Source organism: Bacillus sp. ISL-78, assembly GCF_018613455.1.
Taxonomy (GTDB): Bacteria; Bacillota; Bacilli; order Bacillales; family DSM-1321; genus Peribacillus; species Peribacillus frigoritolerans.
Genome location: NZ_JAGGQC010000003.1, coordinates 518,610 through 576,280, shown reverse-complemented (window position 1 = coordinate 576,280; position 57,671 = coordinate 518,610). Strand labels below are relative to the sequence as shown.

Below are 57,671 nucleotides of genomic sequence, written 5' to 3'. Positions count from 1 at the left end.
AACCGAAGACCACTCTCTACTTATTCGAAATTCTATCAGTGGCTGGTATGTAAATGGCCCCGGTACAATACCGGGGCCATTGCCGTTTAACCTTTTATACCTTTACTGGCTTTATTGAGTCGTTACATATTCATTATTTCCTGCACGCATTCCAACAATGAAAATAAGTGCCGATATAGCGGCCAACATCAGTAAGGGAAGAGTCCAGCTGTGTGTAATGTCATGAAGCAATCCGAATAATACCGGTCCAATGGCAGCTAAAAGGTACCCGAATGATTGTGCCATTCCTGATAATTCCGTCGCTTCATGGGTGCTTTGTGTTCGAAGACTAAAGAACATCATCGATAAACTGAATATGGTTCCGACCCCAATCCCAATCAATATCATGCATACTGGGATGAAGAGAGTGCTTCCGAATAATATTCCGAATATCCCTAATATAAGGAAGATGACAGGCGGGACCACTAACAGACGCTGACTTTGTAAGCGCCCAGCTAAAATTGGCACAAGGAATGTTATGGGAATGACTGCAAGCTGCATGATGGAAAGCATCCAGCCAGCTTCATCAGCATTCAGGCCTTTTTGCTCCAGGATTTCAGGCATCCAGGTAATTACTGTATAGAAAATAAACGATTGCAAACCCATGAAGAATGTAATCTGCCAGGCTAAACCAGAACGCCATAAGTTAATCTTTTTATCTTTTTGCGCCGTTTGTACATCCTTACCTGAGTTGAATGGCCGTTTTAATTGCGGCATCCATAAGAAAACTGTAATAAGTGATAAAATCCCCCAACATCCAAGGGCACCAGTCCATCCCAATCCGGATGAAGAAGCAAGGGGAATGCTGATCCCAGAACCTATTGCGCCGCATAAATTCATGGAAACAGCATAGGTTCCTGTCATCAAACCGATGTTCCTGGCAAAGTTATGTTTAATCAGACTGGGTAACAAAACATTGCCTATTGCAATGGCTAACCCGATTAAAATGGTCCCTATGAACAATGTCGGCACTCCGCCAACTGAGCGTATCCCAATTCCAATCGTTAATAATACCAAGGAAAGGAAAAGTGTGAGCTCCATTCCAAAACGCCGTGCTATCCTGGGTGCAAACGGTGATAATAAAGCGAAGGAAAGCAAAGGCAATGTCGTTAATGAACCTGATAATGTATTGGAAATCCCCAAGTTATCACGGATCGAAGTGACAAGGGGTCCAACCGATGTTAAAGGAGCCCGCAGATTTGCCCCAAGAAGAATGATTCCGATGATAAGCAGTCCTAATCTGGGTTTAATATCCATTTTTCTTTGTTCTAGTTGATTTGCCGCTTGATGAATGCCCATTTTCTCCTCCTTACTTACTCTAAAGATTTTTTGAATTGTGCAATGTATTCATTCACTGTTTCGATTGCCCGGTTCACATCTTGTTCGATGATGGCATCTACAAGTTTGCAATGAATGTTCAAATGAAAGTTCACATCAGAACTCATCTCGACTATCTGATGGATGGATTCATGCAGGGAGTGTTCCATATGTTCGTACAAATCAATCAATAAATCATTATGTGATGAAACCATAATCGATTTATGTAACTGTATATCCGCTTCTTCGTAGGCCTTGATATCCTTTGCTTCGGCAGCTCTACTGCAGGCTGATATATGAAACCGCAATTGTTCTATATCTTCTTGATTACGTCTTAATGCCGCCAACTGAGCTCCTTCTCTTTCAAGGGCATGACGGACCTCTAACGTTTCTAATATACTTGACTGCTGGATCCTTCTTTCAAATGCTGCCCCCAAGGCACTTGATGACCTTACGAATGTCCCCTTTCCTTGTTTCGTTACTAAAAGCCCTGCATAAACAAGTGATCGTACAGCTTCCCTTAATGTATTTCTGCTTACATCGAACTGTTGAATCAAATCCATTTCAGGGGGAATTTGATTTCCTATTTTCCATTCACCTGATTCGATTAAAGATTCGATTTGGGAAACCACCTGCTCTACAAGTGATAAGCGATTTGTTTTGGATATGGTCAAGATATACACCTCAAATTTGTAGGATGATTGGTTCATTGGTTATTTTAACATATGTATGTTGAAATGGGTATAAGGAGCATTTTAAATCCAAATTTGTTTCCCTTTTTTTCTTCAGAAAAAATTGCAGTTGATTTCAGAAATCCGCTCCCTTTCCGCCGACTGTCTGCCAAGCCTCCTCGGCGCAAGCGCCTGCGGGGTCTCGGCTAGCCAGTTATTCGGCAGGAGTGTCGCAAATTTCTTCAATCCAATAAGGATTACAGGAAAAAGCATGAGAGGATAAACCAATCTTAAACATGCTTCGGGATGAGACCAATTCTTAGTTTTTCTTAGTACTTCTTTGAAAAAATTGCAGTTGATTTCAGAAATCCGTTCCCTTTTCATCTTCGGTGTTAGAGTATTCCGATTCTCCTTTATTATTAGTTTGTAGACAAAAGGTGTTATTTCTTTTAAAACAAAGTTGATTGGAGCGGGTGTTCGAGACTCCTGCGGGAAAAGCGAGTCCGGGGAGACTCCCGGACCGCCTGCGGAAAGCGAGTTTCTTGAGTGGAAATCGACGTCCAATGGCACTAAAAAGACTGAAGGCAAACCCGACTTTCATCGAGTTTGCTTTCAGTCTGAAATCCCTAATAAATTTTAGGGGGGATAATATTTCTATTTTTTTTGTTTGACAATAAATGAGAGAAGGATGAATATCACTAACGTGACAAGACATACTGTAGTCCCGATGAAGTTTTGCTTATTAAAGAGAAATGCCAAAAAGATAATGCTTAAGGCCGTGATGGCTAATATAGTTGTATATGGGTACCATTTTACCCGGAATCCTGGTTTGCCAGTGTATTGCTTACGCAGTTTCAATTGCGCGGAACAAATACTGATCCACAATAATAAAACCGTGAATCCAGGAATGGCCATAAGGTAGCTTAAAATCAGGTCGGGATACAAATAGGATAAAAACACACCAGCCAATATGCATAATGTAGTTAAAAATATACCATTTAGCGGGATACCCTTTTTCGTTGTTTTTAAAAATGCCTTGGGCGCTTCCCCGTTCTGGGAAAGAGTGAACAGTGTCCTTGAGGTAGCGTATATACCTGAATTTGCAGCTGATAAGACAGCGGTTAAAAGAACGAAATTCATGATATCGGCGGCTCCGGGAAGACCAGATAAGCTGAAAACCTGAACGAAAGGACTTACTTCAGTGCTTACTTGGTTCCAAGGTATTACTCCGCAAATGATAAGTATCGGCAAGACATAGAAAAGAATCACCCGCCATACTGTTCCTTTTACGATTTTTGGTATGACTCGCTGACTATCTTTTGTTTCCGTGACGGCTACACCAATTAATTCTGCACCCCCATATGAAAACATTACCACTAAAAGTGCACTTAACATTCCGTCAATTCCTTGGGGGAAAAAACCACCATGTTCCGTGTAATTAGAAAATGAAGCCGAACTAGGAAAGAGTCCTAGCATGATCAAAGCTCCTAAAATGATAAAAGCAATTAAGGTTATTATTTTAATTCCTGCGAACCAAAATTCGAGTTCTCCATAGTATTTTACTTGAAACAAATTAATTCCTATTATTACTGAAGCGCAAAGTATGCTTAACAGCCATAATGGTACTGTAGGAAACCAATATTGTAGAAAACTGCCGGCTGCGACTATTTCTACAATGATTACGATAATCCAATTGAACCAATAGAGCCATCCGACAATGAAGGATAGTTGAAACCCAAAAGCTTTATTAATGAGATGTTGGACGTTCATATTAGGAAAAGCGGTTGCCATCTCCCCTAATGCGGCCATTACAATGAATAACAATAGCCCCCCTATTAAATAGGCTATTACAACACTTGGGCCTGCCATATTTAGTGTATCGGAACTCCCCTTAAAAATCCCCGTTCCTATTATTCCGGCTAAAGCAATGAACTGGACATGCCTCGGCAATAGGCCTTTTTTTAGATCTTGATGAGTCTTCTCCATTATATTCATGCCTTTCTTTCACAATTTTAATAAAATAGTCTATCAGTAAAAATTAAAAGTCTTCTATTATTGAACGCTTTCACGTACTAAAGTACTATATTAATATATCATGAATCGGAAAAAAGTCAATTTAGGCCTGAACGGGAATGGATTTCCAACCGGCGAAGAAGGCTATCTAAAAATATTGGATTTTATGAAATGAATCAAATCAAAAAACTGCTAGGTGATTTTTTAGGGATGAATTGGTAATTCTTCATTCGATAAAATACATATTGAAAAGAGAGAAAAACAATTCTATTTAATTGCATTATTACTGGCATTTGTTTGGCAGTAAATAAGTTAATGGGATCAGTTTCAGTCCTTAATAGTCGTAGTCGCTTTGTTTATCCTATCAGGATTGTTGGGAGCAGCGGGGGCCAGGGTTATGGAACATACTGCAGAATAACAAAAAACCGACCTTTCAAGGTCGGTTTTTCTTTAATATAAGGTACGAAGCGGGAAACTATCCGTTCCCATATGAAATGGGGGGCGGCGCCTGTAGGTATTCGGTTTCATGTTTCGGTTCAATTTCGCTTAAAAATTGCAGATAACCGGTATATACCTGTGAGGCCATTCCTAAATAGTGCAATTCAGTGTGGATGATTCCCTTTCGTGGTGAATGGAGCAAATACATTTTTACATCCCTCCTTTCTAAAAGGATAGGCCAGTTATTACAACGATATTTATTGAAAAAAAACCCCTACTACTAAAAATGGGATGCACCAGGTTCAAAGGCTTCTGAAGCTCTTTCTTCTAACACCATGCGCAGTCCATTCTTGGGTCTGAGTGTAAGGGAGGGAAGGGGAGTTACTTCATGATGGTCAGGTGCAAGTTTTATCCTATATCGCTTTGCAATGCAGGCCAGGACAAACACCGCTTCCATCATGGCAAAGTGATTGCCAATACAAACCCGCGGCCCCCCGCCAAATGGAAAGTAAGCGAACGCAGGCAGGCTTTTCATAAAGCTACTTTCAAATCTCTCAGGGATAAATGATTCCGGTTGATCAAAATACTCTGGATTATGCTGCATCACATAAGAACTTATTAGTATCATATCGCCTTTTTTAAAGCGATATCCTCCGATTGTGACATCCTCCGTCACATCACGGGATAAGATATACAGTGGCGGGTAAAAGCGAAGTGTTTCTTGAATGATATTTTGAGTGTATTGTAATTTCATGAAATCTTCAGGCTTGGGTGTCCGTTGACCGATTATGCTATTGACTTCATTGAAAAGCTTAGCTTGAATTTCCGGATGCTTCGAAATTTCATACAGTGCCCAGGAAAGAGCATTTGCTGTCGTTTCATGACCGGCAAGAAAAATAGTCATTAATTCATCACGGACCTGATGGCTTGTCATGCCTAACCCGTCTTCGGCATCACGGGCGTCCATCAAGATCCCTAGCATGTCTTCATATATTACTGTGTCGTTCTTCCGTTTTTCAATAATGCCGTAAATCACTTTATCAAGCCTTTGTATCGCCTTTTTATATTCACGGTTAATTTTAGTCGGTACCCATAATGGCATACGGAAAATCTTTCTCATCCTTTTGACTGTTATTCTCAATGCAGTTTCCAGAGGTTTCCCAACGATCTCATATCCATCCTTGAATTCCATGCTGAACATGGTCTTGCTGATTATCCCGAGAGTGATGTCCATCATATCCTTCGTTATAATCCGTTCATCATCATGTTGCCAAGTTGATATATAGTCCATTGTGATATCAATCATATCCTTGGCGTATTGGCTAATATGAGTCTTTTTGAAAGAGGGTTGGATAAGCCTTCTCTGTCGCATATGAAAGTCTTTTTCGCTTGTAAGCAGACCTTCACCGATAAGCGGTTTTAAAAGATTGAAGTCCTTGGATTTGACGAAAGATTGTTGTTTTGTTACGAGTATTTGTTTGATTAAATCAGGATTTAAAACATGATAAACATTTTGGAACGGTCCTAAACGGAATTTAGCGACTTCCCCATATTCCTTGGACAATCGGGTCAGAAACCCAATCGGATCTGTTTGAAACTCTTTTGTATGTCCGGAAACCAGCCTTCCATTTGGAACCATTTGAGAAGTGCGGAAGACATCATCAGCATGGCTCAATGAAGTTTTTTCCCCTTTCTTTAAAATACTTACATGTAATCATTGTATGAGGATAAGCTAAATCGGTTTGGACAAGTCGTTAAATAAAGGGCGGATAATTCTATTGAGGAAATAAAGTTACAGCGAAAAAACTCTGGATGGATATAGCCAGAGTTTTTCATGAGAGCTTTAGATTAATGAATGTGATTCATTTCAACTTCTTTCATCATCGCCCCTATGTTGAAAACGATCATTTTTTTCATTGATGGGCCCGCCAAATTGTGCATTGATTTCCTTAACCACTTGATCTAAAAATTCATCAGATATTATTTGATTATTGGTTTTATTGTGCATGTGTTTCTCTACAATCCTTTCTTGATATCGTGTTTTGGAACATTCATGAAGGATACGTTATCAACATAACCTCACTTATAGAAAACTATTCTTGCTCTGTTCAACTTTTTCTGCTGTAACATTTTTACGGAAGCATAAAAAGGGGTCAATCCGATGTGGAAATAGCCCAATCACCTCTTTTTGGTAATTGGGCATGGCCATATAACTTCATTAAGGAAACAACTGCCTTAAATATTTTATTAGCTGATCACGAAGTTCAGGTCGTTTCATGGCGAAATCTATTGATGCTTGGAGGAAGCCGAATTTATCGCCTACGTCATAACGATTTCCCTCGATGATATACGAATATAATGGTTCCTTTTCTAACAAAAGGTCTAAAGCTTCGGTAAGCTGGATCTCCCCCTTACGATCAGGCTGTACGTTTTCAAGGATTTCAAAAATCGCAGGTGATAAAATATATCGGCCAATAATCGCCTGTGTTGATGGTGCATCCTCCACTTTTGGTTTTTCCACTAAGTTTCTTACCAGAAATAAATCCTCATATCGTTCTTGGAAGTTTACGATCCCATACTTGGAGACATCGGCTGGTGACACTTCCTTACATCCGATAATGCTCGCTCGAACCTTGTTATGCCGTTCCATTAACTGCTTCAAAGCTGGAACCTGGCTATCCACGATATCATCCCCTAACAGGACGGCAAAAGGTTCGTCACCGATAAAAGTTTTGGCACATAAAACTGCATGACCCAAACCTAAAGGTTCCTTTTGCCTTACATAGTGGATATCCACCATGTTGGAAATGTTCTCCACGATATTAAGCAGATCATTTTGACCTTTCATTTGCAGAAGCATTTCAAGCTCAATCGATTTATCGAAATGATCTTCGATGGCACGTTTGTTTTTACCCGTAACGATGATAATATCCGTAATCCCTGATTGTACCGCTTCTTCGATAATATATTGAATGGTCGGCTTATCGACAATCGGCAGCATTTCCTTTGGTTGAGCTTTCGTAGCAGGCAAAAATCGTGTTCCTAAACCGGCTGCTGGAATCACCGCTTTCCTTATCATAGCCCAGCCCCTTTTTAAGGTTCTTTTATATGCTTATTGCATTTTATGTGGTCATTGGTTGACCTATATCAAAATAGGTTAAAATAAATCCCTTAAAAAGAATAGATTTACCTTCGAAGCCAAATATTATGGATATATGAATTTAATCAAGAGGTGAATATTTTGCCAATTGAAAATCAAGAGAGAAAACAAATCCTTTTTGCCTTACTCGTCATTGTTTTATATCTTTCCCCCTTAATCATCCTTGGAGAAAATGCGCATATTCGCGTACATGATAATTTGGATTCCAACCTTGCCTGGTATAAAGTCCTTTCAGAAAGCGGTGAGTTATTCGGTGCAATTGACGCCAGAATTCCACAGATTATGAATGGGCTGCCCCGGAATGCTTTTGGCAGTGAGTTCAGTATTATCGTGTGGCTTCATGCTCTTTTTCCGACAATGGTTGCTTATGCAATAAGCCAGGCATTAACAAGGTTTATTGCATTCTTTGGTATGTATATCTTATTAAGCAAACATTTGGTTACAGGAAGAAGATCATCATGGATTAGGGTTGGAACATCCTTAGCCTTTGCCCTTACCCCGTTTTGGCCATCGGGAATGCTCAGTACACTTGGGATGCCTTTAGCCCTTTGGGCTTTTTTGAATATCCGCAGCAAGGATCATTCTTGGAAGAATTATTTGGTCCTTACACTTTTACCACTTTATTCAAGCATCGTGCTTGGCTTTTTCTTTTTCCTTGTTGCAATGGGCTTTCTTTGGCTAACGGATGTAATCAGGGGAAAAGGGTGGAATATAACGTTTCTTCTTTCGATCGTTTATATGACCGTCATTTTTGGTTTGGTGGAGTATCGTTTGGTGGCTTCATTCATTTTTGATTCGGAACCAAACAGCAGGGATGAATATTTTCACGCAAGGCTGCCGCTCGATTGGGTCGTTAAGCTTACTTTCAAAAATTTCGTTCTTGGACATACGCATGTCATGACTGTACATGCGCTTATCATCCTGCCGATTACAGTCTTTGCCCTTTATATTATTCTGTCAAAAAAACTGTGGAGACAGGAGAAGGTATATGTTTTTTTATTCGGCTTGAATTTTATGCTCTCAGCGTGGTACGCATTTTGGTTTTATAAAGGCTGGCTGCCTTTAACGGAAAGGTTCCATACCCTGGATACCTTTAATTTTGCCAGATTTCACTTTTTAAGGCCGATGGTAATATACTTGGGGTTTGCCCTCGCGATAAAAATCATTTGGGAACACAGCGACTATGCTAAGAAAACCCTTTCTATTTTCATCGCCATTCAAATTCTGATTTTAATCGGTTTCAATGAAGAGATCACTCACAATAAAAAACCCTCTTTTAAAGAGTTCTATTCAGAAAGCCTTTTTCAGGAAATAAAAGATCATATAGACCGTCCACAAGAAGAGTATCGTGTTGCCAGCATTGGGCTGCATCCCGCAATCGCTCAATATAATGGATTTTACACGCTCGATAGCTATAACAATTTTTATCCGCTTTCTTACAAACATCAATTTCGTCAAATAATTGAAAACGAATTGGCTAAGAATAAAAACATAAGAATCTACTTTGATGAATGGGGAGGACGTTGTTACCTGTTTACCGATGAGCTTGGGAAGCATTATATGTTCAAGAAAGGCTCGAAGAAAGAGCTGGATAATTTGGACCTGAACATCGATGCGTTTAAAGGATTAGGCGGCACGTATATATTTTCTGCCATCCCAATCAACAACGCGAAGGAAAACGGATTGGTGCTGGATAGGGTTTTCACAAAAAAAGGAAGCGTATGGAAAATTCATTTATACAGAGTCATGTGAAAAGGGGGGAATCGAATGAATTCACCGATTGTAACGATTGTTGTACCTTGTTATAACGAAGAAAGCGTTTTGCAGGAAACCATTTCCCAACTTTGTGGATTGATGAGGGGGTTGGTCGATGAAAACGTTGTTTCCGGTCAAAGTAAAATTTTGTTTGTCGATGATGGGAGCAAGGATCAAACTTGGAAGATCATTTATAAAGAAACGATTAATAATGAATATGTTCGCGGGCTAAAGCTTTCCAGGAATGCTGGACATCAAAATGCACTTCTGGCAGGTTTGTTTACAGCCAAGGAAGCCTCGGATTGTGTGATTTCCATTGATGCAGATTTACAGGATGATATTGAAGTCATCCCGGAATTCATTCGGAAATTCAATGAAGGATGTGAAATCGTATATGGTGTCCGCCAGAAAAGGGACCTTGATTCATTCTTTAAACGAACATCTGCAACAGGTTTTTATAAATTGATGAACAAGATGGGGGTTAACCTTGTCTATAATCATGCCGATTTCCGGTTAATGAGCAAAAGGGCGATCATGGAGTTGGAACGCTTTGATGAAACGAATCTTTTTTTACGGGGGATTGTACCGCTCATTGGGTTTAAGACGGACTCTGTTTATTATGACCGTAAAGAAAGATTGGCCGGGGAAACGAAATATCCATTTAAGAAGATGGTTGCTTTTGCCCTTGATGGCATTACTTCCTTTTCAGTTACACCGATCCGGCTTGTATTATGGCTAGGATGTCTTTCCTTTTTCATTAGCTTACTCTTTGGGTCTTACTTTTTATGGTTGAAATTTTATGGGCAGACCGAAACTGGCTGGACCTCATTGATCACCTCCATATGGTTGATCGGTGGACTACAGTTGATTGCTGTCGGCTTGATTGGGGAGTATATCGGAAAAATCTATAATGAATCCAAACGCCGGCCTAAATATATTGTTGATCTTGATCTATTTAATCCGCTCGATTTAAAAAAACGGGAGCAACTAGACAATGAACGGAACAGTATTGAAAAACTATCTAAAACAAACTAACTCCTTTATCCGCTTTTTATTGGTTGGAATAGTCAATACAGCGGTTGGACTTTCCATCATGCTTTTTCTATTGAATGTTCTTGAATTATCTTACTGGATCTCCACTTTTATCGGCAATGGTACGGGAGCTGTAACGAGTTTTCTTTTGAACAGGACTTTTACCTTTAAAAGCGATATAGAATGGCGGCGAGGAGTTGCCCGTTTCTTTTGCGTCATCCTGATTTGTTATTCCGCCGCTTATTCTATAGGCCAAGCCATTGCAGAATCACTGGAAGGAACCGTTCATTTATCCATACAACAAAATTTGGCTGTTCTGATAGGAACAATCTTTTATACAGTGCTTAATTATCTTGGCCAGAAATACTTTGTCTTTAAAAAGAGCAATTTGAGGCCAATTCAAGAAGGAAGGAACTAAGTGGAATAATGCCCCCAATTGGAAGGGAATTAAAAATGGAAACAGAAAGCGCAATTCTGATTTAATGACTATCCAAGCTGGGGCAAATCTGTTTTACTTGATTCTTCAAGTTTTCAAAGTGGTGATCATTTTTCCTTTTGGGGTATCTATCTTTTGTTCATTGTTTTCTTGAATATCTTCCTTTTAGACGGTTAATTTCCCTCTTTCCTACCTTCGAATCATGTGTTTGCATGACTTTTGTTATATAAGTCAAGAATAAAACCTCGTTTATAAATAATAATTCTATTTCGATGCAAAATTTTCATTTACTTTTCCATTTCACGGGAGTATGATAATCAACAGTTTCATATTTCTAAATCGCTTAAACCTTATGGTGCGGGGGACCCGTTATTGGGATTATCTTTACAATCCAAGGGGTGAATCCTTTAAAAGGTAGGGCTACTCTTAGGTCCGAATCCGACAGCTAACCTCGTAAGCGTTATATGAGAAGGAAGGTGGAGCTTGTTAGACAAAAAATTGATGTCTGCAGGTCTATTTAGCTATGACTTGTAGGCATTTTTGTGTTCTGTCTCGTTTTTTGCTACAGCTGGGAAACATAAACTTATAAAATAAATTGGTGGTGAATTCTTGATGTTATCTTCTATAAAGAGGTTCTTGATCGGGAGACCTTTAAAATCAAATGCACTTGGTGAACAAAAGCTTAATAAAACAAAGGCGTTGGCGATATTATCTTCCGATGCTTTGTCTTCGGTTGCATATGGACCGGAGCAAATATTGATTGTCCTGATCACGGTCGGTGCTGCGGCATTCTGGTATTCAATCCCCATCGCAATTGGAGTATTGATCCTGTTAACCGCTTTGATTTTGTCCTACAGACAAATCATTTTCGCTTATCCACATGGCGGGGGAGCCTATGTGGTTTCAAAAAACAATTTAGGTGTCAATCCAGGGTTGATAGCTGGAGGATCCTTATTGGTCGATTATATATTAACTGTCGCGGTAAGTGTTTCTGCTGGTACGGATGCCATCACGTCCGCTTTTCCCGGCCTGCATGATTATAATGTCCTCATAGCCATTATTTTCGTCATCCTACTTACTATCTTGAACCTTAGGGGGGTAACGGAATCGGCATCTGTCTTGGCCTATCCGGTGTACCTATTCGTTTTAGCCTTGTTCATCTTGATCGGTGTTGGAATATACAAGATTCTGACGGGAGGGGTCTCACCGGAATTGCATACGTCAATCGGGACTCCGGTAGCCGGCATCAGTTTATTTATACTGCTAAGAGCATTTGCATCAGGAAGCTCCGCATTGACAGGAGTCGAAGCGATTTCCAATGCAATCCCGAACTTTAAAGATCCAGCACCGAATAATGCTGCAAAAACATTAATAGCTATGGGTTCCTTACTGGCAGTATTATTTACGGGAATCGTATTCTTAGCCTACTATTTAAGCATTGTTCCTAGCGCAGAGGTAACGGTCGTCTCGCAGATTGCTGAAGAGATCTTTGGCCGGAATTTCATGTATTTCTTCATTCAAGGTACGACTGCATTGATCTTGATACTTGCAGCAAATACTGGCTATTCCGCTTTCCCCTTGCTTGCGGTGAATCTTGCAAAAGATAAATTCATACCAAGGGCGTTTACAATTAGAGGGGACCGATTAGGATATTCCAATGGAATAATCATACTGGGACTTGCATCCATCATCTTAATAGTCTCATTTGAAGGACATACAGAAAATCTCATTCCGCTTTATGCCGTAGGGGTATTCATTCCATTTACTCTGTCCCAGACCGGGATGATTGTTAAATGGATTCGCGAAAAGCCAAAAGGCTGGATGATGAAATTAACCATTAATTCAATTGGTGCCATTATTAGCTTTATCGTCACGATGATATTCTTCTTGACCAAGTTTACTCAGGTTTGGCCTGTTTTGATTTTTATACCTATTATCCTGTTAATTTTTCATCGAATCAGAAAGCATTATGAAGCAGTTGGTGACCAATTAAGGATTACAACTTGTGAGCCGATCTTGCCAATTGAAGGAAATATCATTATCGTACCTGTGGCCGGTATAACTCATGTGGTTGAGAACTCTTTAAATTATGCAAAATCTCTATCTGCACATCAGGTCATTGCCGTTTATGTCGCTTTTGAAAGAGAAGATGAAAAGAAATTCGAAGAAAAATGGAAGAAGTGGCAACCAGATGTTAGACTTGTGACTCTAAACTCTTATTACAGGAGTATCATACAGCCATTAACTAAATTTGTGGATACAGTTGAACATAAAGCGAGGGAATCCAACTATAAAGTTACGGTAATAATCCCCCAATTTATTCCGAAGAAAGGCTGGCACAATATTCTTCATAACCAATCAAGTTTACTGATTAAGGCCTACTTGCTTTATAGAAGAAATGTGGTTGTTACGACAGTGCCATATCATTTAAAGAAGTAAGTTCCATATCTAAGAAATATAGAAGCAGACTGTAGACAAATTTGAACTGCCCCGTAAATGTTAGACACCAAACTAACATTTACGGGGTGTTTTTTATGGCCTGTGTATTAGGACGTTGATTCGCTCCAGGCACTCGCTTTCCGCGGGCGTCCGCGAGCCTCCTCGGCTTGCGCCTGCGGGGTCTCCCAAGACGCGCTTTTCCCGCAGGAGTCTCGCACCTTCCGCTCCAATCAGCTGTGTTATGGCATCTAGTTAGACACCATACTTGAGGAGTTGAAGGTGTTAACCTGGGAACATCATTTGATGAAAGATAAGTTTTCCGCCTACAAACTGTGGGTCCCGGTTTACATGATTGGGCCTACATTTTTAATGGCTTGTACAATTAGGACGTGGATTTCCGCTCAAGAAGCTCGCTATCCGCGGGCGGTCGGCGAGCCTCCTAGGCTTGCGCCCGCGGGGTCTCCCAAGACGCGCTTTTCCGCAGGTGTTTCGTACACCCGCTCCACTCAACCTTGTTATAGCATGTAGTAAGGAACTATACTTGAGGAGTTGAAGTTGTGTTGGTTTGGGACCATCATTTGATGAAAGATAAGTTTTCCGTCTACAAATGTGGGTCCCGGTTTACATGATTGGGCCTACGTTTTTTTTTTTGGCTTATACAATTGGACGCTGATTTCCACTACAGGCACTCGCTTTCCGCGGGCGGTCGGCGAGCCTCCTCGTCTTACGCCTGCGGGGTCTCCCAAGACGCGCTTTTCCCGCAGGAGTCTCGTACCTTCCGCTCCAATCAGCTTTGTTATAGGATTTAGTTAGAAACCATACTTGAGGATTTTGGGAGCATCATTTGATGAGAGCTGCGTTTACCGAACCCCTTTTGTCTCAAGCTGGAGGAGCAAGCCTTCATAAGGTTTGCTTTTTAATAATCTTAGAATTAAAAAGACATCGGTCTTTCAACAAGCGTCCCTGATGGTTGAAGAAGAACATTAATTAAAAACTCATTAAATTCGCAAAAACTATCATTGCTGAAGAAGCCCATACAAGAAAAAGGATTGCAGTAAGATGTGGGATACTTCATCTTTTATAGCTTTAATTAAGGTAAATATAAAACTATAGCCAAAAATGAAAAATAAAATTACATATAAGTAAACCAATATATACATTCCTTTCGTAACATAGAGGCTAAAAACTGGATTTAACTAGAATATTTTACCATATATTTCAGTGGTACTGACCAATATATAAAAAGAGAACCCAAGTGTTCTGTAAGTTGTATATTGTTTTAAATCTTTCAGTCAAAAGGGATTTGGAAATACTTGTCGAAAATTATAAAAACAACGCTCATATTGATAATGGCCAGGGGGGGAAGAATGATGAACGGCTCCCCTGACCCGTGTAGTGATGCGCATGACCACACAGCCCAAACGATTACTGTAGTAATTAGGGCAATACAAGCTTATTGCAGTGGTAAAAAGGCTTTGGTGACAGTGTAATATAAAAGGAGCGTGATGGTAGCTGAGCACCATTCAGAGTTTCAATAACTTCGACTATTTTCCATTTCAACCTGAATTCGAGATTCTATCAGATTATTATAAAGAATATAAACAAAGAAATTCTGACCATTCCACTACATTGTTTTATCAATTTAAAATCAATCGGGATTTAATCAATCCAATGTCCGTCATTCCGGATGGGTGCATCGACATATTATTTTATTGCGATCCCGAAAGACCCACTGCAGATGTGTACGGGACTGTCCTCAAGTACAAAACGATAAACTTTCAGGCTAATTGTGAATATTTCGGTGTGAGGTTTATGCCTAAGCAGGAAACCCAGCATTTTAAATATTCCATGAAGGAGGTAATCGATCGCCAAATCCCTTTAGCTGATATGTTAAAAATTGAACCTACCGTTATGGAAAGGTTAATAACTGAACGGGATTTTCATAGAAGAATAAAGCTGTTCAAAGAAGAAATAGGGATTAATATTTTTACGTGTAACGGTTTGCCGGCAATTATAGAATATTCCTTGAACAAAATATATTCTTCTAAAGGAAATGTAAACATGAATCAATTAGCTGCCGAGACCGGATACTCAACAAGATACTTGCGAAAGCAATTCGATGCCCATGTAGGGATGCCGCCCAAATTATTCAGCCAAATAGTGAGGTTCCAAAACTCCCTGCATATGTTATTGAATAAAAAGGCCTTTACAGTTTGGGATGTGATTAATGAGAATGGGTATTTTGATCAATCACATTTGATTAATGAATTTAAGAAATTTGGTTATCTGACTCCTACTGAATTCATCGATGCCGTTTCAAAGAAATTTTAAAACCCCATATAATGTTCTTATTATATAGTGATAACATTTGAAGGATCCCGTTCATTGACGAGGATCTTTTTTGTTTGGTTTTAATGCATATAAAAATATTATGAATGTTCCGTTTTTTACAATAAAAAAATGGTGTGCGGCCTTATTGTGTTAATAGATATGTGATTGTTGTTTTGAATGTCCAAGAGAAAGGGGAAACGATGATGGGGAAAAACTATCGATTGTTCATTGATGGGAGATGGGTTGATTCAATATCTGGAAGGACATTTGAATCACTTAATCCTGCAACTGATGAAGTGAACGCTGTAGTTGCCGAGGCAGGTCCGGAAGATGTTGATTTAGCGGTAAAAGCTGCACGAAGGGCGTTTGAATCTGGCCCGTGGGCTGAAATGGCACCGGGGGATAGAGGGAGGTTACTGAATAAAGTGGCACAGGCACTGTGGGAGAAAGCCGATATGCTTGCCGAAGTCGAATCACAAGATAACGGGCTGCCAATCAATGAAACTAAATTCATTGCGATGCCAGCCATGATAGATGTACTCGAATTTTATGCGGGATTAGCCAATAAAGTCCAGGGAAGTACCCTTGCCTCTCCCAATAACCGGTTCAATTATACCTTGAAGGAGCCAATCGGTGTCATAGGGGCCATAGTGCCTTGGAACTTTCCGCTTATGCTGACGATGTGGAAGCTTGCCCCTGCTTTGGCGGCAGGCAATACGATTGTGGTAAAACCAGCTGAGCAAACTCCTGTAAGCATTCTCGAATTGGTTAAAATCTTTCAAGAAGTCGGAATTCCAGATGGAGTCATCAATGTTATTCCTGGATACGGGAAGATAGCGGGTGATGCCCTCTCCTCACATCCTGACGTCGATAAAATCGCTTTTACGGGTTCAACGAATACTGGACGCCTAATCATGCAGGCAGCAAGTAAGAACTTAAAACCAATTAGCCTTGAATTAGGGGGGAAATCACCAAATATAGTTTTTGATGATGCTTCCATTGAGAATGCAGTGAATGGATCCATGTTTGGTATCTTCTTTGCACAAGGGCAAGTATGCGCTTCGGGTACAAGACTTTTTGTGCAGGAAAGCATATATGATCGATTCATGGAATCATTCGTGAAGAAAGCACGATCCATCCGTGTAGGGAATCCTTTAGACCATAAGACCCAAATGGGACCACAGGTTTCCTTGCAGCAACTTGACAAAATTCAACAATACGTAGCGGCCGGTCTGGAACAGGGAGCTAATCTTGTCATGGGAGGAGAAAGAAATACGGAGGCTGGAAATGGCTATTTCTTCACGCCCACTGTTTTTGAGAACGTTACCAATGAAATGACAATTGCCCGCGAAGAAATTTTTGGGCCGGTTTTGTCGGTTATCAAGTTCAAAGATGAAGAGGATGCATTGAACAAGGCAAATGATAGCTTGTATGGATTGGCTTCAGGTTTATGGACCAATGATTTAAAACGGGCGCACCGGATGGTAAGGGGGTTAAAAGCGGGGACGGTGTATGTGAATACGTTTAGCATGCTTGATAGTGCAGCACCTTTTGGCGGAAGGAAGCAAAGCGGTTTCGGAAGGGAACTGGGTATCCAAGCGATGGATATGTACACAGAAACAAAAAATGTGTGGATCGATTTGAATGAGCAGGGCTTGAACTGGTATGGAGTTTAAGGGCAGGGACGCGTCCTCATGGGCAGCTTGATTGAGTTGGATTTCCAGCTATCCGCTTGATAAATCGGTATGAGTGGGATGTGTTTTCTGATATTGGCTATCTTTATCATATTGAATATTGTTGGGTAGGTAGGCAAATAAAATTTTGCACTTTATGCACGAGGCACTTCGAGGGGAAGTTTACTTAATGGATAGAATGATATATTACCTATAAGGGAGAGGTTAAGATGGAAAAAACATCAAGTGTGAAAGTAACGAGGGAAAAGCACCCGCTTGATCCATTAACGGCAGAAGAACTTAAACTTACGGTCCAGATTTTAAAACGTGATAAAGGATTGGATGACCATTACCGCTTCGCTAACATCAGCTTACTGGAACCTGCAAAATCCATTGTTCTGGATTATCGTGATGAAGTGCAAATCAATAGAGAAGCATTCTGTATCATTCTTCATAATAAAGAGGGAAAAACATATGAGGCTGTTGTTTCCTTAACGGAAGGAAGCATAACGTCATGGAAACTGATTCCTGGAGTGCAGCCATCCATAATGGCTGATGAATTCATGGAGTGTCAGGAAGTCGTGAAAAGCCACCCTGAGATGATAAAAGCCTTTGCCAAAAGAGGGCTTACGAATATGGATAATATCATGGTCGATCCATGGTCGGCAGGGAATTTTGGAATTGAAGAGGAAGTGGATGTACGTATCGTCAGGGCTTTATGTTATTACCGTACATCATTATATGATAATGGGTATGCACGTCCCATTTCAGGATTATATGTCCTTGTCGATTTAAATAAGATGGAAGTCATCAAGATTGTGGATAAAGGTGTCATACCATTACCGCCGCTTGATGGAAATTATACACCCGATCAAGTAGGTAACATGAGGCAGGATGTTAAGCCTTTGGAAATAGTTCAGCCAAAAGGACCAAGTTTCACGACGGAAGGACATGTGATCGATTGGCAAAAATGGAATATCCGCTTTGGTTTCAACTCCCGTGAGGGCCTTGTCCTTCATACGGTCCGTTACAATGAAGATGGAGTGGAGCGGCCAATCCTGTATAGAGCTTCTTTATCCGAGATGGTGGTGCCTTATGGTGATCCGACTGATCCGGTTAACAGGAACAATGCTTTTGATGCAGGGGAATACGGCATTGGCATGTTGGCGAATTCACTTGAACTTGGGTGTGACTGCCTAGGTGAGATCAAGTACTTTGACGCGAACCTGGTGGATAGTAAAGGGAATGTAATTCAAATTAAAAATGCAATATGTCTGCATGAGGAGGATTTTGGAATTGGGTGGAAACATACGGATTGGAGGACAGGTCATGTTGAAGTCCGCCGTTCAAGAAGATTGGTCTTATCGAGCATTTCGACAGTGGGAAATTACGAATACGGATTTTATTGGTATTTCTTTCAGGATGGGACGATACAATTTGAAGTGAAATTGACAGGCATATTGCATACACAAGCCATCGAACCTGACCGGAAGCACCCGCATGGCAATCTCGTCGCACCTCAATTATTTGCTGCACATCATCAGCATTTCTTTAATATGAGGCTTGATATGATGGTTGATGGAATGAATAATTCAGTTTATGAAGTCAATACAAAAAGCATGGAAAGGGGACCGGACAACCCATATGGAAATGGTTTCTATCCGGTTTCGACTTTGCTTAAAAAGGAATCCGAGGCTGTCCGGGACCTTGATTTGCGTACTGCGCGCTTCTGGAAGATCGTCAATCACTCAAAAACGAATATATTGGGGGAACCGGTTGGTTATAAATTGTTTGCTGGGGAGAATTGTTTCCCGTTCGCCCATGATGATTCGCCTTTATTAAAACGGGCTGGATTTTTAAAACACCATTTTTGGGTGACGCCTTTCGATCCTGAAGAACAGTTTGCTTCAGGGCGATACCCAAACCAACATGCAGGGGGAGAAGGGTTGGAAGATTGGGTTAAAGCCGATCGCTCGATTGAAAATGAAGATGTTGTGGTCTGGTATAACATGGGACACCATCATATAACACGACCTGAAGATTGGCCAGTCATGCCGACCGCCTATATTAGCTTCATTTTAAAACCGACGGGATTTTTCAATCGGAATCCAGCTCTTGACGTGCCTCCATCAAAATCAAAAAATTCAGCTTGCCAGATGGACGGTCATTCTTCCTGTCATTAAAATCAGTCGTTTCACTACTATTGATCGAAAAGGGGGAAACGAATCGAATGCTGCTGCTGACCAGTTTTATGATAGTCGTGGCTTATACAATTTACTTTTCTAAAAAAGCCCATCTGAAAAAAGATCATGTTGGTGTTGGCCTTGGTAAATGCATGGTAATGATGTTAAGCATGACGACAAGTATAACCTTAAGTTTAATGCTGTCATTCCTGATGCCCGGCAAGCTGGCGGTTTTAACCGTTCTAGCCGTCACAATATGTGCAGTGGCAGGTTTCATCATCGGAAGGCCATTCGGTTTAACAGCGGTTATGGAGTCTATGTCAACAACTCTGATGGGGGCAATGATGGGAGCCATGCTTGGGGTCATGCTGCCACTTGATTCACAAACTTTCATGCTCGTTTCTATGGATCTGATTTACCTTGCCAGTATATTCTTTGTGACTTTTTATATAAAAAGAGAGGAAGTAAAAGAGACAAAAAGTGGGAGGGGGTTTGCTCCTTTCTTTCTGACCCTCTTGTTCTCCATCATCATTATCGGAACGTCGGCCGTTTGGGAACGTGATTATTTCAAGGTTGGTGGAGATTCGAAAATGGATATGCAACATCATCAACATGGCGGGTAGCTGTTGCAATAATATCAATATCATCCACAAAGGCTGCAGCAGCAGCCCTTTTTGTGTTGAACAATTTTTTTTGGAATCACTTCATAAAATTACCAAGGGTCATTTCAAATAATGCGAACATATTAAAGAATACAAAATGAAATATCCTGCTTAGTTTTGTACTTACATATATGGGGGTTGAAAATGGATATATTATTAGCTCTCTTGCCGGCATTATTCTGGGGAAGCATCGTTTTATTTAATGTGAAACTCGGGGGTGGACCCTATAGTCAAACACTAGGTACAACGATTGGCGCCTTGATTTTTTCAATTGGTGTTTATATTTTTGCCGATATTAAGCTTTCACTTCTTGTGTTTGGAGTCGGAGTCGTATCTGGATTGTTTTGGGCCGTTGGACAAGCTAATCAGCTTAAGAGCATTGATTTAATGGGAGTTTCTAAAACAATGCCGATATCAACTGGATTGCAGCTCATTTCAACCACATTGTTCGGGGTCATAGTTTTTAACGAATGGTCTACAATGAAAGCGATTATTTTAGGCGTTTTGGCATTGATCTTCATTATTATAGGAATCGTCTTGACCTCCTTGGAAGATAAAGAATCGAAAGAGGGCAAGTCGGGAAACTTGAAGAAAGGAATTGTTATTCTCCTCATCTCGACATTCGGTTATTTGGTTTATGTGGTCGTGGCACGTCTTTTTGATGTTGATGGATGGTCAGCGTTGTTCCCTCAAGCGATCGGGATGGTGATAGGCGGTCTGTTATTGACATTTAAGCATAAACCGTTTAACAAATATACGATTCGCAATATCATTCCGGGATTGATATGGGCTGCAGGGAACATGTTTTTATTCATTTCCCAGCCACGTGTGGGAGTGGCCACTAGTTTTTCACTTTCGCAGATGGGCATAGTCATCTCAACTCTTGGCGGAATCTTCATTTTACGTGAAAAGAAAACGAAGCGCCAACTAATTGGAATCGTAATTGGAATTATCTTGATCATCATAGCTGGGATTATGCTGGGATTGGCAAAAAGTTAATTGGAGGGTGATTACATGTATACAGATTTAGAAGGTAAGGTCGTGGTCATAACTGGATCATCCACTGGTTTAGGAAAAGCGATGGCCATTCGCTTTGCTAAGGAAAAGGCAAAGGTCGTGGTCAATTATCGCACTAAATCAGAGGAAGCGGATAGTGTAATGGAAGAAATCAAAACAAATGGCGGGGAAGCCATTGCAGTAAAAGGCGATGTCACCGTTGAAGAAGATGTTATTAACCTTGTTCAATCAGCGATAAAGAATTTTGGGAAACTCGATATATTCATCAATAATGCAGGGATTGAAAATCCGGTTCCATCTCACGAGATGCCGTTAAGCGACTGGAATAGGGTAATCGATACTAATTTAACGGGGAATTTCTTAGGTTGCCGCGAAGCTATCAAGTATTTTGTCGAGAACGATATTAAAGGGAATGTAATTAACATGTCCAGTGTACATGAGATGATTCCCTGGCCTTTATTCGTTCACTATGCAGCTAGCAAGGGCGGGGTGAAGCTGCTTACGGAAACCCTGGCTCTTGAATATGCACCAAAAGGGATCCGCGTGAACAGCATTGGTCCCGGAGCCATCTCCACCCCAATAAATGCCGACAAGCTTGAAGATCCCGAAAAGAAAAAGGATCTTGAAAGCATGATTCCGATGGGATATATCGGAAAGCCTGAAGAAATTGCCGCGGTTGCTGCATGGCTGGCATCTTCAGAGTCCAGTTATGTAACGGGCATCACTCTATTCGCTGACGGAGGAATGACAAAATACCCTTCATTCCAAGCGGGTAGAGGATGAGCTTGATTAGTTCCTCTATTTTGATGTAACCAAGAATCCCAGCAGGATCAAAGCCTGCTGGGATTCTTGTGTAAAGCATTAACGAGTATGATGATTATACCAGCTAATGAAATTATCGACGACCGTATCGATAAACTGGACAGTCGACTCATGAATAAGGCTGCCTTCGTTATCGATTTTGTCATGCACTGCACCGACATATACTTCATTCCCAGGAAGGAGTGGGGAGGAGATGCCTATTGCAAATAAGATTTCACGCAAATGCAATTGAGCTTTTACCGTCCCTAATTGCCCCATTGACGCACCCATGATCCATGATGGTTTGCCGATCAAGACTTTATCGACACGTGATAACCAATCAATTGCATTGCCCAATACACCTGGAATCGTCCCGTTGTATTCAGGTGTTACCCACAAGACTGCATCTGCTTCGGCCACTTTGCTTTTAAATTCTTTTACAACCAATGGAGGATCATTTTCAATATCTTGATCATAAAAAGGTAAATCCCGAATGTTCAATATTTCGAGATCAAAACGATCTTGATATCTAGTTTGAATATATTTGGCAAGCTTAAGGTTGTATGACTCTTTACGGATACTTCCCACTATGGCAACAACTTTCATCTCCGATACCCCCAATGATTTTATTATGGATAATCATGTAAATGTGTTCACTTACCTATTATAATTGGAATGTAATTGAAAGGGAAAAAGAATGCTTGGGAAATAATCATTCGATGGATGGCCCTTCAATCAAACCACGACGAAAATGCTTATCCAAGACATAGCCAAAAAACGAGGCAAGCATTTGTTGAAACAGCATGCCAAGTACGACGGGTACCGCAACGGCAGCAGGGAAATAGGTGGTTGCTAGAACGGCTCCTGCACTGATGTTTCGCATACCTCCTGTAAATGTCAAGGTGATGATATCCGCCTTTTCCCATCGTAAATATGCACCGACCATCCAAGAAAGGGCATAACCTGAAGCGGCTATGAACAAAACCAAGAAGGCCATGATCATTATTTTCTTATCGAAATGGGTTAAGTAAGGCGCAATTTTTGAACTGTTCAATATGACTACGATTCCAACGCTTATCTTGGAGAATGGAGCTAATCGGGGAGATAGTGTATTTTGTATCTTTCCTTTTGTAGCCTGATTCAAGAACATGGCAAGCATGGAGGGAAGAACGACCATTCCGATTAATCCTTTCACTATCGACCATAAATCCATTTCGATCGAACCGCCTCCAAAAAGGGAAACACTGTAAGGAACGATGAATGGCGAAAGTAGGGTGTCGATTAAGATGATGGTTAGGGCAAGTATGGAATTACCATTATAAATGGATACCCAAATCATACTGGTGACACCGGTTGGAATCACTACAGCGAGGACTAGGCCGGTAATTGTGAAAGCATCACCATGAAACACTAAATGGCCGAGACCAAAAGCCCAAATAGGCATAAGCATATGAAGGATGATCAATACGATGAAAACAGGGAAAGGGTGAGTGACTGCCTGTTGCAGGGATTTAAAGTTAGAGCCTAAACTTCCGGAAAATGTAATGAAGGCAAATATCCATGGAACAAGAAAGGTGTAAGCCGTTATATGTTCGGACAATAATACCCCAATAACCACGCTTATCGGCGTGATGAGAGGCATGACTTTATCGAGTTGTTCATTTATTGTTTTCAGCATCATTCATCCACTTCCTCATCCATTCTATTAAGTAAGTTTACCATATTCCAAAACAAATAATTTGTAAGACAATAACTTTGTCAATTTATTTTTTAGGAAATGGTGAAATGCATTTAATGTAAGACTATATAAAATAGGCCAAGTGGGGCTGTTGGTTTCTATTACTTTCACTGCTTTGAAACAAAAGGGCTGCAAGCTTTCCCTGATTGATGGTATTAGGAGGTTTATAGGCAGGATTGTTCGATGCAGCGGTGTATATTCAATGAAAAATAGTTTAAAGTAGAGGAGAGAGGTGAAAGAAATGTCAGAAAAGGTTTCCAGTATAATGTGGTTTAGTCTTGCGGTACAAGCCCTGCTTGTTCTTGCTGATCATGATGGATTATGCAATAGTAATAAATTGGCCGTTAAGCTTGATTCGGAGTCAGGTTTTCTTAGAAAAATATTAAGTAATTTAGTGAAGGCAGGGCTGATTCAAGCAAAGGAAGGAAGAGATGGGGGATATTCACTTGCCAAAAATCCCGAACAAATCATTCTTGCAGATATATACTCTGCAATTAAATCCGAACCTTTTTCAAAAGGCTTTCTTGATGTGAATGATAAAAAATGCTTTCAACCATCTTCCCGCGAAGCTTTATGCGGCTTGAAAAACGAGATGGAGAGCTGGATTATACAAGGCTTGGAGCAGAAGACGATTGCTGATTTACTATCAAAATCTTGATGTGAAAAACGAAACTGCCAGGGTTTCGTTTTTCTTAAACTGTATTTGACATAGGAACAGTATGCGTTATATACTGTTCCTGTAATAATTACAGTTAAATGGAGGTCATTATCAATGACAAAAAATATAATGAATAAAGAAGAGTACCTGAATAAAGCGAAAGAATTGAATGTACCGCTTGAAAAGCCGAAAGTCCTTAATGATACGGATTTCATTACGGTAGCAAAAGAACGGAGATCTGTTCGCCAGTACGATGCTGAATACGTGATGACTGAAGAGGAAATTCGTGAAATCCTGGAGATTGCGACTCAAGCGCCGTCTTCTTCCAACTTACAGCCGTGGAGATTCCTTGTGATTCAAGATAAACAAACCCAACAAGAATTGCTACCCATCGCAAATAACCAACAACAAATCGTCGATGCATCTGCTGTCATTGCCGTTTTAGCCGATATAGAAGGTTACAAAAATGCAGAACGGATTTATGGTGAATTAGTCAATAAAGGGATCATGAAGAATGAAATCAAAGAGCCATATGTCGCCTCTATTCTGCATAATTACGGCAACTTTTCCGCTGAGAAGGCTTTAAGCGTAGCCATGATTGACGGTGGCTTGGTTTCCATGCAAATCATGTTGGCTGCAAAAGCAAAAGGATACGATACAGTCCCAATGGGAGGGTTCGATGAAGCCAAATTTGTGGAAGCGTTCAATGTACCGGGAAACTTCAAACCTGTCATGTTGATTTCCCTTGGAAAAGGAACTAAAGCAGGATTTGAAAAAGTCCGTTTGCCACTCGATACTATATTGACTTGGAATAAATTCTGAGGAACAAACTAAGAAAAAGGATAGCTAAAATCGCTATCCTTTTTCTCATGGTTTGAGATTGGCTCTGAAAAATCATTTATTCTCGCGAGCGATAAATGAATGTGTTACAATTTTTCCAGATATTTCTTTGAAATGTCTCCTCTAAAAATCACCGACCGGCAAATTAAGCTAATGAATTTTTTTGGCCTGCTAGCCAAAATACAGCAATTATCGTGGGTTTAGCCGTTGACAATGGATGGGAGGGAGTCCGTATGAAGAATATGAAAAGTGAAGTGTTCTCGTGGTTGAAAGCTATCTTATTCGCTTTAATGATCGTGTTCATTTGCCAACAGTTTTTATTTACGCCAGTCACGGTAAAAGGTGAATCAATGGAGCCGACTTATGAAAATGATGACCGGATCGTGGTTGCTAAAATCGGAAAGCCGGAGCGCTTCGATATGGTCGTATTTTATGCTCCGGACGCGGAAGAGAATTATATAAAAAGGGTGATCGGTTTACCAGGGGACAGCGTCGAAATGAAAGATGATGTCTTATATATCAATGGGAAAAAGTATACAGAACCATATTTGAATACGAAAAAAGGAGAAATTCCACCTGAAGAGAATCTGACGGAGAATTTCACCCTAAGTGATTTACTCGGGAAATCCAAGGTGCCTGTCGGTCATTTATTTGTCATGGGGGATAATCGAAGGAATAGTTGGGATGGAAGAAGATTTGGTTTTATTTCTGAAAAATCACTTGTGGGCAAAGTGAAATTTCGTATCTACCCTTTAAATGAAATGGGAGTGCCGAAGTAAAAGGACCCCGGTGAATTCTAGTGAAAGCCTAGATGATAATGATATGGACTAAGTTATATTTATAGCAGATGATGGATAAGAACCTTTTCCTATGGTTAAGGTTTTTATTTAGGATTGTGGGGGATTAATATGAATAATGGTTTATCTGCCGTTTCCATCCCGATGCTGGATGAAGAAATGGGACGTCAGGTTAAAGGACATGTCGATTCGCTGACGGTGCCTCAGGGAAGCTTAGGACGGCTTGAAGAATGGATAATTGAACTGGCCAAGATGACAGGGGAGGCATTTCCGGACATTTCGAAACCGGGGGTGATCGTCTTTGCAGCCGACCATGGAATTACGGAAGAAGGGGTTTCTGCCTATCCAAAAGAAGTGACGGAACAAATGGCACTTAATTTCCTGAATGACGGTGCTGCCATCAATGTATTAAGCCGTGCGATAGATGCTTACTTGGACATTGTCGATATAGGGATCGATGCAGATATCGAAGCATCGGGGTTAACTTCCAGAAAAGTCCGTAATGGAACTAGAAACTTTTATAAGGAAGAGGCTATGACAAAGGAAGAAGTAAATCAAGCGCTTGACATTGGATATGATCGTGCAGAGAAAATGATTGCCCGTGGTGTGAACTGCCTGATTCTTGGTGAAATGGGAATCGGAAATACGACTTCCAGTACCGCCATCATCTCCATCATAAGCGGGAAAAGCGTCGAATCACTAGTGGGGCAGGGAACAGGATTGAAGTCGGAAGGCATTTTACATAAGCGAAGAATAATTGAAGAAGCGATTTCATTAAGAAATCCTAATCCTGATGATCCAATCAACATTTTGATGAATATCGGTGGATTCGAAATTGCTGGTATGGCAGGGGCCATGCTTGCTGCAGCTAATAACCGTATTCCCATTCTAGTTGATGGTTTCATTACAACCACGGCTGCTGTTTTGGCAAACATGATTTCCGGAAGTGCAGCCGATTATATGTTTGTTGGACATCGATCAGCAGAACCTGGTCATGGAGCGGCCATAGAACTGCTTGGCAAGGAACCGATCCTCGATCTGGGAATGAGAATCGGGGAAGGAACAGGGGCTGCCCTGTCATACCCCATCCTAAAGGCAGCGACATTGGTCATTAAAGAAATGGCAACATTTGAATCCGCTGGCGTGTCAAATAAGTAAGAAAAAGGAGACCTCGATACGCTGGTCTCCTTTTTATACAGGTAAAAAATGGATACTGTATTTAAACATTCTTCCATCCCCCCTGTTATTTAATGGGCAGATGATCTTTATATTTCTTCATTTTCCTGACGACGGAAGGCTGGCTGATACCTAAGAATTTAGCCATTTCATATGTGGACTTGCATTGTTTACTCGCTTTCATCAACATCCATTTTTCGACTTGTTCGAGGGCGGTATTGAGATCACTATCATCAACCATCATATTGTCGATCATTAGAGTATCATTTATTTTCTCCAAAGATTCTTGTCCATGGAAATGGGAGGGGAGAAAGCCTGGGAAAATGATGGAGTCTTCCGAGGTCAAAATAAGCCGTTCAATCAGGTTTTCCAATTCACGTACGTTTCCTGACCATTTATGCTGAATCAGTATTTCGTAAGTGGAAGGGTGCAATTTCTTATCCGACTTGTATTTCTTATTGATGATTTCGAGATTATGATTGATTAAGATGGCAATGTCTTCTTTTCTTTCGCGTAACGGCGGTATTTGGATGGGAATCACATTTAAGCGATAATACAAATCGAGCCTGAATGTTCCCTTCTCCACCATTTCCTCAAGGTTTTGATTGGTTGCCGTCACAAGCCGGAAATCAATCTTATGCTCTTTTTTTCCTCCCACTCTTTTAAAGGTCTTCTCTTGCAGGACATTTAATAACTTCACTTGCATATCGAGGGGAAGCTCCCCGATTTCATCCAGAAATAAGGTTCCGTTATCTGCCTGTTCGATCAGCCCTTGCTTCCCCTGCTTCTGCGCTCCGGTGAAGGATCCCGCTTCATATCCAAACATTTCGGATTCAAAGAGACTTTCTGGGATGGTACTGCAGTTGACTTCGATGAATGGCTCTTTGCTGCGGTAACTCTGATTGTGCAGCCGGCGGGCGAATACGCTCTTTCCCACACCGGATTCCCCAAGAAGCATGACTGTCGCATCCGTTTTGGAAACACGGTTTATCGTCTTGGCGATTTGCCGCATTTCCTTGCTGCGATAGATCAAATCCTCCTGTTCCCTAAGTTCCTCGACCTCCGATTGGTATTCTTGAATCTTTTTCTCCAATTGACCGTACTGATCCTGGAGGTTCCTGATTTCAGTTTGATCTTGGGCATAGCTGACGACTCGAATCAATTCACCATCATCATCAAAGATGGGATAGGCAGTCGACATGACGATTTTTCCCGTCTTCGTTTGCTGCATGATCTGGATAGGCGTTTTCTCTTTCAATACCATGGCGGAAATCGATGGTGAAAGGATTCCTTCCGTTTCGAGCTGGTAAACGGATTTTCCAAGGTAATGTTCTGGTTCGATTCCATATATCCACCAATGGTTAGGATTCGTGAATAAAATGAATCCTTTTTCATCGGTCACGGTAATATTATTATTGGATGTGTTGATGATGCATTCCAAAACTCTTTTGACGTTGTTATCACTCATCATTTTCCCCCTTATCCACTGTGCCGGTGATTCAAATATAAATCAAAAACAGAAGTGAAATCAAGAATTTTCAGATATTTTGATTTGGAATTGAATCGTTTTTTATAAGAATAGTGCCTGGGATAGTCTCACTCACTTCATTCATCAAAGCTAAAACTAGAGTAATAGAGTCGCCACCCACATTAAAGTAGATGGATACTTATACGGTTAACCTACTTATGTTTGGGTATAAATAAAATAGAGAGTAATCTATTGAAGGAGTGATTGACTTGGCTGAAAACACAACCTTGGGACAATATTTATACGACTGCTTAAAAGCAGAAGGCATTACAGAGATTTTTGGTGTGCCCGGAGATTATAATTTCTCATTGCTAGATACTTTGGAAGATTACGATGGGATTGAGTTTATTAATGGACGAAATGAACTCAATGCTGGATACGCAGCAGACGCATATGCCCGGGTGAAGGGCATGTCGGCACTGATTACCACCTTTGGTGTCGGTGAAATGAGCGCATGTAATGCAATCGCTGGAGCGTACAGTGAAAATGTGCCGCTCATCCATATTGTCGGCTCGCCAAAGACCATGATGCAACAGGAAAAGGAGCTTGCCCACCATACGTTAATGAATGGAGATTTTGATGTTTTCCGTAAGGTTTATGAGCATATCACCGCTTATACAGCAATACTTACACCAGAAAACGCAGCTAGGGAGATACCGGCTGCAATCAAAATCGCGAAAGAAAAGAAAAAGCCCGTTTATTTGGTTGTGGCTATCGATCTCGTTGAAAAACCATTGCTTTCTCACAGTAAGACATCAGAAAACATGACAAAAACGAATGTCGATGCTTTGCAGTCAGCAGTGAAGCATATAAAAGGCATGTTAGAACATGTAAATAAAGCCGTTCTGCTGGTCGACGTGAAAACACTTCGTTATAACTTGCAGAAACCCGTACTGCAGCTCGCTGAGAGGTTAAATGTTCCAGTTGCTTCATTGATCCAGGGGAAAAGCGGGTTTGATGAGAGTCATCCCCAGTATATTGGTGTATACGGCGGAGCTTTTGGAAGTAAGGATGTAACTGAGACTGTTGAAGAAGCGGATTTGATCATAGCCGTTGGTGCTGTTTGGTCAGACGTCAATACTTCCAAAAGTACAGCAAAGCTTAACCCGTTGAAAATGGTGGAAATTCAACCTGACACATTAAAAGTGGGGGAAGCCAGTTATATGAATGTCAAGGCGGAGGAAATACTAAATGCGCTCCAGGACATTGGCTACCGTCAGAACGAATCTGTCGGAAACATCTCGTTTCCGTATGACACAATGGTGGAAGACCCGACAGCACCACTGAAAGCGACTTCCTATTATCCTCGAATTCAGCAAATGTTGAAGGAAAATGACATTGTGGTCACGGAAACAGGAACATTCTCTTATGGCATGTCACAGGTCAGATTGCCGAAAGGGGCGACCTATATAGCCCAGGGAGGCTGGCAAAGCATTGGTTATGCGACACCTGCAGCTTTCGGTGCTTGTATAGCGGATAGAAACCGGCGTGTTCTTTTGTTTACCGGGGACGGATCGATACAGCTGACAGCACAGGAAATAAGCTCGATGCTGGAGAACGGCTGTAAGCCCATCGTGTTTATTCTCAACAATAACGGCTATACGATAGAAAAATTCTTAAACGTAAAGGTCGATATAGAAAAACAGAAATACAACGAGATACCAGAGTGGAATTATACAAAACTGGCTGAAGCATTTGGTCAGGAGGCATTCACAGCAAGAGTCGAGACGAATGGTGAACTGGATGAAGCCATTACAAATGCCCAAGATATGAACGCCGATAAACTTTGCCTTATAGAACTGGTCGTGAAAGATCAAATGGATGCACCGGATTATTTGAAAAAAATAAGGCAGTACCTTGAAGAGCAAGAGAAACTAAAGTAATTCCAGTTTCGAACCCCTGATTAAACACTAGAATATACTTTAATGTTTTGTTTATGAAACCTCACTAGATTGAAGAATTATGAAATACTCCTGCCGAATAACTTGCTAGCCGAGGCGCCACAGGCGCTTGCCTTGAGGTGACTGGGCAGAAAAACGGCGGAAAAGGGAGCGGATTTCTGTAATCGACTGAAATCAAATTTAAGAAAAACCGTAGTCTAGGCTCATCCCGAACAAAGTTTAAGACGAGGTGATCCTTGAGTTTTTTTACATTAATTCTTAAAGGATGGAAGAAATTTGCGACACTCCTGCCGAGTAACTGGCTAGTCGAGACCCGGAGACGTTTACGTCGAGGAGGCTTGGCAGACAGTCGGCGGAAAGGGAGCGGATTTCTGGAATAGACTGGAACGTTTTTGAAAAGCTCAGGCAAACTTACTCTTAGTATACTTTCTGAAAAGGTCTTCTGTGATGAAGGCCTTTTTTTGTTGGAAATGTAGATAATGTACTTACTTATATCTGCACGGCCCGATCAAGGACAAGAATGCAAGTTGAAAAAGTGAACAGGATATATCCAGAATGACAAAACCAATATTGGTAACGGTCATTTCAAAATTGAAACCAAGAATTTTTAAATTAAAAGTATTATGAAAATATCATGTAATAGGAAAAATATTTTTCCTTAGTAGAGAAAACCATTCTTTTTCCGGCTAGCAATTTCTGTGAGAAGGAGGTCCATGCGTAAAAATGTATCATTAGGCCGGTTAATAGAGTCTAATAAAGAAAAACTCAACAATAATCAGATGTTCATAGATCTTATAGAAGAAAAAGTCCATAGAAAGCAGGTTGAAATGCGGAAAAGACATCTAACAAAACATGCAGGTGAGGGAAATGTTATTAAGAAAGGCTTGGTTATTACAACAAACGATAACCTATCAAAGAAAAAAGAAGGATGAAATGGGCCAAGGAAAGGAATTATCAAGCTTTGAAGAAGTACGTATCAGTAATCAACTGAATTATGCGATTGTGGAAATGCACTAGTGAAGGTTTAGTTTATTTTGTATGTTTTGCAATACTTTTAAGTGTTTTGAGTATTTTTGATCATAAAATCAATTATAAAAAAGACTTAATACATTAACAAATTAAAAATAAAAACATTTCCAGTTATAAATAAAAAACCACAATTGAATTATTACGCTTTTATGCGATTGGGAGATGTAAAGATTAATGCGTAAGAAATGAGTCAAAAAGATAATGATGTGGGAACATTTGTAGGTAAAGGTGTAAAACGTTTTTTATTTTTTGAGTATTATATCAATTTATTATTGAGAGAGTTTTGGAGCCATTAACCCTACCTCTCGTTTTGCCTCGGGAAAGGTTATTGCTCTGAAGTCACGCCAGTTAATATAAATGATAATTGTTGGATAGGAGCCAGGATACCTCAGAATAAATAGTCACTGAAAGTGTTTCTGCTACAGAGGTAATGCAGCAAAAGTGATGAAAATGTTACTTACTAAAGAGACTAATAGACTTGAAAAAATATATATTTTTGATCCAAAATATGACCGATATCTGAAAATGGAAGGACTCCTTAGGAGATAATCTGAAATGGAAGCTTGTTTTCCTCCATTACAAAGGAAATTGTAATATGGAACCTGCTAGTGCATTTGTATCGCAACACCAGTTGGCGGATATTTCACATTATGATACGCAAAAAAGCGTGTATGAAATTTATCAAACCACGCTTTTTTGCTCTTTATAGTTCACTGTCATCATCATTTAGTTAAGAACTCGGACCGCCTTCACAAAGCTAGGTCCCCAGTAGGAATTGTTAATGTTAGCGTAGGAAACACCTTTAGATGTTGAAGCATTCAGCATTTGACCGTTACCGGCATAAATTCCTACATGATTGATTACTCCATCATTATTGGTATCGAAAAATACTAAATCCCCTTTTTGCAGGGCTTTCGATGATACGGCTGTACCAACGTGTGATTGTGCCACTGAATTTCGAGGCAAGGAAATACCTGCACTTTGGAATGCCCTTAATGTGAAAGAAGAGCAATCAAATACGTCAGTGCGTGAAGTGCTCGCACCGTAAACATACTTGGCTCCCATGTATTTAGCGCCAGCTGCCAAAACTTGATCTGCTTTGGTGGATTTGGACGGTTTATTACTTGCAGATCCCGAGGCCTTCCCTGAAACCCGGATGGTTTGGCCGATACGAATACGATCTGAATTAGAAATATTTGGGTTTATTTTAAGTAAGGCACTAAGGGAAAGGTTATATCTTTTAGCGATTGTTGATAAGGAATCCCCTAATTTAACGACATACACGTCTGTTGTATTTTTACTTTTATCCGGATTGCTGGTATTGGCATTAACCTTCAAGACCTGGCCGGGAAAAATGAGAGTGCTAGTCAAATGGTTTATAGACTTTAATTGTTGTAGAGTCATATTATTGACTCTGGCAATTTTGCCCAGTGTATCCCCGGATTTGACTTTATATGTAGCATTTGAACCGTTTTTAGCCGTAGAGCTCGATCCAGAGGCTTGTCCGGAAACCCGGATGGTTTGGCCAATATATATCCGGTCGGAATTAGAAATATTAGGGTTTAATTTAAGCAGGGCACTAACGGATACATTATATTTTTTGGCAATTTTAGATAAAGAATCCCCAAGTTTAACCACATATTTTTCGGTTTTATCTTTATTTTTAACTGAACTGTTGTTTAGAGTATTAAATTTCAAGACTTGGCCGGGAAAAATGAGGTTACTAGTCAAATGGTTTTGAGATTTTAAGTGCTGGACAGTTGTATTATTGGCTTTAGAAATTTTATCTAGGGTGTCCCCTGATTTAACTTGATAAGAACCAGCATAAGCAGAAGTGCCGGCGATTAGGGTACCTATAATGGTCCCCGCAAGAATGAAAGAGTTTTTAGAATTGTTCATTTAGGAAAGTTCCTCCTGATGTGGTAAAAAAATATCTAGCATTTATATTATAAAGGTATGGAATATAAAAAACATGGCCCATATAAATAAAAATCAACTTTTTCGTCATTTTTCGGGTAATCTTGCTACAGGGAAATGGGGATTTATGGGATTTAGGTGGAGTGTAAGAGGGCCATACTGTAATTTCGCATAAATGGATAAAAAGAGATTTCATAAAAATGGAGGTTTTAGGTGATTAAAAAGAAAGGTAAGGATGGCATATCCTTACCTTTGCATGATTCATTTTTTAATATTGTCTATAAACATAGGGATCATCCGGCTCAGCGATTTTACTATGTGATGATACTTTGAGCAGGGGAATGGTTTTCTTGAATGGCTGATAATAAATGGATTCCAATTCACCTGTCACGGAATACCACTCATCATTTTTAGGATGCATTCCTTCAGGAAATTCGATTAACATACCGAATACCCCAGAGTCAGCGACACAGTGAATGACCCCAAAACGAAACAGGAATACCTGGTTTTTGGCTAGCTCATCTGAATTGTACGAAAATCCGGTTAACGTTATTTGCTTGCCAGTGAACTTTCCAGGAGAGTAATAGATGGCTTCTAAATCGTTTAGATAGTTTTCATCTGTTAATTGGAGACTATCACGATCAACTAAGCCTTTGAGAGAGTTATCCATTAAAGTTAAATAGTCATCCTTGCCATAATAAAGACTCGTATCCGGCTGCAGGAATTGATGCTGGCTATATTCATCCGAGTCTTCATATACAGGGAAATGAAAACCTTTTTTTTCTACAATATTGGAGTCCATAGTGGCAACAGGCAAAAAAAGACCGGTTAAAATGGGAATGAAGTATAGGAAGTAAGTAAGGTTCCTTTTCCATTTCTTATTTTCCCGGGAGTGATCATGTCCGCACTGACAATCAACACCTTCTTCTTGATTATCTTCCTTAAAATATAAGTAAGATCCCATTAACGTGAATATTGCCAGTATATAGATAGCAATCTGTGAAACATATGAATATTCCATATTAATGTATTTCGATATATTCCCTGAGGCGTGTAAGTGCATGAATAAAAAAGTAAGTCCAAGTAATATGAATAATCTTCCCATATAAAACACCCTCTTTAAGAAATAAACAATAAAGTTAGGCCTAAGACGGAAATAAATATATAGGCCATCAAACATAAAACGAATTTTGTTTTGAAGGTACCTAAAAGCATGATCGTATTTTTAATATCAAACATGGCCCCAAATACAAGAAAAGCAACTAGTGAAGAGGGAGAAAAGGTACTTCTAAAAGAACTTGCAACAAAGGCGTCCGCTTGGGAACACAAGGACATGACATAGGACAAAGCCATCATTACTGCATTCCCTGATAGTTTTCCTTGACCGATTTCAAGCAATAGGGATGTTTTCAAAAAGGTTTGAATGGCAGCCGCCAGCAATGCACCAATGATTAAGTATTTTCCAACAGAAAAGAACTCTTCAATCGAATGTTTGAACATCCCCGTTATTTTGTCTTTAAATGTAAGTTTATGGTGATGTATTTGTATATGTTCGATATGTTCCTGTTTAAGCTGATTTGTCTTAAATTGAAAAGACAGGATGAATGCAATGATCAAGACGACCGCGAATGCAATTCCGCCACGATAGAAAACCATGCTCCAGCTATTGCCAAACGCTATATAGGTGGAAAACAGGACGATCGGATTGAGAATGGGTGCAGAAAGCATAAAGGCAATGGCCGCTGAAAGAGGAACCCCTTTAGCGATCAAACGGCGGGTGATCGGGACGATCCCGCACTCGCAGGCAAGAAAAAAGACTCCTGCACCTATTGCGGATAGAACAGATAAGATCGGATTTTTCGGAATGATTTTTGCAATCATCTCTTCCGACACAAAAATTTGGATGATTCCAGATATAAGGACTCCCAGTAAAATGAAGGGAAGGGATTCAATTAGGATACTAATAAAAATTGTATTCATTTGCAAAAGGGCCTGAACGTTCATCATAAACCACCTTCCATATTGCTGACTTAACTATATTAGGTTCGTAATAGAAGGAAGTCAATTTATTATTACTGGGGAAATAGGCTGGAAGATGAATGGGTAAGGAAATTATGGAAATTGAATTATGGGATATTGAGGGGACTTGAATAATCTAATGTATAATTCTGGCAGAAATTAAACTTCAATTAAAGTCTTGTTCCTTTTGAGGCTAGGGCTGTCATTAGCTATATTCATCATACGTTCATATACGATACTTGATATGTATTTCGGGATACTTACCGACAAAGCAAAATCCCCTCAAAGTTGTATAACCATCCAGAGTTTATACAGTTCACTTAGAGGGGATAACATCAGGAGACTATTTTGGTCCCCTTTTTTTAATTAAGTTCTTACGGGATATAAATGGATTGTCGGTAACCCAGAAACGCCAAGGGTAATCCTTTGCTTCCCCGGAGTTGTCGATTCCGACGCGGGGGCCGCTGGATATGTGGCCAGGCCTTTTTCCTGCAGCCAGATAAAGCGGGGGATCGGTAAAAGATCGGCCATAATCATCCATGGTGATGCCTAGTGCCTTTGTTAGCTTCCCTGGTCCATCGGTCCATTTACGAATATCGGCAATTCCGCGTCTTTCATGCATTAACTCGAGCCCTGAATACGGTTCAATCGCACGAATTAAAATGGCTTCCGGATTTTCAGGTCCGCCGCTTACGACATTGACCAGTGTATGTGTGTGCATGACGTATGTATAGATCAAACCGGAATTTCCGAACATCACTTCCGTCCGTTTTGTCCGTCTATTTCCAAAACTATGTGCGGCCCTGTCCCCAGGTCCCATGTAGGCCTCTGTTTCAACAATGAATCCAGAAGCGGTTCCTTCCGCTGTTTCTTTTACGATCAGGCAGCCAAGAAGGGATTTCGCCAGTTCAAGCGTGGGCTGCTGATAAAAATCTGCAGGCAAAATTGCATCGTTTATCTTGTCCATAGTATCACCCCATTTAGTCTCATATAGGTAAAATGCCCTTATCAAAGAAAAAGAAACATAGGATTGAAGGGATGAAAAAGGCCGGCTGATTATATCAGCCGGTCCCGAGCTTATTTTAGCCTAATTCTTTTTCCGTTTCTTGATCTCTTTTGATTCGGCCCGAACCCACGGAAAGTGCCACTAATATCCCTGCGGAAACGAAAAAGATACCGGTGATGAAAACACTGGAGAATGCATCGATCCAAGCATTTTCTATCGTTTTAACAAGGACATTGCTGACTTCTGCGGGCATTTTTAGGTTTTCGGGATAAAGCATGATGTTGAATAACGTATCCGTTTTATCGGCTAATGCTTTCAGTGCCTCATGCAATATAGGGTCCTTTTGACTTACGACCGCATCATCCATATTTTGCTGGAGATTATGATTCATGACAGCATTCAAAATCGTGATGCCCATCGTTCCACCTATTGAGCGGAAGAAGGTTGAAGCCGCTGTAACCGACCCTAGCTGCGATTTTGGAAATTCGTTTTGAACGGCAATCATCAATGTCGGCATGACAAGCCCCATACCTATCCCAAGGATGGCCATGAATGAGTACGCAGTGATTATAGTCGTACTGCCGTCCATCATACTCATTAGGAAAAAGCCAAGCGTCGCAAAGGCCATTCCAAAGGTAAGCACGGTACGAAAACGGAATTTCAAAAGTAACCGCCCGCCAATGATGCTGGAAAGAATCATACCGATCATCATCGGAGTCATGGTCGATCCCGCTTTTGTTGGTGAAACTCCCAAAACGCCTTGCATGAACAGCGGGACGAACATGATTGCCCCAAACATGCCAAGGCCAAGCAGGAACCCTAAAATATTCGTGGTGGAAAAAACTCTATTTTTAAAAAGGGATAAATCAAGGATCGGTTCGACCGCTCTTCTTTCAAAAATGATGAATAGGACAATGAAGACAATGGTGCTGCCGAAAATCAAGATAGATTCCAGTGATAACCATTCGAATTTATCACCACCGAAAGTCAAACCAAGCAATAACAGGACAATACCAGGAATCAAAGTGAAGATCCCTAGATAATCAATATTCACTTTCACAGTTTTCCTAATCGCTTCATGTTTCAATCCTGCATAAATCAATATGGCCGATAGTAAGCCCGTCGGTACATTGATCAAAAAGATCCAATGCCAGCTGATATGGTCAACGATCAGGCCGCCCAGAAAAGGGCCGATGACAGAACTTAATCCAAAAAGGGCTCCGAATACACCCTGCCATTTGGCTCTTTGTTCCGCAGAGAATATATCGCCGATGATCGTTTGGGATAAAGGCATGATCATTCCGCCGCCAATTCCCTGCAGACCTCTGTAGATGATCAATTGCTCCATCGAAGTGGCTGTGGCACATAAAAACGAACCGATCGTAAATATGATTGTGCCAAGCAGATAAAGGGAACGCCTGCCATATAAATCAGATAGCTTTCCAACAATGGGTACAACAGTCGTTGAGGCTATTAAATAGGCAGTCGTTACCCATGCAAAGATGGTGAAACCATTCAATGCCCCGATAATTGTCGGCATGGCCGTACCGACGATCGTCTGTTCCAATGAACTGAAAAACATTCCTATGATCAATCCTGTTAAGACAAGCTTGGTATTGACCGCTTTTTTTTCCATTTGCATAGCATTTCTCCATTTCTATAACTGTATTTCTTAATCGTTTATGACTAATAGGTCAAAATTATAAATCTCTAATGACCAATTAGTCAACGTTTTTTTTTGCAAAAGAATTCAATTACTTGACTATAGTGGGTAAAGGTGAATATAAAGATTCATCCATATCACTTTAAGTAATTCGACCAGAAACCACCAAATCCTTCCTGATTAATATCTCCAACGTGTTTCCATTTATCATATCCGATATAATAAAGTGGAACATAGATGAACTTATGATTGGAAGTGTAAGATTTGAATAAAAAAATCGGGTTTATTGGATGCGGCAAAATGGGTGAGGCAATGCTTGAGGGCATGCTGCTTGCAGAGGTCATCTCACCTGAAGGAATCATGGTCAGTACCGCGAGTGCGGAGACCAAAACTAAAATCACCACGAAATATAACGTTAAAGGTACTTTGGATAATAAAGAGGTTGCCGGTTTTGCCGATTTTCTTTTTCTAGGAATCCAACCTGCCATGCATAAGCTAGTGCTTGAAGAAGTGAAGAATCACGTTAAAGAAGACGCCGTTATCATTACTATGGCAGCTGGAATCACTGTATCTCTAGTTGAGAACAGCTTCGAAAAAAGAGTGAAGGTTGTCCGGACGATGCCAAACACTCCTTCGCTTGTCGGCGAGGGCATGACTGCCATGTGCATCAATGATGAAATTACCGAAGCTGATATTGAGAATGTGACTGCACTGCTGAATAGTTTCGGTAAAACGGAAATCCTGCATGAAGATTTGATGGACGCAGTACCGGCCATCAGCGGTTCGTCACCTGCTTATGTTTATATGTTCATCGAGGCGCTGGCTGATGGAGGGGTCCGTGATGGCATTCCACGAAAACAAGCATACCGAATGGCAGCACAAGCTGTAATGGGAGCTGCTAAAATGGTACTGGAAACGGAAAGACATCCTGCTGCTTTAAAGGATGATGTCTGCACCCCAGGCGGGTCAACGATATCTGCGGTTGCGGCTTTAGAAGAGAATCAGCTAAGATCCAGCATTCTGCAAGCAATGAAGGCCTGCACGGATAAAACGAAAGGTTTCAGTAAATGAAGAAAGGTGGATTGCCTATTAGGGCAATCTCATTCGTGGAATATTTTCGGAATGTTTGGAGAAAAGGGGGGGGCTGTAATAATGAAAGGTTATATAGAAGAATTAAGGAAGATACTTTCGGAAGAACAAGTAACGGTGAATGAAACTTTATTGGAACAGCACAGCCATGATGAATCATATCACACCCCGCATTTACCCGATATGATCATATATCCAAGGGATACAGCAGAAGTAAGTGCAGTCATGCGTTATGCGAATGAGCATGAAATACCAGTCATTCCTTTTGGGTTAGGATCAAGTTTGGAGGGGCATGTCGTTCCAGTCAAAGGTGGTATTTCCCTGGATTTGTCCTTGATGAATCAACTATTGGAAATCAGGGAAAATGATTTCCTTGTTAAGGTCCAGCCGGGTGTGACAAGGACGCAACTCAATAAAGAATTAAAAAAATACGGTTTGTTCTTTTCCGTCGATCCTGGCGCCGATGCTACATTGGGTGGGATGGCAGCTACGAATGCAAGTGGGACGACCTCGGTCAAATATGGGATAATGCGCGATCAAGTCAGGGATCTGGAAGTGGTTTTAGCAAACGGTGAAGTGATTCATACCGGAAGCCTAGCGACAAAATCATCTTCAGGCATTCATTTGAATGGCTTGTTTGTCGGCTCTGAAGGTACGCTGGGTGTATTTACTGAACTGACATTGAAGGTATATGGCATCCCTGAAGTCACAATGGCCGGAAGAGCCTCATTTCCAACCGTCGAACAGGCAGTATCTGCGGTTAATGGGATCATGCTTGCTGGAATCCCGATTGCACGAATTGAATTGGTGGATGCCGAGTCCATAAAAAAAGTTAATCAATTCATGGACAAATCCTATGATGTCCAACCAACTCTATTCCTCGAGTTTCATGGGAATTTTGCCGGACTGGAACAGGATGTCAAATTTGCCAAGGAAATCGTGAGTGATTTTGGCTGTGGAGATATCCAGTTTGAAACCGATTCAAAAGCACGGAACGCCTTATGGGAAGCGCGCCATAATCTCGCGTACGCATTCATTCACAGTGCACCTGGAAAAAAGCTGATGGTGACCGACGTAAGTGTGCCTCTACATGAATTATCGAATGCCATACTGGATACAAGGAAGAAAGTCGAACAATCCAAAGTGGAGGGGGCGATTGTAGGACATGTAGGTGACGGGAATTATCACGTATTGTTCATGATTGATTTAAAAAATCCTGAAGAAGTTAAAGAAGCGAAGAGGTTAAATGAAGAAATCGTCGAATATGCATTAACAAAAGGCGGTACATGTACGGGTGAACATGGGGTAGGACTTGGAAAATCGAAGTATCAGCGAAGGGAGCACGGAGCTGCTTACGAAGTGATGAAAACGATCAAACAGGCTTTGGATCCGAAAGGAATAATGAATCCTGGAAAGATTTTCGTAGATTAAGAGGAATATACTATTTTTGTATGATTAGTAAGAACATCAACCGGGAAAGGGCAGACTTGATCAAGAAGTGGAATATTTTTTAACTATCCTGGAGAAACCGCCCATCCGAGCAGATAATCCAACCCATATGAGGATAATTCGACCCTTGTGCGGAATATCCCGGCCTGATCCAGATAACGTACGAAGAAGCTCAGCTTCATTGAGGCCCTCGTCCAAAAAAATAAGACTCCAGACAAGATACTGGAGTCTTATTTATATTAAGCGTTAATGTTATTCGGGTTTAAGGCGTTTTCAACACTTACGTAATTGTAGCCAAGGTCTGTGGCAACTGCTTCGAACGTGATTTCACCGTTCGCCACATTGACGCCTTTTGCAAGAGCGTCATTTTCAAGGATCGCTTTGATGGCACCTTTATTTGCAATTTGAAGTGCAAATGGGACTGTTACGTTAGTTAAAGCTACTGTAGAAGTTTGAGGCACTGCCCCTGGCATATTCGCCACTGCATAATGAACTACTCCATGTTTAACATAAGTAGGGTTATCATGTGTTGTTATGTGGTCGACCGTTTCAAAGATACCGCCTTGGTCGATTGCAACATCGACAATGACTGAACCTGGAGACATCGATTTAACCATTTCTTCAGTAACGAGCTTAGGAGCTTTAGCACCTGGTATCAATACGGCACCGATTACTAAATCGGCATCTTTGACTGCTTCTGCAATATTATAAGGGTTGGAAATGAGTGTAGTCAGTTCATTTCCGAAAATATCATCAAGCTGACGCAGGCGGTCAGGACTTAAGTCAAGAATGGTAACATCTGCGCCTAAACCAATAGCGATTTTAGCAGCATTCGTTCCAACCATTCCTCCGCCGATTACCGCGACTTTACCGCGTTTAACTCCAGGAACTCCGCTTAAGAGTATTCCTTTACCGCCGTTATTTTTTTCAAGGAACTGAGCACCGATTTGTGCAGCCATGCGGCCTGCAACTTCACTCATTGGTGTCAATAATGGAAGTGTGCGGTTTACTGCAACCGTTTCATAAGCAATGGCCAAGACACCGCTTTCTTTTAGTGCCTGAGCTAGTGCCGGTTCTGCCGCAAGATGTAAATATGTGAAAAGGATTAAATCTTTTCTGAAATATTTATATTCAGATGAGATAGGTTCTTTTACTTTCATGATCATTTCTGTACTTGCCCAAACGCTAGCAGCGTCCTCGACTATAACAGCACCAGCTTCTTGATATGCTTCATTTGTGAAACTGCTTCCTAGACCTGCGTTCATTTCGATTAATACTTCATGTCCTGCATTGACTAATGCCACGACCCCAGCTGGAGTGATAGCTACACGATTTTCATTGTTTTTAATCTCTTTTGGAATGCCTATTCTCATCTTAATCCCTCCAATAATATGTTTTACTATTTGTATCACAAGTATAGTTGGAAAAAGAAACAGTTAGTATGTGGAAATCAGAAAAATGAAAAAGGTGTATTTGTGGAATTCCACAAACGCAGTTTCAAAAACCATGGACTTGCGAGGATCAAGACCTTTGTATAGCTGAAATCAATTCTTTGCAATAGGTTCTTGAATGCGCTCTAAAATCCTTCTTTTCTTGTAAAGCATGATTCCCGTATCGGCGATATCGGCAATCATCGAACGATTTGTAATGGCGCCAAATATTATTCCGGCAACAGGAACCATTTGCAAAAGCTTTTTCCAGCCAAACTGATCGCGGTATGTATAAACGACTTCTTTCCATCCCTGGAGTTCGGATGCTATTTCCCTTTTTGATTGGGAATCAGTCTGGTTCATTTTCGACAATTCATTTAATAGAGCCTTTTTGCCGACAACATCCGATGTTGTAAATTGCAGACATTTGACGATGAATATACGTTCTTGGCGGTCCCTGGGATTGAAGCCATATGTAATGGCAATATCCTGAAGGGTTTTGATGGACATCCCGAGAAGAAGCGGGATGTCGATGGCCAAGGTGAAGATTCCGCCAATCCCGGTAGTGGCACCTTGAACCGTTGCCAATTTGCTGCCTGAAGTTTTAATATCCTGACTCACGCTATCCATGATTTGGAGGGGAATGCTTGAAACATCTTCCAAATCATTAATATTCAACTCGGGAACCTTGGCTTGCAGCTGACTTAGAATATGGGCTTCTTTCGTTAAATATTTTCCGCCATTCTGAATATAGCTGCCGATTTCATCAATCATGACACCCAATTTTTTTTGAATGAAGTCCGGTGTCAACTTATCCAATAGCTTGAAGGGGATGCGCCCAATCCGTTCCCAAAACCATAGTCCTTTCTGATCTTTCTCCCATTTTTCAATGATTGTTAATTCTTTTTCAAGTTCTTCTTTTGTTTCTAATTTCATATGATCAACCTTTCCACACTTCTTTTAGTATTCCATATCTGGGAATATATCATTAATTTTTTTTGGAAAATTCATCATATTGATTAAGTTTAATGTTAAGAAAGAGGGACATTTTTTGAATTGGGTCTTTTAATCGAATATTTCCCACTTCAGAGATTCTTTTTAATCGGTAATTCAATGTATTTACATGGATATGAAGATTTTTTGAAGCTTCATTTGGGTTGCAGTCTTTCTCTAGATAGACGGTGAGTGTTTGCAGCAATTCCGTCTGGTTCTTCATATCGTATGCTTTAAGTTTAAGGATGGAAGGATGAACACGGCGCTGTTTGTTGCTCGCGAGTGATTCAATCATTTGAAACATGCCAAGTTCTTCATAATGTAAAATGAGTGCCATGTCATCAGGGAATATATTCTTCATTTTTAGGGTGTATAGAGCTTCTTCGTAACTTGATTTAACATCCATTAAGTTCTTATACATATTGCCAGCCGTTCCAAGGATGTGCTCAACACCGAAACGCCGTTTCATCTCCAGAATGAAAAAAGGAATGAACTCATAAATCGATGAAGTGAAAGAAGGGCTGTTTTCCTGGTTGGCTCCCGCGAAAAGAATGAGCTTGTTATGGTCAATGGCAAATAAGGAACTGTTTATCTTTTGAGTGGTCGTTAACATGTATGAAATGTAGCGCTCCACTTCGCGATTGATCTCTTTAGGAAATTCGAATACCAATATGGAAAAAACCACTGGAACATGGATTGAGAATTTCTTGTAATTTTCAATTATTTCCGATTCTTCTTGGTAGTGCCCGGTCAACATGCGCCAAAGGAACTCTTGGTGACCTGCTTCTTTCCTTTTCTTTTTCAATTGCAATTGCTGTAACTGGTTCTTTGCCTCCTTGGCAGCGAATTGCAGAAATTTCATATCTTCTTCGGTGAAAGGGTCATTTACTTCCAAGGCCCAAATGAATCCAAGTACTTCATTATTTTTCCGGATGGAAACCGCAACCCTGTTACCCAGACCGACATCATTGATGGCCCCGATTTTAATGGGGACATCTTCTTTCAATAACGCAGGGATGAAGCCATCTTTCCATAAACTGTTAATGACCTTTTCAGGGACACGTCTTCCGATTATGGTCATGATACGGGCCTGATCCGTAGTATCATCGTGAGTGCTATAAGCAAGTAAGCGGTGGTTACCATCCTCGATTGTAATGGGGCAACCTAAAACAGAACTGATTCTATCGGCAAACTCCATCATATCTCCATAAAGGTCTTTAAAAATATCTCTATTTTTTTCGAATTCCTTCATTCTTATTTTGCCCCTCGCTAAAAAAATTCCTTCTCCTTGAATTTTAAACGATTTCCTATTGATAAGCATAGATAAATCCTTTATAAAACAGAAAATCCCTACCGATGGAAACCGGAAGGGATTTTATTTTAGAATAAGAAGTTAATTAAAAGATAAAGCAAACCAGCTAATGTTGCCGAGATGGGAATGGTAATGAACCAAGTGATGATCATTCTTTTTGCCGTTCCCCATTTTACGCCTTTAACACGATGCGCAGATCCAACACCAAGGATTGAAGACGAAATAACATGGGTTGTACTGACTGGCATGTGTATTACAGTCGCGCCGAAAATGATAAAGGCTCCGGTTAAATCGGCTGCAACACCATTGACCGGGCGGATTTTCATGATTTTGCCGCCAACTGTCTTAATGATTTTCCATCCGCCGACGGAAGTTCCAAGTCCCATTGCAAGCGCACAGGAGAACTGAACCCAGAAGGCGATATCGGTACTTGATGCATAACCATTTGCAATAAGGGCCATCGTGATGATACCCATCGCTTTTTGTGCGTCGTTCGTTCCGTGGGTATACGATTGAAGTGCAGCAGTAGCAATCTGTATAGTCCGGAATTTTTGGTTTGTTTTTGTCAGGTTATTGTTTTTAAAGACAACTTTAAAGATGCTGTATACGATAAACCCGATTACAAAAGCAATTAACGGGGAGAAGATCAAAGCTTGAAGAATTTTCATGAACCCTTCCCATTTAATTCCATCGAATCCCGCTGCAGCAATGGCTGCACCAGCAATCGAACCGATCAATGCATGGGAGGAACTGCTTGGTATTCCGTAATACCAGGTTAGAAGGTTCCATATGATAGCGGCAAGTAGAGCAGCCATAATTACATATGAACCATTCGGAAGCGTGAACGGATCCACGATATCCTTCGTTATGGTCTTCGCCACTCCAGTAAAAGTCATGGCACCGACGAAATTCATGACCGCTGCCATGATGATGGCATGCCTAGGCTTCAAGGCCTTTGTTGAAACGGCAGTCGCTATTGCATTGGCTGTATCATGAAAACCATTGATGAAGTCAAATGCTAAAGCAAAGAAAACGATTAATATTGTTATAATTAATAAAGTATCCATTTATTGGGGTACTCCTTAGGCGTTTTTCATTATGATTGTTTCAAGTGTATTGGCCACCGCTTGACAGTGATCGGCAATCTCTTCAAGGCTTTCGTAAATTTCTTTATATTGAATGATCCTGATTGGGTCTTTTTCAACTGTAAACAAGTTTTTGATTGATTGACGTTGGATTCCGTCACAAACTGATTCAAGATCTTTAATTTTGATTGCATGTTCACGTATCAATGGCAATTTTTTAGTGGATAGTGTATCGACGGCATTTTCAATCTCATACGTACACTGTTTGATTGCATCCACAAACTTAAGCATATACTCATCTGCATTGACAATTGAGTACATTTCGAATAATGCCGCACAGTGTTCCAAACCGTCTATGACATCATCCATTCTCATGGTTAATTCAAGGATATCCTCCCGTTCGATAGGAGTGATGAAAGCATTGTTCAGCTCTTTGATCACATTATGAACCATTGAATCGCCTTTATGCTCATAGTCTTTCATCGTATCTGAAAATACTTTTAGATCGGAGATGTTCTTGAGTTTATAATCCGCGAAATAGTCAGCACCTTCTTTAAGGTTTTGAGCGATGTTAAAAAGCATTACAGCGAATTTGTCTTTTTTTGATTTAAAAGCCATGTTAAAGCCTCCCAATTAGTCATGCAAATTTACGCACTTTAGTCGTACGCTTAGTATTAACAAATTGATTGTAACGAATTCATGTAGTATCCGGGAAGGTTTTTCGACGAAAATTTACAAAATCTTAATAAAACTTTACATAAAAAAACAAGGAAAATTAAAAAAAGGGAAAAACCTGCATTTATAAGGGGGTATTTGTAAAAAAAAGCCTTTCCGATATGGAAAGGCAAAAGGTTCTATAAAAATAAAGCAATCAAATAGTAAATGACACCAGCTAAGGAAGCGGAAATTGGCAATGTAATGAACCAAGTGACCAACATGTTTTTTGCCGTTCCCCATTTTACCCCTTTAATGCGGTGCGCAGAACCGACCCCAAGTATTGAAGAAGAAATGACATGAGTCGTGCTGACCGGCATATGCATGAAGGTTGCACCGAAAATGATCGCTGCTCCAGTCATATCGGCAGCCACACCATTAACCGGGCGGATTTTCATTATTTTACCGCCAACGGTTTTGATGATCTTCCAACCTCCGATCGATGTACCAAGCGCCATGGCTATTGCGCAAGATAATTGTACCCAGAAAGGAACTTCAGAGGTAGAGGCATATCCGTTAGCGATCAAAGCCATCGTGATGATACCCATGGATTTTTGAGCATCATTCGTTCCATGTGTATAAGACTGGATGGCCGCCGTGACAATTTGTATTCTCCTGAATCGTGTATTGGTTTTTCCTAAATTATTATTTTTGAATACTACCTTGAAGATACTATAAACAATGAATCCAAGCGTAAAGGCAAGGATGGGAGATAGGATCAATGCTTGTACAATTTTAGTGAATCCACTCCATTTAATAGCATCGAATCCACTGGCCACGATGGCCGCTCCAGCTATTGAACCAATGATCGCATGGGAGGAACTGCTTGGAATGCCAAAATACCAAGTGATTAAATTCCATATTATTGCCGAAATTAGTGCAGCAAGAATAACATAAGAACCATTATTCAATGTGAAAGGATCGACGATATCCTTTGTAATGGTATGCGCTACACCTGTAAAGGTCAGTGCTCCCAATAAATTCATGACCGCAGCCATGATGATTGCATGACGTGGTTTAAGTGCCTTGGTTGATACGGCTGTAGCGATGGCGTTAGCCGTATCATGGAAACCATTGATAAAGTCAAAGACCAAAGCAAAAATAATAATTAGCGCGGTTAAGATGAGAATGCTATTCATACATGGAGGACTCCCTTGATTTCAAGTATGTAAAGTGTATATAGATTTTGGCCGATGAATGGGCACAAGACAGCTTGCACTCCTCATTATATAGCATGGGAGTTTTAGTTTTGATTATTCTTAAAAGATGGCACCTTCTTTTTTACATGGTTTAAAGTCGAACTATACTATTGTAACGAATTACATACCTATTAGGATAGATATTTCGTCATTTTTTTACAAAATATTTAACTTAATGAATGATTAAAAAGAAAAATGTATCCTTTAATACATATAAATGGTATTTGAGTGTTGTTTTCGTTCAAGGGACTTTATAAATCCCGATGCTTATGGTTAGAAATAGAAGGTGGAGGGATGTATAATTGGTAAATAAAAGTAAGGGGGAATGATGGAATGATTTCGAATATTGGGGAAACGATCACCTTACATAATGGAGTTAAAATGCCACAGTTGGGTTTCGGTGTATTTAAAGTGAAAAACGGCAATGAAACGGTTGAGTCCGTCAAAAAAGCGGTCGAAGTCGGTTATCGTGCGATTGATACAGCGGCCATTTATGAAAATGAAGAAGGTGTAGGCCAAGCGATTCGGGAATGCGGAGTGCCACGTGAAGAATTGTTCATAACCTCCAAAGTGTGGAATACCGAGCAAGGATATGATACGACGCTCAAGGCATTTGAAGATAGTTTAAATCGACTTGGATTGGAATATTTGGATTTATACCTGATCCACTGGCCGGGAAAAGATAAATATCTGGAAACCTGGAGGGCCTTGGAGAAGCTTTATAAGGATGGAAAGGTGAAATCAATCGGTGTAAGTAATTTCCATGTTCATCATTTGGAAAATTTACTTGCAAACAGTGAAGTGAAGCCGGTCGTCAATCAAATTGAATTGCATCCACTTTTGACTCAAGTCGAAATTCGTGATTACTGTGCAAAACATGAAATAAAGGTAGAATCTTGGAGCCCGCTAGGCAGAGGGAACCTTTTGGAAGAGCCGACAATTAATCATATAGCAAAGAAGCACGGGAAAAGTCCCGCACAAGTGTTGATTAGATGGCATTTGCAACATGATCTAGTTGTAATACCTAAATCGATTACGCCGTCCCGTATCAAAGAAAATGCACAGGTATTTGATTTTTCATTGAGTTTAAATGAAATGAATCAAATAGATGCCTTGAACAAAAATGAACGTTTCGGCAGCAATCCCGATGAACTTATGTTCTAAAAAGAATACAGCAAATGAAAGGAGGGTGTCCCGATAATGGGGCACCCTTTTTCTTTTGTTTTATGAACATAATTGAGACGAATGCTGCTTATACTAACTATGTGACAAAGTTAAGCCTATGTTATACCCGTTTAAAATGTCCGATAATCCTGTTTTTGTTGCCAAATATTTTTAATGAAAATTAGGTTTTAGATTAATTAAACGGGGAAAATAATGAGTACAGCAGCAAACAAAAAGAAAAAATTCACTAACATGAGGATTGTTCAATCAGTTACTCAAGGGCTATAGCTAGCTAACACTACCCAATAACTAAAACATTCACATTCATTAGATATTGTGCGAATCGGCATCATACCATTTGAATGTAAAGGTTAAAAGTACTGAAAAAAGCATGGCAATATGGAAGTGATTTAATTTCTTGGAGTCTGCTGTAGAAAATGAAAAATAACTAATTTGAAGGAGGAAATAAATTATGGGATTTTTATGGTCATTAATTATCGGAGGTATCATCGGTTGGTTAGCAGGTATGATTGTTGGACGTGACGTACCATTTGGAATTATCGGTAACATTATCGCTGGTTTTGTTGGTGCATGGTTAGGTTCATTAATTCTTGGGAACTGGGGACCTTCAGTGGCAGATTTTGCTATAATTCCAGCGTTGATTGGTGCAATCGTATTTGTCTTCATCTTAAGCCTTATCTTAAAAGGCATGAGAAAAGCTTCATAAAAACAAAAATAAAGCTGGCCCAAGTGGCCAGCTATTTTTTATGCCAAAATGGATTTCGTCCTGAATTGCGAATAATCAATCCATTGAGGTGAAATATCCGACCAACATGCAGAAAATCCGTACGCTGAAAAAAATAAAAGCGACAATTTCGGATTAATATTAATGAGGAAATTAGAACACCGTCCGAAACGGAATGGTGTTTCAGACTGAATTCGAATTAATTGATTTTGCAAAAGAAATGTTAATTTCCTCTCCAGCCACTCGCTTTCCGCGGGCGGTCCGGGAAGCCTCCTCGGCGCTTTGCGCCTGCGGTGTCTCCCCTGGACACGTATTCCCGCAGGAGTCTCGTACCGTCCGTTCCAATCAACTTTGTTTTATCTTTTAGATAGAGCCCCATTTGTCTACACACAGGAACACCTTCCGAAATGGCACGGTGTTTTTTATTTCTGTTTAAATGTTGAGGTCGAATATTTCAGGTCTATCAATGAAAGGAGCTTCAACGATCATTTTTTCTTCTGAAATGGGATGGGTGAATTCGATTTTCCTTGCATGCAGGGCTTGACGTGGAAATGTCTTTTTTCCGCCATACAACGTGTCTCCGGCCAAGGGATGGTTCAAATGACTGAAATGCACCCTGATCTGGTGGGTTCGGCCGCTTTCCAGGGTGCAGCTGACGAGGGTCAAGTTTTTCTTGGAATCACGGTTGATCACCCGATAATGGGTGACTGCCGTCTGGCCAGTTGGGGAAACCCTTCGTCTAGTGGCATGGTGGCGGTCACGTCCAATTTTTTCTTTGATTTCGCCTTTATCCTTTTTAATGTTTCCTTCGACTAATGCTAGGTACGTCCGTTTGATTTCCCTTTCTTCCAACATTCTATCCAGCATGGACCCAATGAGGCGGTTTTTGGCAAAAAGGACCGCACCGGTGGTATCTTTATCAAGCCTATGAATATGCTTGATCATACAGTTCTGGCGGTTTTTTTGAAGATGGTGCGCTACCCCATTGAGGAGGGAGTGTGCATCACCCGGTTGAGAAGGGTGGGTTTCCATTCCAGCCGGCTTATTGGCTATCAACAACACATCATCTTCATATAAGATGGTAATTCCTAAGTCTGCGGCTTGAACTGTTTCATTTTCAGCGTGATCCAATAAGGGGATGCTGATCGTATCTCCTTCATTGAGGATAGTTGACCAGGTGACGTAATTCCCGTTCATTGTCACTTCTTTACTCATCCTCCATTCATGCACTAATTTTTTCGGGGCCTGCCAACGCTCCCTGAAAAGCTTTTCCAATGTTAATCCATTCCAACTTTGAAGAACATCAATTATTAAATGTTGGTTAGTTATTTTGAAATTTTCCAATTTAACTCCTACTTTCGACTCGTTTGGTTGTGCATAAATGAAAAAAATCTATAATAATTACGGATAAGGTGTAAAAAACTAACCTTGGGCCTATTGCTAAGATTTTCAGTGGTGGAAATTACCACATATTTTTTACAATATTTATGTTATTCTATGGGGAAAGAAATCCCTTGTCCTAGAATATACATATAATAGATAGGTCTAACGGATCTGAAAAAAGGTGGTTTTTTTAGTGAAGACGGTCTTTTCTTCAACGGAAGAACAAGAGCAAGAAATAGCGAGTCTCGTGTCTCGTTTCTACGAATCTGTATTTCCAAAGTACTTTACGGAAAGTGAAATCCTTCATTTTCGTGAGATTGGCGTTTTAGAGCCCAATCAAAGTTCTGTTACTTACTTGGCAACATTAAGAGACGCATTTCAAGTGATGACATGTCTTCAAGTCCTTATGTCGATATTAGACAACCAAAAGAGGGTGATGGAACCTAAGTCTGAAGAATTGTTCCAACATAACATCACTCTATTGAATGAATGCGGAATATTCTTCCCCTTTTATTATGACCATTTTTCAAGTATAAACCTCGAAGCGAATAATGATATGCAGATGATGGACATCCAGGTGGCGAATCAATATTTAGTATAAGGTAAAAAAAATGAGCCGGCTATAACGGGAGAAGCATTTCCGTTAGGGCCGGCTATTTTTTCATCCTTAATTAATATCGTGGTCCTCGAACCATTTCTCGAACGTTACTTCATCTTTAAATCCGACGATTCGTTCTTGTTCTTCCCCATTTTTATAGTGGACGATGGTCGGGGTCTTTTTGATGCCATAGTCGCTCCATCCTTGTTCAAACTCCAAAAGATTGAATTGAACAAGATCAATACCCAATTTCTCTGCCAAAGGTGCCACGACTGGTGTGGTTTTTTGACTGATTGAGTTCGTAGGACTATAGAAATAAACGGTCACGTCTTTACTATCTTGGAGGTCCTGCTCCAACTCTACAGGAAGAATCAAATTTTGATAATTGGGGTCATCCAGCTGATCGACAGTAGCGGGTTTAAGCTTATCCTTGCCGTATGGATTTCCTTTTGATTTTTCTTCTTTTTTCAAGTTTGTAAAAACGCCCAGCAGGACAAAAAGGGCGACGATTATCACTAAAAATATAGCCATTTTCTTCATTAAGCTGCAACCTCCTTGGATCTTGTCCATACGATGTAAAAATAATGACGAATGCAGTCAAGGCTAGAACGTGATGGTGATGAAACCAATACGTTTATATATTGTCCTGTACCTGGAACCCTTCTCATGCAAGGGTGTGGTCGGGAAAGAATGAATCCTTTTGTATCAAGTAATGGTACGTGGAAATGAATGCACCGATAGCGGATAATATCATGGTATAAGAACTGATCCAATAATCTTTTCGAATGATTGCAATTCCTGATATGATCGTAAAAGGATACATGATGATCCGCTGATACCAACAGAGTGCACAAGGTTCGTATTGCTTAATTTCAGAAAAATATAAGCTTCCAAACATCGCAATGATGGACGCAGCCCCGGCTGCAATTAATAAGTTTTCCACACTGCGTTTTGTATTGTTCATGGTTCCTCTTCCCCATCTCTTTTTACTCTCATGAAAAGTATAGTATGTAAGGACCGCGTCTGTAAAATATATATTCTTTTAACGGACATTCAGAATGTTATTATTTGAAATCAATGGGTAGGTTCGGTTGTTTTAATTTTTGAATAAGGGGTATAATTCTTATGGAAGAGATTAAAGGAGTCTGAGGAAAATGCCGAATTTGGACCTGCATAAATATGAAAAAATAATGGAAATACGTAATATGAGGCTAGAAGACATAGATGAAATAATTGCTTTGCAGTCGAGTTGCTTTCCGGGAATGGTTCCCTGGAAGCGAGAACAGCTTGAGAGCCATCTGGCAATTTTTCCAGAAGGGCAGTTTGTGGCTGAATATGATGGAAAAGTGATTGGCTCATGTTCCAGCCTCATTATTAATTTTGACGAATATGATGATCGTCATACATGGGATGATGTAACAGATAATGGATACATCACGAATCATAATCCGGACGGTTATAATTTATATGGAATCGAGGTCATGGTCCATCCTGAGTTCCGCAGGATGAAAATTGGTCAAAGACTATATGATTCAAGGAAAGAACTTGTTGCCCAATTAAATTTAAAAAGCATCATTATCGGGGGCAGGATCCCCAATTACCATAAACATGCGGAGGAACTGTTACCAAGGGATTATGTAAAAGAAGTTCAATTGCACAAAATATATGATCCGGTTCTTTCGTTCCAGCTTTTAAATGGGTTCACGCTTATGAGGATCAATCCGAATTATTTGCCGGACGATCTGCAATCCAATAAGTATGCTACTCTCATGGAGTGGAATAACGTTGACTATCAGCCGAAAACAAAACGTTATTATAAAACATCGGAACCGGTAAGGATTTGCGTCGTGCAATACATGCTGCGTAAAATCGATTCATTCGATGACTTCGCTAACCAAGTCGAATATTTCACCGACGTTGCTTCGGATGCCAATGCGGATTTCGCCGTGTTCCCGGAATTGTTCACAACCCAGCTTATGTCTTTCTTGAATGAAAGATCACCAAGCTTGGCTGTCAGGAAACTGTCGGATTTCACGGAGCAGTACATTGAATTGTTTACCACTTTAGCTGTAAGGTATAACGTCAATATAATCGGAGGTTCGCATTTCGTTAAAGAAGATGATGATAATATCTATAATATCGCTTATTTATTCCGTCGCGATGGAACGATTGAAAAGCAATATAAAATTCATATTACCCCGAATGAAAGAAAATGGTGGGGGATTAATGCAGGTGACCGCGTTCGTGTCTTTGATACGGATTGTGGAAAGATCGCCATACAAATTTGTTATGATATTGAGTTCCCGGAACTCGCCCGGATTGCGACCGACATGGGTGCCAAAATCATATTCACTCCATTTTGTACAGAAGACAGGCAAGGCTACCTGCGAGTTCGCTATTGTGCCCAGGCCCGTGCCGTGGAAAACCAAATTTATACCGTCATTTCCGGAACGGTCGGGAATCTCCCACAAACGGAAAATATGGATATCCAATATGCCCAATCGGGAATCTTTTCTCCTTCGGATTTCGAATTTGCACGTGACGGCATAGTCGGGGAAACCAGCCCGAACCTTGAGATGGTCCTGATTGGCGATGTCGACTTAGAGATCTTAAGGCGGGAGCGTCAGTCCGGTACTGTAAAGCAATTGAAAGATCGCCGTCATGATATTTACCATCTGCATTACAAAGATGGCGAGAAATAAATAGGAAGAAAACAGCTCGTGATGTGAAGAACACTGGATTAGGTTCTTTTCATTACGAGCCTTTACTTCATTTATTGGAATAAATATGATAATTTTGTATATGTAAGGCAGATACATAATAATTACAAATAAGGCGTTTGGGAGGAGATGTTGGAGATGGATTGGAAATCTTTATACACTACTTGGGCAGGGTACCAGAATTTAAATGGGGAATTACGTGTCCTCCTTGAGGAAATGCAGCGGGATGAAGCACAACTCGAAGATGCCTTTTATAAAAATTTAGAGTTTGGAACAGGCGGAATGCGTGGGGAAATCGGAGCGGGAACGAACCGGATGAATCTTTATACTGTAAGGAAGGCAACGGTTGGGTTGGCTCAATATGTCTCTTCGTTTGGGGAAGAAGCAAAAGGAAGAGGGGCTGTAATCGCTTATGATTCAAGACATAAGTCCCCGGAATTTGCACTCGAAGCAGCTAAGACACTAGCTACATTTGGGGTGAAGGCTTATTTATTCGATGAATTGCGTCCAACTCCAGAATTGTCATTTGCGGTTCGCGAGCTGAATGCTTTTGCTGGAATCGTCATCACGGCGAGCCACAATCCGCCTGAATATAATGGTTACAAGGTTTATGGGTCAGATGGAGCACAATTGCCGCCGGAAGCAGCGGATCAGGTGATCGGCTATGTGAATGCCATTGAAAGTGAGCTTGAAATTCAGGTTGAAGAAGCTGAAGTCCTTAAAGGGCAGGGCCTCATCGAAATGATTGGGGAGGAATTGGACACTGCCTATAATCGTGAGCTGCTGACGGTTCCTGAGAATCCGCAGCTTGCCGAGGAAATAGATGTGTCAATCGTCTTTACGCCGCTTCATGGAACGGCAAATAAATCCGTCAGGCGGGCACTACGAAGCTTAGGGTATCAAAATTTGCATATCGTTAAGGAGCAGGAATTGCCGGATCCGGATTTTTCGACAGTTCAGTCTCCAAATCCAGAGGAACCAGCTGCATTTGAAATGGCCATCGAGCTTGGAAACAAGGTGGAGGCGGACTTATTGATAGCGACGGACCCAGATGCCGATCGGCTTGGAATTGCCGTTAAAAACGAGATGGGTCAATATGTTGTCCTGACTGGAAATCAAACAGGTGCACTTTTCCTGGACTATTTACTGTCCCAGAAAAAAGAGAAAGGTAAGATTCCCCAAAATGGAGTCGTCTTAAAAACCATCGTCACTTCGGAAATCGGGCGGACGATTGCCGAGTCATATGGCTTGAAGACGGTTGATGTACTTACCGGTTTTAAATTCATCGCCGAGAAAATAAATCAGTATCATGAAAGCGGGGAAAGTAGCTTCTTGTTCGGATATGAAGAAAGCTACGGTTATCTGATTAAAGACTTTGCACGTGATAAGGATGCCATTCAAGCTGCAGTGCTTGCTGTCGAGGTCTGTGCCCATTATAAAAAGCAGGGATTGACACTATATGAAGGGTTGCTGAATGTGTTTGAAAAGTACGGCTTTTACTTGGAAGGTTTGCGTTCATTGACTTTAAAGGGCATTGAGGGAGCGAAACAGATTCAAGGCATATTGAATCAATTCCGTCAAAATCCTCCTTCCCGAATAGCTGGCATTCCGGTAGTCATTGAAGAAGATTACCAAAGCGGCAAGAAGCGTACATTACTTTCAAATCATGAAGAATTGATCGAGCTTCCGAAATCAAATGTATTGAAATATTTCCTTGAGGATGGTACATGGGTTTGCCTGCGTCCTTCAGGCACCGAACCGAAAATTAAATTCTATTTTGGTGTCCAAGGTAAATCAATGCAAGAAGCTGAGTCCAAATTATCGGGAGTCATGGAAGATTTCATGAGCAAGATTGAAGCATTGGTTTAAATGTATGAAAGCTAAACGAAAGACTTCTTCGGTCTTTCGTTTTTTTTATGATTTTTGTAGAATGAAAAATCAAAATTCTAGGAATTTCCGTTTCGGTTTTGGTATACTGTATTGGCGACTGATCTCGGAAAACACGGGAATAATGGAGGTTTAATTCATGAAATTAGTAATCATTAATGGTTCACCACGTAAACAAGGGCGTACGGGGATTGCCTCACGCTACATATCCAAGAAATACGGAGCGGAACTAATTGATTTAAGCAATAGCGAAATCCCTTTATATTCAGGTGAAGGTGAGCAATATCAATTGGAAGTGATTCAAGGTCTCCGGAAAAGCATCGAGGAAGCTGATGGCGTAATTCTGACCACTCCGGAATATCATGGTTCCATGAGCGGAGCCTTGAAAAATGCCTTGGATTTTTTAAGCAGTGAACAATTCACGCATAAACCTGTCGCTCTATTGGCTGTCTCCGGCGGAGGAAAAGGCGGAATCAATGCCTTGAATTCAATGAGGACAGTGGGTCGAAGCCTTTATGCAAATGTGATCGCAAAACAATTGGTTCTTGATCCGCATTGCTTCGATTACGAAAATGATGGTTTATTTGAAGAGTCTGCGGTACTTGTTGAAGGTATGATCGAAGAGCTTAAAATGTATGCAACTGCATATGCTACAATGAAAAAATGATGAAATGAGGGTCAGGTATTGAATACCTGACCCTTCCTTGTTTTTATAGGGTTTCACCAGCCAAAGTTATATCCCCGATAATTAATCCTCTTGTATAAATTTTCCCGATTTGCAAAAACTATAGTTGATTTTAGCTTGGAAGTTCACTTAAATAATCACTTGTTTTTTCTGCCGCATGATCCAGATAACGAAGCAGTGCATACAGCTGGGATTGAACGATTTGATAATCATGCTCAAACCTATAAGCGTGCAAAAAATGTTCTATTTTTTTCGAAAGAAAGTGATCTTTCGTTCGAACCATCAATACTAACAAGCTGTCCCAATCAGAACGGTGTGTGTGAAACAATGCTTGATCATAATCCGCAATCCTCATGTTCTTCTCCCCCTTAATAAGGAGCTATTTGTATTTTGTTCAGATCTGACAGAACATTTCCTTACAATAAGTGGCGATGTATTTGGACCGCGGTTGTTGCTTTTTACCTGAATAAAAATAAAAGGTGAGTACATGAGAAAAATAATGGTAATCGGAATATTGGTGCTTCTTTTTTTCCCTGAACCATCGCTGGCGGCAGAAGTGTATTCCCCTGAACAGATGGAAATGGATTTGCAAAGAATCCAAAAGCAGTATGAATTGGACGTTCAAATAATCGGACAAACTGAAAAGGGGAAAAATATAAAGGCAGTCAGGTTAGGGAAAGGAAAAAAAACGATTTTGCTGGTGGGATCACATCATGGACGGGAATGGCTCAGTTCCATACTTTTAATGCGCATGCTTGAAGAGTATGCAGCCGCTTATCGAGCGGGCAAACCTGTTGGAGAATTTCCGTCGGAATCTTTGGATGAAGTGAGCATCTGGTTCATCCCGATGCTGAACCCAGATGGCGTGAGCATCCAGCAAGGAGATTTATCCAATTTAAATGTTCTTGAAAAGGCTGCAGTATGGAAAATGAACCAATATAGCACGAATTGGTCCCGGTGGAAAGCCAATGCTAAAGGC

Annotated in this window: 51 protein-coding genes and 1 riboswitch (1 of these 52 only partly in view); of the genes, 26 read left to right on the top strand and 25 right to left on the bottom strand. The window is 40.6% G+C overall.

The genetic code is table 11. The features are described 5' to 3' along the window. Positions 1-111 precede the first annotated feature (111 nt). The 7 genes from J7I96_RS05225 to galU all read right to left on the bottom strand — a co-directional run bounded on the left by J7I96_RS05225 (position 112) and on the right by galU (position 7,557). On the bottom strand, positions 112-1,338 hold the full coding sequence (locus J7I96_RS05225; RefSeq protein ID WP_214925426.1) for a CynX/NimT family MFS transporter: 1,227 nt from the start codon (positions 1,336-1,338) through the stop codon (positions 112-114). Positions 1,339-1,352: 14 nt separating this feature from the next. Further along, positions 1,353-2,030 carry a FadR/GntR family transcriptional regulator gene (locus J7I96_RS05220; protein ID WP_057275629.1) on the bottom strand — a complete coding sequence of 226 codons (678 nt, stop codon included), beginning with the start codon at positions 2,028-2,030 and terminating at the stop codon, positions 1,353-1,355. Between the two features lie 651 nt (positions 2,031-2,681). Then, complete coding sequence (locus J7I96_RS05215) at positions 2,682-4,013, bottom strand: amino acid permease (protein WP_214925430.1); 1,332 nt, start codon at positions 4,011-4,013, stop codon at positions 2,682-2,684. 502 nt (positions 4,014-4,515) lie between these two features. Further along, a complete protein-coding gene (locus J7I96_RS05210; protein WP_214770012.1) occupies positions 4,516-4,686 on the bottom strand; it encodes a hypothetical protein in 171 nt (56 codons plus the stop codon). A 72-nt stretch (positions 4,687-4,758) separates the two neighbouring features. Continuing rightward, positions 4,759-6,153 (bottom strand): cytochrome P450, encoded by a 1,395-nt coding sequence (locus J7I96_RS05205; RefSeq protein ID WP_251025133.1) that lies wholly within the window; start codon positions 6,151-6,153, stop codon positions 4,759-4,761. Positions 6,154-6,345: 192 nt separating this feature from the next. Continuing rightward, the gene (locus J7I96_RS05200; RefSeq protein WP_214770010.1) at positions 6,346-6,486 is read right to left on the bottom strand and encodes a hypothetical protein; all 141 of its coding nucleotides are present in this window, start codon (positions 6,484-6,486) and stop codon (positions 6,346-6,348) included. Positions 6,487-6,696: 210 nt separating this feature from the next. Further along, on the bottom strand, positions 6,697-7,557 hold the full coding sequence (galU, locus tag J7I96_RS05195) for a UTP--glucose-1-phosphate uridylyltransferase GalU (RefSeq protein ID WP_214925437.1): 861 nt from the start codon (positions 7,555-7,557) through the stop codon (positions 6,697-6,699). 159 nt (positions 7,558-7,716) lie between these two features. On the opposite strand from galU, the gene J7I96_RS05190 reads away from it, so the two are divergent. The 11 genes from J7I96_RS05190 to J7I96_RS05145 all read left to right on the top strand — a co-directional run bounded on the left by J7I96_RS05190 (position 7,717) and on the right by J7I96_RS05145 (position 21,949). Beyond that, positions 7,717-9,390 (top strand): DUF6044 family protein, encoded by a 1,674-nt coding sequence (locus tag J7I96_RS05190; protein ID WP_396020062.1) that lies wholly within the window; start codon positions 7,717-7,719, stop codon positions 9,388-9,390. Between the two features lie 15 nt (positions 9,391-9,405). Then, the gene (locus J7I96_RS05185) at positions 9,406-10,428 is read left to right on the top strand and encodes a glycosyltransferase family 2 protein (RefSeq protein WP_214770007.1); all 1,023 of its coding nucleotides are present in this window, start codon (positions 9,406-9,408) and stop codon (positions 10,426-10,428) included. After that, entirely contained in the window at positions 10,388-10,843 is a 456-nt protein-coding gene (locus J7I96_RS05180) for a GtrA family protein (RefSeq protein WP_214770005.1), read from the top strand. The genes J7I96_RS05185 and J7I96_RS05180 overlap by 41 nt, the downstream gene beginning before the upstream one ends. 348 nt (positions 10,844-11,191) lie before the next feature. Then, a riboswitch (cyclic di-AMP (ydaO/yuaA leader) is annotated at positions 11,192-11,337 on the top strand. 136 nt (positions 11,338-11,473) lie between these two features. Next, entirely contained in the window at positions 11,474-13,300 is a 1,827-nt protein-coding gene (locus J7I96_RS05175) for an APC family permease (RefSeq protein WP_214770004.1), read from the top strand. Positions 13,301-14,667: 1,367 nt separating this feature from the next. Further along, on the top strand, positions 14,668-14,790 hold the full coding sequence (locus tag J7I96_RS28340; protein ID WP_285292085.1) for a hypothetical protein: 123 nt from the start codon (positions 14,668-14,670) through the stop codon (positions 14,788-14,790). A gap of 139 nt (positions 14,791-14,929) precedes the next feature. Then, complete coding sequence (locus tag J7I96_RS05170) at positions 14,930-15,631, top strand: helix-turn-helix domain-containing protein (RefSeq protein WP_396020055.1); 702 nt, start codon at positions 14,930-14,932, stop codon at positions 15,629-15,631. Between the two features lie 203 nt (positions 15,632-15,834). After that, positions 15,835-17,307, top strand: coding sequence for an aldehyde dehydrogenase family protein (locus J7I96_RS05165; protein WP_214925444.1), 1,473 nt, complete (start codon positions 15,835-15,837; stop codon positions 17,305-17,307). Positions 17,308-17,534: 227 nt separating this feature from the next. Next, on the top strand, positions 17,535-19,487 hold the full coding sequence (locus J7I96_RS05160) for a primary-amine oxidase (RefSeq protein ID WP_214925447.1): 1,953 nt from the start codon (positions 17,535-17,537) through the stop codon (positions 19,485-19,487). 47 nt (positions 19,488-19,534) lie between these two features. After that, positions 19,535-20,110 (top strand): hypothetical protein, encoded by a 576-nt coding sequence (locus tag J7I96_RS05155; RefSeq protein ID WP_214925454.1) that lies wholly within the window; start codon positions 19,535-19,537, stop codon positions 20,108-20,110. A 183-nt stretch (positions 20,111-20,293) separates the two neighbouring features. Next, positions 20,294-21,148 carry a RhaT/GlcU family sugar-proton symporter gene (locus J7I96_RS05150; RefSeq protein WP_054397517.1) on the top strand — a complete coding sequence of 285 codons (855 nt, stop codon included), beginning with the start codon at positions 20,294-20,296 and terminating at the stop codon, positions 21,146-21,148. Between the two features lie 15 nt (positions 21,149-21,163). Beyond that, complete coding sequence (locus J7I96_RS05145; protein WP_133349200.1) at positions 21,164-21,949, top strand: glucose 1-dehydrogenase; 786 nt, start codon at positions 21,164-21,166, stop codon at positions 21,947-21,949. A 78-nt stretch (positions 21,950-22,027) separates the two neighbouring features. Here the strand turns inward: J7I96_RS05145 and J7I96_RS05140 are convergent, their stop codons facing one another. Together J7I96_RS05140 and J7I96_RS05135 are read right to left on the bottom strand one after the other, a co-directional pair. Beyond that, a complete protein-coding gene (locus tag J7I96_RS05140) occupies positions 22,028-22,573 on the bottom strand; it encodes an NADPH-dependent FMN reductase (protein ID WP_072272465.1) in 546 nt (181 codons plus the stop codon). A gap of 106 nt (positions 22,574-22,679) precedes the next feature. Further along, entirely contained in the window at positions 22,680-23,648 is a 969-nt protein-coding gene (locus J7I96_RS05135; protein ID WP_214769984.1) for a bile acid:sodium symporter family protein, read from the bottom strand. A 298-nt stretch (positions 23,649-23,946) separates the two neighbouring features. Between J7I96_RS05135 and J7I96_RS05130 the strand changes: the two genes are divergently transcribed. From J7I96_RS05130 to cobT, 4 genes are all read left to right on the top strand, one after another. Then, positions 23,947-24,363, top strand: coding sequence for an RrF2 family transcriptional regulator (locus tag J7I96_RS05130; RefSeq protein WP_053533915.1), 417 nt, complete (start codon positions 23,947-23,949; stop codon positions 24,361-24,363). Positions 24,364-24,477: 114 nt separating this feature from the next. After that, complete coding sequence (locus J7I96_RS05125; RefSeq protein ID WP_214769982.1) at positions 24,478-25,185, top strand: nitroreductase family protein; 708 nt, start codon at positions 24,478-24,480, stop codon at positions 25,183-25,185. 251 nt (positions 25,186-25,436) lie between these two features. Beyond that, complete coding sequence (lepB, locus tag J7I96_RS05120; protein ID WP_053533917.1) at positions 25,437-25,982, top strand: signal peptidase I; 546 nt, start codon at positions 25,437-25,439, stop codon at positions 25,980-25,982. A gap of 129 nt (positions 25,983-26,111) precedes the next feature. After that, positions 26,112-27,158 carry a nicotinate-nucleotide--dimethylbenzimidazole phosphoribosyltransferase gene (gene cobT, locus J7I96_RS05115; protein ID WP_214925456.1) on the top strand — a complete coding sequence of 349 codons (1,047 nt, stop codon included), beginning with the start codon at positions 26,112-26,114 and terminating at the stop codon, positions 27,156-27,158. A gap of 85 nt (positions 27,159-27,243) precedes the next feature. Here the strand turns inward: cobT and J7I96_RS05110 are convergent, their stop codons facing one another. Next, positions 27,244-28,647 (bottom strand): sigma-54 interaction domain-containing protein, encoded by a 1,404-nt coding sequence (locus tag J7I96_RS05110; RefSeq protein ID WP_214769976.1) that lies wholly within the window; start codon positions 28,645-28,647, stop codon positions 27,244-27,246. A 266-nt stretch (positions 28,648-28,913) separates the two neighbouring features. Here J7I96_RS05110 and J7I96_RS05105 point away from each other — a divergent pair, with 266 nt between their 5' ends. Together J7I96_RS05105 and J7I96_RS05100 are read left to right on the top strand one after the other, a co-directional pair. Then, positions 28,914-30,587, top strand: coding sequence for an alpha-keto acid decarboxylase family protein (locus J7I96_RS05105; RefSeq protein ID WP_251025131.1), 1,674 nt, complete (start codon positions 28,914-28,916; stop codon positions 30,585-30,587). A gap of 885 nt (positions 30,588-31,472) precedes the next feature. Continuing rightward, the gene (locus J7I96_RS05100) at positions 31,473-31,622 is read left to right on the top strand and encodes a hypothetical protein (RefSeq protein WP_214925459.1); all 150 of its coding nucleotides are present in this window, start codon (positions 31,473-31,475) and stop codon (positions 31,620-31,622) included. Between the two features lie 738 nt (positions 31,623-32,360). On the opposite strand, the gene J7I96_RS05095 is transcribed toward J7I96_RS05100, so the two are convergent. The 5 genes from J7I96_RS05095 to J7I96_RS05075 all read right to left on the bottom strand — a co-directional run bounded on the left by J7I96_RS05095 (position 32,361) and on the right by J7I96_RS05075 (position 38,218). Further along, positions 32,361-33,533 carry a C40 family peptidase gene (locus tag J7I96_RS05095; protein ID WP_214925466.1) on the bottom strand — a complete coding sequence of 391 codons (1,173 nt, stop codon included), beginning with the start codon at positions 33,531-33,533 and terminating at the stop codon, positions 32,361-32,363. Between the two features lie 286 nt (positions 33,534-33,819). Continuing rightward, positions 33,820-34,656 carry a TIGR03943 family putative permease subunit gene (locus J7I96_RS05090; protein WP_214769968.1) on the bottom strand — a complete coding sequence of 279 codons (837 nt, stop codon included), beginning with the start codon at positions 34,654-34,656 and terminating at the stop codon, positions 33,820-33,822. A 14-nt stretch (positions 34,657-34,670) separates the two neighbouring features. Beyond that, a complete protein-coding gene (locus J7I96_RS05085) occupies positions 34,671-35,558 on the bottom strand; it encodes a permease (protein WP_396020054.1) in 888 nt (295 codons plus the stop codon). A 355-nt stretch (positions 35,559-35,913) separates the two neighbouring features. Continuing rightward, positions 35,914-36,537 (bottom strand): DNA-3-methyladenine glycosylase, encoded by a 624-nt coding sequence (locus tag J7I96_RS05080; protein ID WP_214925469.1) that lies wholly within the window; start codon positions 36,535-36,537, stop codon positions 35,914-35,916. Between the two features lie 115 nt (positions 36,538-36,652). Continuing rightward, on the bottom strand, positions 36,653-38,218 hold the full coding sequence (locus J7I96_RS05075) for an MDR family MFS transporter (RefSeq protein ID WP_214769962.1): 1,566 nt from the start codon (positions 38,216-38,218) through the stop codon (positions 36,653-36,655). Positions 38,219-38,503: 285 nt separating this feature from the next. On the opposite strand from J7I96_RS05075, the gene proC reads away from it, so the two are divergent. Together proC and J7I96_RS05065 are read left to right on the top strand one after the other, a co-directional pair. Then, positions 38,504-39,310 carry a pyrroline-5-carboxylate reductase gene (gene proC, locus J7I96_RS05070; protein ID WP_214769959.1) on the top strand — a complete coding sequence of 269 codons (807 nt, stop codon included), beginning with the start codon at positions 38,504-38,506 and terminating at the stop codon, positions 39,308-39,310. A gap of 81 nt (positions 39,311-39,391) precedes the next feature. Further along, positions 39,392-40,759 carry an FAD-binding oxidoreductase gene (locus J7I96_RS05065; protein ID WP_214925474.1) on the top strand — a complete coding sequence of 456 codons (1,368 nt, stop codon included), beginning with the start codon at positions 39,392-39,394 and terminating at the stop codon, positions 40,757-40,759. Positions 40,760-41,016: 257 nt separating this feature from the next. On the opposite strand, the gene ald is transcribed toward J7I96_RS05065, so the two are convergent. The 6 genes from ald to J7I96_RS05035 form a co-directional block, all read right to left on the bottom strand. Then, on the bottom strand, positions 41,017-42,150 hold the full coding sequence (ald, locus tag J7I96_RS05060; RefSeq protein ID WP_053533925.1) for an alanine dehydrogenase: 1,134 nt from the start codon (positions 42,148-42,150) through the stop codon (positions 41,017-41,019). 171 nt (positions 42,151-42,321) lie between these two features. Then, positions 42,322-43,143, bottom strand: a complete 822-nt coding sequence (locus tag J7I96_RS05055; RefSeq protein WP_214769953.1) for an EcsC family protein — start codon at positions 43,141-43,143, stop codon at positions 42,322-42,324. Positions 43,144-43,195: 52 nt separating this feature from the next. Then, positions 43,196-44,452, bottom strand: a complete 1,257-nt coding sequence (locus J7I96_RS05050; RefSeq protein ID WP_214769951.1) for a PucR family transcriptional regulator — start codon at positions 44,450-44,452, stop codon at positions 43,196-43,198. Between the two features lie 128 nt (positions 44,453-44,580). Next, complete coding sequence (locus tag J7I96_RS05045) at positions 44,581-45,579, bottom strand: inorganic phosphate transporter (protein ID WP_214769949.1); 999 nt, start codon at positions 45,577-45,579, stop codon at positions 44,581-44,583. 15 nt (positions 45,580-45,594) lie between these two features. Further along, positions 45,595-46,215 (bottom strand): DUF47 domain-containing protein, encoded by a 621-nt coding sequence (locus tag J7I96_RS05040; RefSeq protein ID WP_034315087.1) that lies wholly within the window; start codon positions 46,213-46,215, stop codon positions 45,595-45,597. 236 nt (positions 46,216-46,451) lie between these two features. Next, the gene (locus J7I96_RS05035; protein WP_214769947.1) at positions 46,452-47,450 is read right to left on the bottom strand and encodes an inorganic phosphate transporter; all 999 of its coding nucleotides are present in this window, start codon (positions 47,448-47,450) and stop codon (positions 46,452-46,454) included. Positions 47,451-47,843: 393 nt separating this feature from the next. On the opposite strand from J7I96_RS05035, the gene J7I96_RS05030 reads away from it, so the two are divergent. Both J7I96_RS05030 and J7I96_RS05025 read left to right on the top strand, forming a co-directional pair. After that, positions 47,844-48,674, top strand: a complete 831-nt coding sequence (locus J7I96_RS05030) for an aldo/keto reductase (protein WP_214769945.1) — start codon at positions 47,844-47,846, stop codon at positions 48,672-48,674. 472 nt (positions 48,675-49,146) lie between these two features. Further along, on the top strand, positions 49,147-49,401 hold the full coding sequence (locus J7I96_RS05025; protein ID WP_170946860.1) for a GlsB/YeaQ/YmgE family stress response membrane protein: 255 nt from the start codon (positions 49,147-49,149) through the stop codon (positions 49,399-49,401). Between the two features lie 450 nt (positions 49,402-49,851). On the opposite strand, the gene J7I96_RS05020 is transcribed toward J7I96_RS05025, so the two are convergent. After that, positions 49,852-50,763 (bottom strand): RluA family pseudouridine synthase, encoded by a 912-nt coding sequence (locus J7I96_RS05020; protein WP_251025130.1) that lies wholly within the window; start codon positions 50,761-50,763, stop codon positions 49,852-49,854. A 232-nt stretch (positions 50,764-50,995) separates the two neighbouring features. On the opposite strand from J7I96_RS05020, the gene J7I96_RS05015 reads away from it, so the two are divergent. Beyond that, positions 50,996-51,403 (top strand): DUF5365 family protein, encoded by a 408-nt coding sequence (locus J7I96_RS05015; protein WP_214769939.1) that lies wholly within the window; start codon positions 50,996-50,998, stop codon positions 51,401-51,403. A gap of 66 nt (positions 51,404-51,469) precedes the next feature. Here the strand turns inward: J7I96_RS05015 and J7I96_RS05010 are convergent, their stop codons facing one another. Next, positions 51,470-51,940: a thioredoxin family protein gene (locus tag J7I96_RS05010; RefSeq protein WP_214769937.1), complete on the bottom strand. Its 471-nt coding sequence runs from the start codon at positions 51,938-51,940 to the stop codon at positions 51,470-51,472. Between the two features lie 124 nt (positions 51,941-52,064). Next, entirely contained in the window at positions 52,065-52,364 is a 300-nt protein-coding gene (locus tag J7I96_RS05005) for a disulfide oxidoreductase (protein WP_251025129.1), read from the bottom strand. 190 nt (positions 52,365-52,554) lie between these two features. On the opposite strand from J7I96_RS05005, the gene J7I96_RS05000 reads away from it, so the two are divergent. The 3 genes from J7I96_RS05000 (at position 52,555) to J7I96_RS04990 (ending at position 56,674) form a co-directional block, all read left to right on the top strand. Then, entirely contained in the window at positions 52,555-54,102 is a 1,548-nt protein-coding gene (locus tag J7I96_RS05000; RefSeq protein ID WP_214769934.1) for a bifunctional GNAT family N-acetyltransferase/carbon-nitrogen hydrolase family protein, read from the top strand. 156 nt (positions 54,103-54,258) lie between these two features. Further along, complete coding sequence (locus J7I96_RS04995) at positions 54,259-55,989, top strand: phospho-sugar mutase (RefSeq protein WP_214769932.1); 1,731 nt, start codon at positions 54,259-54,261, stop codon at positions 55,987-55,989. A 157-nt stretch (positions 55,990-56,146) separates the two neighbouring features. Further along, on the top strand, positions 56,147-56,674 hold the full coding sequence (locus tag J7I96_RS04990; RefSeq protein ID WP_053533937.1) for an NADPH-dependent FMN reductase: 528 nt from the start codon (positions 56,147-56,149) through the stop codon (positions 56,672-56,674). 130 nt (positions 56,675-56,804) lie between these two features. On the opposite strand, the gene J7I96_RS04985 is transcribed toward J7I96_RS04990, so the two are convergent. Continuing rightward, on the bottom strand, positions 56,805-57,047 hold the full coding sequence (locus J7I96_RS04985) for a YhdB family protein (RefSeq protein WP_048689737.1): 243 nt from the start codon (positions 57,045-57,047) through the stop codon (positions 56,805-56,807). Between the two features lie 132 nt (positions 57,048-57,179). On the opposite strand from J7I96_RS04985, the gene J7I96_RS04980 reads away from it, so the two are divergent. Further along, on the top strand, positions 57,180-57,671 hold the 5' portion of the coding sequence (locus J7I96_RS04980) for a M14 family zinc carboxypeptidase (RefSeq protein WP_214769930.1). Its footprint extends 477 nt past the window's final position; 492 of the gene's 969 nt are visible here — the first part of the coding sequence; its start codon is at positions 57,180-57,182; the stop codon falls past the right edge of the window.

What these genes read in the sequence shown, in the direction of transcription:
- J7I96_RS05185 (WP_214770007.1), top strand. Translation starts at nt 9,406, where the DNA reads ATGAATTCACCGATTGTAACGATTGTTGTACCTTGTTATAACGAAGAA.
- J7I96_RS05145 (WP_133349200.1), top strand. Translation starts at nt 21,164, where the DNA reads ATGTATACAGATTTAGAAGGTAAGGTCGTGGTCATAACTGGATCATCC.
- J7I96_RS05040 (WP_034315087.1), bottom strand. Translation starts at nt 46,215, where the DNA reads ATGGCTTTTAAATCAAAAAAAGACAAATTCGCTGTAATGCTTTTTAAC.
- J7I96_RS05090 (WP_214769968.1), bottom strand. Translation starts at nt 34,656, where the DNA reads ATGGGAAGATTATTCATATTACTTGGACTTACTTTTTTATTCATGCAC.
- galU (WP_214925437.1), bottom strand. Translation starts at nt 7,557, where the DNA reads ATGATAAGGAAAGCGGTGATTCCAGCAGCCGGTTTAGGAACACGATTT.
- J7I96_RS05210 (WP_214770012.1), bottom strand. Translation starts at nt 4,686, where the DNA reads ATGTATTTGCTCCATTCACCACGAAAGGGAATCATCCACACTGAATTG.
- J7I96_RS05160 (WP_214925447.1), top strand. Translation starts at nt 17,535, where the DNA reads ATGGAAAAAACATCAAGTGTGAAAGTAACGAGGGAAAAGCACCCGCTT.
- lepB (WP_053533917.1), top strand. Translation starts at nt 25,437, where the DNA reads ATGAAGAATATGAAAAGTGAAGTGTTCTCGTGGTTGAAAGCTATCTTA.
- J7I96_RS05100 (WP_214925459.1), top strand. Translation starts at nt 31,473, where the DNA reads ATGTTATTAAGAAAGGCTTGGTTATTACAACAAACGATAACCTATCAA.
- J7I96_RS04985 (WP_048689737.1), bottom strand. Translation starts at nt 57,047, where the DNA reads ATGAGGATTGCGGATTATGATCAAGCATTGTTTCACACACACCGTTCT.
- J7I96_RS05075 (WP_214769962.1), bottom strand. Translation starts at nt 38,218, where the DNA reads ATGCAAATGGAAAAAAAAGCGGTCAATACCAAGCTTGTCTTAACAGGA.
- ald (WP_053533925.1), bottom strand. Translation starts at nt 42,150, where the DNA reads ATGAGAATAGGCATTCCAAAAGAGATTAAAAACAATGAAAATCGTGTA.
- J7I96_RS05215 (WP_214925430.1), bottom strand. Translation starts at nt 4,013, where the DNA reads ATGGAGAAGACTCATCAAGATCTAAAAAAAGGCCTATTGCCGAGGCAT.
- J7I96_RS05125 (WP_214769982.1), top strand. Translation starts at nt 24,478, where the DNA reads ATGACAAAAAATATAATGAATAAAGAAGAGTACCTGAATAAAGCGAAA.
- J7I96_RS05010 (WP_214769937.1), bottom strand. Translation starts at nt 51,940, where the DNA reads ATGAAGAAAATGGCTATATTTTTAGTGATAATCGTCGCCCTTTTTGTC.
- J7I96_RS05085 (WP_396020054.1), bottom strand. Translation starts at nt 35,558, where the DNA reads ATGATGAACGTTCAGGCCCTTTTGCAAATGAATACAATTTTTATTAGT.
- J7I96_RS05000 (WP_214769934.1), top strand. Translation starts at nt 52,555, where the DNA reads ATGCCGAATTTGGACCTGCATAAATATGAAAAAATAATGGAAATACGT.
- J7I96_RS05095 (WP_214925466.1), bottom strand. Translation starts at nt 33,533, where the DNA reads ATGAACAATTCTAAAAACTCTTTCATTCTTGCGGGGACCATTATAGGT.
- J7I96_RS05140 (WP_072272465.1), bottom strand. Translation starts at nt 22,573, where the DNA reads ATGAAAGTTGTTGCCATAGTGGGAAGTATCCGTAAAGAGTCATACAAC.
- J7I96_RS05065 (WP_214925474.1), top strand. Translation starts at nt 39,392, where the DNA reads ATGAAAGGTTATATAGAAGAATTAAGGAAGATACTTTCGGAAGAACAA.
- J7I96_RS05025 (WP_170946860.1), top strand. Translation starts at nt 49,147, where the DNA reads ATGGGATTTTTATGGTCATTAATTATCGGAGGTATCATCGGTTGGTTA.
- J7I96_RS05135 (WP_214769984.1), bottom strand. Translation starts at nt 23,648, where the DNA reads ATGATGCTGAAAACAATAAATGAACAACTCGATAAAGTCATGCCTCTC.
- J7I96_RS05030 (WP_214769945.1), top strand. Translation starts at nt 47,844, where the DNA reads ATGATTTCGAATATTGGGGAAACGATCACCTTACATAATGGAGTTAAA.
- J7I96_RS05225 (WP_214925426.1), bottom strand. Translation starts at nt 1,338, where the DNA reads ATGGGCATTCATCAAGCGGCAAATCAACTAGAACAAAGAAAAATGGAT.
- J7I96_RS05035 (WP_214769947.1), bottom strand. Translation starts at nt 47,450, where the DNA reads ATGAATAGCATTCTCATCTTAACCGCGCTAATTATTATTTTTGCTTTG.
- J7I96_RS05155 (WP_214925454.1), top strand. Translation starts at nt 19,535, where the DNA reads ATGCTGCTGCTGACCAGTTTTATGATAGTCGTGGCTTATACAATTTAC.
- J7I96_RS05055 (WP_214769953.1), bottom strand. Translation starts at nt 43,143, where the DNA reads ATGAAATTAGAAACAAAAGAAGAACTTGAAAAAGAATTAACAATCATT.
- J7I96_RS04995 (WP_214769932.1), top strand. Translation starts at nt 54,259, where the DNA reads ATGGATTGGAAATCTTTATACACTACTTGGGCAGGGTACCAGAATTTA.
- J7I96_RS05180 (WP_214770005.1), top strand. Translation starts at nt 10,388, where the DNA reads ATGAACGGAACAGTATTGAAAAACTATCTAAAACAAACTAACTCCTTT.
- J7I96_RS05165 (WP_214925444.1), top strand. Translation starts at nt 15,835, where the DNA reads ATGGGGAAAAACTATCGATTGTTCATTGATGGGAGATGGGTTGATTCA.
- J7I96_RS05150 (WP_054397517.1), top strand. Translation starts at nt 20,294, where the DNA reads ATGGATATATTATTAGCTCTCTTGCCGGCATTATTCTGGGGAAGCATC.
- J7I96_RS05130 (WP_053533915.1), top strand. Translation starts at nt 23,947, where the DNA reads ATGTCAGAAAAGGTTTCCAGTATAATGTGGTTTAGTCTTGCGGTACAA.
- J7I96_RS04990 (WP_053533937.1), top strand. Translation starts at nt 56,147, where the DNA reads ATGAAATTAGTAATCATTAATGGTTCACCACGTAAACAAGGGCGTACG.
- J7I96_RS05050 (WP_214769951.1), bottom strand. Translation starts at nt 44,452, where the DNA reads ATGAAGGAATTCGAAAAAAATAGAGATATTTTTAAAGACCTTTATGGA.
- J7I96_RS05045 (WP_214769949.1), bottom strand. Translation starts at nt 45,579, where the DNA reads ATGGATACTTTATTAATTATAACAATATTAATCGTTTTCTTTGCTTTA.
- J7I96_RS05175 (WP_214770004.1), top strand. Translation starts at nt 11,474, where the DNA reads ATGTTATCTTCTATAAAGAGGTTCTTGATCGGGAGACCTTTAAAATCA.
- J7I96_RS28340 (WP_285292085.1), top strand. Translation starts at nt 14,668, where the DNA reads ATGATGAACGGCTCCCCTGACCCGTGTAGTGATGCGCATGACCACACA.
- cobT (WP_214925456.1), top strand. Translation starts at nt 26,112, where the DNA reads ATGAATAATGGTTTATCTGCCGTTTCCATCCCGATGCTGGATGAAGAA.
- J7I96_RS05080 (WP_214925469.1), bottom strand. Translation starts at nt 36,537, where the DNA reads ATGGACAAGATAAACGATGCAATTTTGCCTGCAGATTTTTATCAGCAG.
- J7I96_RS05005 (WP_251025129.1), bottom strand. Translation starts at nt 52,364, where the DNA reads ATGAACAATACAAAACGCAGTGTGGAAAACTTATTAATTGCAGCCGGG.
- J7I96_RS05200 (WP_214770010.1), bottom strand. Translation starts at nt 6,486, where the DNA reads ATGCACAATAAAACCAATAATCAAATAATATCTGATGAATTTTTAGAT.
- J7I96_RS05110 (WP_214769976.1), bottom strand. Translation starts at nt 28,647, where the DNA reads ATGATGAGTGATAACAACGTCAAAAGAGTTTTGGAATGCATCATCAAC.